The 57,671-nt window shown below is 67.0% G+C and carries 52 protein-coding genes (1 of these 52 running past the window's edge); 30 read left to right on the top strand and 22 right to left on the bottom strand.

Annotated features, from left to right (window positions below; genetic code table 11):
• On the top strand, positions 1-406 hold the end of the coding sequence (locus MLGJGCBP_RS10265) for an NADH:flavin oxidoreductase (RefSeq protein WP_160095262.1). It extends 764 nt beyond the left edge of the window; only the last 406 of its 1,170 coding nucleotides appear in the window; its start codon lies off the left edge, out of view; its stop codon occupies positions 404-406.
• A gap of 8 nt (positions 407-414) precedes the next feature.
• Here the strand turns inward: MLGJGCBP_RS10265 and MLGJGCBP_RS10260 are convergent, their stop codons facing one another.
• Positions 415-903, bottom strand: coding sequence for an SRPBCC family protein (locus tag MLGJGCBP_RS10260; protein WP_087556185.1), 489 nt, complete (start codon positions 901-903; stop codon positions 415-417).
• Positions 900-1,232 (bottom strand): ArsR/SmtB family transcription factor, encoded by a 333-nt coding sequence (locus MLGJGCBP_RS10255; protein WP_160095260.1) that lies wholly within the window; start codon positions 1,230-1,232, stop codon positions 900-902. The genes MLGJGCBP_RS10260 and MLGJGCBP_RS10255 overlap by 4 nt, the downstream gene beginning before the upstream one ends.
• Before the next feature lie 171 nt (positions 1,233-1,403).
• Between MLGJGCBP_RS10255 and MLGJGCBP_RS10250 the strand changes: the two genes are divergently transcribed.
• The 4 genes from MLGJGCBP_RS10250 (at position 1,404) to MLGJGCBP_RS10235 (ending at position 6,162) form a co-directional block, all read left to right on the top strand.
• Positions 1,404-2,684, top strand: coding sequence for a glycosyltransferase 87 family protein (locus tag MLGJGCBP_RS10250; RefSeq protein ID WP_160095258.1), 1,281 nt, complete (start codon positions 1,404-1,406; stop codon positions 2,682-2,684).
• Between the two features lie 75 nt (positions 2,685-2,759).
• On the top strand, positions 2,760-3,137 hold the full coding sequence (locus MLGJGCBP_RS10245; protein WP_160095256.1) for a TA system antitoxin ParD family protein: 378 nt from the start codon (positions 2,760-2,762) through the stop codon (positions 3,135-3,137).
• Positions 3,134-3,700, top strand: a complete 567-nt coding sequence (locus MLGJGCBP_RS10240; RefSeq protein ID WP_160095254.1) for a zeta toxin family protein — start codon at positions 3,134-3,136, stop codon at positions 3,698-3,700. Before MLGJGCBP_RS10245 ends, MLGJGCBP_RS10240 begins: the two co-directional genes overlap by 4 nt.
• Before the next feature lie 152 nt (positions 3,701-3,852).
• On the top strand, positions 3,853-6,162 hold the full coding sequence (locus MLGJGCBP_RS10235) for a serine/threonine-protein kinase (protein WP_160095252.1): 2,310 nt from the start codon (positions 3,853-3,855) through the stop codon (positions 6,160-6,162).
• A 99-nt stretch (positions 6,163-6,261) separates the two neighbouring features.
• Here MLGJGCBP_RS10235 and MLGJGCBP_RS10230 read toward each other — a convergent pair whose 3' ends face one another.
• On the bottom strand, positions 6,262-6,915 hold the full coding sequence (locus MLGJGCBP_RS10230; protein ID WP_236581018.1) for a TetR/AcrR family transcriptional regulator: 654 nt from the start codon (positions 6,913-6,915) through the stop codon (positions 6,262-6,264).
• A 115-nt stretch (positions 6,916-7,030) separates the two neighbouring features.
• On the opposite strand from MLGJGCBP_RS10230, the gene MLGJGCBP_RS10225 reads away from it, so the two are divergent.
• A complete protein-coding gene (locus MLGJGCBP_RS10225) occupies positions 7,031-8,263 on the top strand; it encodes an oxygenase MpaB family protein (RefSeq protein ID WP_160095250.1) in 1,233 nt (410 codons plus the stop codon).
• On the opposite strand, the gene MLGJGCBP_RS10220 is transcribed toward MLGJGCBP_RS10225, so the two are convergent.
• Together MLGJGCBP_RS10220 and MLGJGCBP_RS10215 are read right to left on the bottom strand one after the other, a co-directional pair.
• Positions 8,248-8,754 carry a mycothiol transferase gene (locus MLGJGCBP_RS10220; protein ID WP_160095248.1) on the bottom strand — a complete coding sequence of 169 codons (507 nt, stop codon included), beginning with the start codon at positions 8,752-8,754 and terminating at the stop codon, positions 8,248-8,250. The genes MLGJGCBP_RS10225 and MLGJGCBP_RS10220 overlap by 16 nt on opposite strands.
• A gap of 34 nt (positions 8,755-8,788) precedes the next feature.
• Positions 8,789-10,930 (bottom strand): MMPL family transporter, encoded by a 2,142-nt coding sequence (locus tag MLGJGCBP_RS10215; RefSeq protein WP_160095246.1) that lies wholly within the window; start codon positions 10,928-10,930, stop codon positions 8,789-8,791.
• A 99-nt stretch (positions 10,931-11,029) separates the two neighbouring features.
• Between MLGJGCBP_RS10215 and MLGJGCBP_RS10210 the strand changes: the two genes are divergently transcribed.
• A complete protein-coding gene (locus tag MLGJGCBP_RS10210) occupies positions 11,030-11,470 on the top strand; it encodes a MarR family winged helix-turn-helix transcriptional regulator (RefSeq protein ID WP_160095244.1) in 441 nt (146 codons plus the stop codon).
• 7 nt (positions 11,471-11,477) lie between these two features.
• Here MLGJGCBP_RS10210 and MLGJGCBP_RS10205 read toward each other — a convergent pair whose 3' ends face one another.
• Positions 11,478-12,281, bottom strand: coding sequence for a hypothetical protein (locus tag MLGJGCBP_RS10205; protein WP_087556151.1), 804 nt, complete (start codon positions 12,279-12,281; stop codon positions 11,478-11,480).
• Between the two features lie 91 nt (positions 12,282-12,372).
• The gene (locus MLGJGCBP_RS10200) at positions 12,373-12,897 is read right to left on the bottom strand and encodes a lipoprotein LpqH (RefSeq protein WP_160095242.1); all 525 of its coding nucleotides are present in this window, start codon (positions 12,895-12,897) and stop codon (positions 12,373-12,375) included.
• 208 nt (positions 12,898-13,105) lie between these two features.
• Here MLGJGCBP_RS10200 and MLGJGCBP_RS10195 point away from each other — a divergent pair, with 208 nt between their 5' ends.
• From MLGJGCBP_RS10195 to MLGJGCBP_RS10165, 7 genes are all read left to right on the top strand, one after another.
• Positions 13,106-14,437 carry a hypothetical protein gene (locus MLGJGCBP_RS10195; RefSeq protein ID WP_160095240.1) on the top strand — a complete coding sequence of 444 codons (1,332 nt, stop codon included), beginning with the start codon at positions 13,106-13,108 and terminating at the stop codon, positions 14,435-14,437.
• Positions 14,434-15,468, top strand: coding sequence for a hypothetical protein (locus tag MLGJGCBP_RS10190; RefSeq protein ID WP_160095238.1), 1,035 nt, complete (start codon positions 14,434-14,436; stop codon positions 15,466-15,468). The genes MLGJGCBP_RS10195 and MLGJGCBP_RS10190 overlap by 4 nt, the downstream gene beginning before the upstream one ends.
• Before the next feature lies 1 nt (position 15,469).
• Positions 15,470-16,978 (top strand): tetratricopeptide repeat protein, encoded by a 1,509-nt coding sequence (locus MLGJGCBP_RS10185; protein ID WP_160095237.1) that lies wholly within the window; start codon positions 15,470-15,472, stop codon positions 16,976-16,978.
• A gap of 243 nt (positions 16,979-17,221) precedes the next feature.
• Complete coding sequence (ahpC, locus tag MLGJGCBP_RS10180; protein ID WP_072944388.1) at positions 17,222-17,785, top strand: alkyl hydroperoxide reductase subunit C; 564 nt, start codon at positions 17,222-17,224, stop codon at positions 17,783-17,785.
• Positions 17,786-17,958: 173 nt separating this feature from the next.
• Entirely contained in the window at positions 17,959-19,551 is a 1,593-nt protein-coding gene (ahpF, locus tag MLGJGCBP_RS10175; protein WP_160095235.1) for an alkyl hydroperoxide reductase subunit F, read from the top strand.
• Between the two features lie 84 nt (positions 19,552-19,635).
• Positions 19,636-20,928 (top strand): CHAT domain-containing protein, encoded by a 1,293-nt coding sequence (locus MLGJGCBP_RS10170; protein ID WP_160095233.1) that lies wholly within the window; start codon positions 19,636-19,638, stop codon positions 20,926-20,928.
• A 135-nt stretch (positions 20,929-21,063) separates the two neighbouring features.
• Complete coding sequence (locus MLGJGCBP_RS10165; RefSeq protein WP_087556144.1) at positions 21,064-21,477, top strand: VOC family protein; 414 nt, start codon at positions 21,064-21,066, stop codon at positions 21,475-21,477.
• On the opposite strand, the gene MLGJGCBP_RS10160 is transcribed toward MLGJGCBP_RS10165, so the two are convergent.
• Complete coding sequence (locus MLGJGCBP_RS10160) at positions 21,442-22,653, bottom strand: FAD-dependent monooxygenase (protein ID WP_160095231.1); 1,212 nt, start codon at positions 22,651-22,653, stop codon at positions 21,442-21,444. The two genes, MLGJGCBP_RS10165 and MLGJGCBP_RS10160, sit on opposite strands and share 36 nt — an antisense overlap.
• Positions 22,654-22,744: 91 nt before the next feature.
• Between MLGJGCBP_RS10160 and MLGJGCBP_RS10155 the strand changes: the two genes are divergently transcribed.
• Entirely contained in the window at positions 22,745-23,461 is a 717-nt protein-coding gene (locus tag MLGJGCBP_RS10155) for a TetR/AcrR family transcriptional regulator (RefSeq protein WP_087556142.1), read from the top strand.
• Between the two features lie 16 nt (positions 23,462-23,477).
• Here the strand turns inward: MLGJGCBP_RS10155 and MLGJGCBP_RS10150 are convergent, their stop codons facing one another.
• The 5 genes from MLGJGCBP_RS10150 to MLGJGCBP_RS10125 form a co-directional block, all read right to left on the bottom strand.
• Positions 23,478-23,750, bottom strand: coding sequence for a hypothetical protein (locus tag MLGJGCBP_RS10150; RefSeq protein ID WP_160095229.1), 273 nt, complete (start codon positions 23,748-23,750; stop codon positions 23,478-23,480).
• 57 nt (positions 23,751-23,807) lie between these two features.
• Entirely contained in the window at positions 23,808-25,502 is a 1,695-nt protein-coding gene (locus MLGJGCBP_RS10145; protein ID WP_160095227.1) for a PucR family transcriptional regulator, read from the bottom strand.
• A 9-nt stretch (positions 25,503-25,511) separates the two neighbouring features.
• A complete protein-coding gene (locus MLGJGCBP_RS10140) occupies positions 25,512-27,017 on the bottom strand; it encodes an amidase (RefSeq protein ID WP_442972087.1) in 1,506 nt (501 codons plus the stop codon).
• A 100-nt stretch (positions 27,018-27,117) separates the two neighbouring features.
• Positions 27,118-28,227 carry a ring-opening amidohydrolase gene (locus MLGJGCBP_RS10135; RefSeq protein ID WP_160095225.1) on the bottom strand — a complete coding sequence of 370 codons (1,110 nt, stop codon included), beginning with the start codon at positions 28,225-28,227 and terminating at the stop codon, positions 27,118-27,120.
• Positions 28,228-28,748: 521 nt separating this feature from the next.
• Positions 28,749-29,075, bottom strand: a complete 327-nt coding sequence (locus tag MLGJGCBP_RS10125) for a hypothetical protein (protein WP_087556138.1) — start codon at positions 29,073-29,075, stop codon at positions 28,749-28,751.
• Positions 29,076-29,252: 177 nt separating this feature from the next.
• Between MLGJGCBP_RS10125 and MLGJGCBP_RS10120 the strand changes: the two genes are divergently transcribed.
• On the top strand, positions 29,253-29,549 hold the full coding sequence (locus MLGJGCBP_RS10120; RefSeq protein WP_087556137.1) for a putative quinol monooxygenase: 297 nt from the start codon (positions 29,253-29,255) through the stop codon (positions 29,547-29,549).
• A 137-nt stretch (positions 29,550-29,686) separates the two neighbouring features.
• The gene (locus MLGJGCBP_RS50425; protein WP_201453015.1) at positions 29,687-29,854 is read left to right on the top strand and encodes a hypothetical protein; all 168 of its coding nucleotides are present in this window, start codon (positions 29,687-29,689) and stop codon (positions 29,852-29,854) included.
• Positions 29,855-29,892: 38 nt separating this feature from the next.
• Here the strand turns inward: MLGJGCBP_RS50425 and MLGJGCBP_RS10115 are convergent, their stop codons facing one another.
• Positions 29,893-32,115, bottom strand: coding sequence for a thiamine pyrophosphate-dependent enzyme (locus MLGJGCBP_RS10115; RefSeq protein WP_160095223.1), 2,223 nt, complete (start codon positions 32,113-32,115; stop codon positions 29,893-29,895).
• A 108-nt stretch (positions 32,116-32,223) separates the two neighbouring features.
• Between MLGJGCBP_RS10115 and glsA the strand changes: the two genes are divergently transcribed.
• The 4 genes from glsA (at position 32,224) to MLGJGCBP_RS10095 (ending at position 36,947) form a co-directional block, all read left to right on the top strand.
• A complete protein-coding gene (glsA, locus tag MLGJGCBP_RS10110; RefSeq protein ID WP_160095221.1) occupies positions 32,224-33,258 on the top strand; it encodes a glutaminase A in 1,035 nt (344 codons plus the stop codon).
• Positions 33,259-33,349: 91 nt separating this feature from the next.
• Positions 33,350-34,951: an MFS transporter gene (locus MLGJGCBP_RS10105; RefSeq protein ID WP_236581016.1), complete on the top strand. Its 1,602-nt coding sequence runs from the start codon at positions 33,350-33,352 to the stop codon at positions 34,949-34,951.
• An 89-nt stretch (positions 34,952-35,040) separates the two neighbouring features.
• Entirely contained in the window at positions 35,041-36,471 is a 1,431-nt protein-coding gene (locus MLGJGCBP_RS10100; RefSeq protein WP_160095219.1) for an aldehyde dehydrogenase family protein, read from the top strand.
• A 68-nt stretch (positions 36,472-36,539) separates the two neighbouring features.
• A complete protein-coding gene (locus MLGJGCBP_RS10095) occupies positions 36,540-36,947 on the top strand; it encodes a hypothetical protein (protein ID WP_160095217.1) in 408 nt (135 codons plus the stop codon).
• Between the two features lie 20 nt (positions 36,948-36,967).
• Here MLGJGCBP_RS10095 and pgi read toward each other — a convergent pair whose 3' ends face one another.
• The gene (gene pgi, locus MLGJGCBP_RS10090) at positions 36,968-38,635 is read right to left on the bottom strand and encodes a glucose-6-phosphate isomerase (protein ID WP_236581015.1); all 1,668 of its coding nucleotides are present in this window, start codon (positions 38,633-38,635) and stop codon (positions 36,968-36,970) included.
• Between the two features lie 3 nt (positions 38,636-38,638).
• Entirely contained in the window at positions 38,639-39,694 is a 1,056-nt protein-coding gene (gene gnd / locus MLGJGCBP_RS10085) for a phosphogluconate dehydrogenase (NAD(+)-dependent, decarboxylating) (RefSeq protein WP_268960736.1), read from the bottom strand.
• 47 nt (positions 39,695-39,741) lie between these two features.
• Here gnd and zwf point away from each other — a divergent pair, with 47 nt between their 5' ends.
• The gene (zwf, locus tag MLGJGCBP_RS10080; RefSeq protein WP_236581014.1) at positions 39,742-41,286 is read left to right on the top strand and encodes a glucose-6-phosphate dehydrogenase; all 1,545 of its coding nucleotides are present in this window, start codon (positions 39,742-39,744) and stop codon (positions 41,284-41,286) included.
• A 139-nt stretch (positions 41,287-41,425) separates the two neighbouring features.
• Here zwf and hxlA read toward each other — a convergent pair whose 3' ends face one another.
• Positions 41,426-42,055, bottom strand: coding sequence for a 3-hexulose-6-phosphate synthase (hxlA, locus tag MLGJGCBP_RS10075; protein ID WP_160095213.1), 630 nt, complete (start codon positions 42,053-42,055; stop codon positions 41,426-41,428).
• 46 nt (positions 42,056-42,101) lie between these two features.
• Positions 42,102-42,683 (bottom strand): 6-phospho-3-hexuloisomerase, encoded by a 582-nt coding sequence (hxlB, locus tag MLGJGCBP_RS10070; protein ID WP_072946763.1) that lies wholly within the window; start codon positions 42,681-42,683, stop codon positions 42,102-42,104.
• Positions 42,684-42,874: 191 nt separating this feature from the next.
• On the opposite strand from hxlB, the gene MLGJGCBP_RS10065 reads away from it, so the two are divergent.
• A complete protein-coding gene (locus tag MLGJGCBP_RS10065; RefSeq protein WP_160095336.1) occupies positions 42,875-44,125 on the top strand; it encodes a helix-turn-helix transcriptional regulator in 1,251 nt (416 codons plus the stop codon).
• A 75-nt stretch (positions 44,126-44,200) separates the two neighbouring features.
• On the opposite strand, the gene MLGJGCBP_RS10060 is transcribed toward MLGJGCBP_RS10065, so the two are convergent.
• Both MLGJGCBP_RS10060 and MLGJGCBP_RS10055 read right to left on the bottom strand, forming a co-directional pair.
• The gene (locus MLGJGCBP_RS10060; protein WP_201453014.1) at positions 44,201-45,373 is read right to left on the bottom strand and encodes an NAD(P)/FAD-dependent oxidoreductase; all 1,173 of its coding nucleotides are present in this window, start codon (positions 45,371-45,373) and stop codon (positions 44,201-44,203) included.
• Between the two features lie 17 nt (positions 45,374-45,390).
• Entirely contained in the window at positions 45,391-47,733 is a 2,343-nt protein-coding gene (locus MLGJGCBP_RS10055) for a transketolase-like TK C-terminal-containing protein (protein ID WP_236581012.1), read from the bottom strand.
• A gap of 335 nt (positions 47,734-48,068) precedes the next feature.
• Between MLGJGCBP_RS10055 and MLGJGCBP_RS10050 the strand changes: the two genes are divergently transcribed.
• Positions 48,069-49,151 (top strand): M48 family metallopeptidase, encoded by a 1,083-nt coding sequence (locus MLGJGCBP_RS10050; protein ID WP_160095209.1) that lies wholly within the window; start codon positions 48,069-48,071, stop codon positions 49,149-49,151.
• Positions 49,152-49,162: 11 nt separating this feature from the next.
• Here the strand turns inward: MLGJGCBP_RS10050 and MLGJGCBP_RS10045 are convergent, their stop codons facing one another.
• Positions 49,163-49,327 (bottom strand): hypothetical protein, encoded by a 165-nt coding sequence (locus MLGJGCBP_RS10045; protein WP_160095207.1) that lies wholly within the window; start codon positions 49,325-49,327, stop codon positions 49,163-49,165.
• A 95-nt stretch (positions 49,328-49,422) separates the two neighbouring features.
• Between MLGJGCBP_RS10045 and MLGJGCBP_RS10040 the strand changes: the two genes are divergently transcribed.
• The 6 genes from MLGJGCBP_RS10040 (at position 49,423) to MLGJGCBP_RS10015 (ending at position 56,476) form a co-directional block, all read left to right on the top strand.
• Entirely contained in the window at positions 49,423-49,707 is a 285-nt protein-coding gene (locus MLGJGCBP_RS10040) for a YciI family protein (protein ID WP_160095205.1), read from the top strand.
• Positions 49,708-49,783: 76 nt separating this feature from the next.
• A complete protein-coding gene (locus MLGJGCBP_RS10035) occupies positions 49,784-50,164 on the top strand; it encodes a hypothetical protein (protein ID WP_160095203.1) in 381 nt (126 codons plus the stop codon).
• A gap of 1,207 nt (positions 50,165-51,371) precedes the next feature.
• A complete protein-coding gene (locus MLGJGCBP_RS10030) occupies positions 51,372-52,844 on the top strand; it encodes an aldehyde dehydrogenase family protein (protein WP_160095201.1) in 1,473 nt (490 codons plus the stop codon).
• Between the two features lie 101 nt (positions 52,845-52,945).
• Positions 52,946-54,562: a flavin-containing monooxygenase gene (locus MLGJGCBP_RS10025; RefSeq protein ID WP_160095199.1), complete on the top strand. Its 1,617-nt coding sequence runs from the start codon at positions 52,946-52,948 to the stop codon at positions 54,560-54,562.
• A 45-nt stretch (positions 54,563-54,607) separates the two neighbouring features.
• A complete protein-coding gene (locus tag MLGJGCBP_RS10020; protein WP_160095197.1) occupies positions 54,608-55,513 on the top strand; it encodes an alpha/beta hydrolase in 906 nt (301 codons plus the stop codon).
• Between the two features lie 162 nt (positions 55,514-55,675).
• The gene (locus MLGJGCBP_RS10015; protein WP_160095195.1) at positions 55,676-56,476 is read left to right on the top strand and encodes a crotonase/enoyl-CoA hydratase family protein; all 801 of its coding nucleotides are present in this window, start codon (positions 55,676-55,678) and stop codon (positions 56,474-56,476) included.
• 109 nt (positions 56,477-56,585) lie between these two features.
• Here the strand turns inward: MLGJGCBP_RS10015 and MLGJGCBP_RS10010 are convergent, their stop codons facing one another.
• On the bottom strand, positions 56,586-57,614 hold the full coding sequence (locus MLGJGCBP_RS10010) for an acyl-CoA dehydrogenase family protein (protein ID WP_160095193.1): 1,029 nt from the start codon (positions 57,612-57,614) through the stop codon (positions 56,586-56,588).
• Positions 57,615-57,671: the final 57 nt, after the last annotated feature.

The raw sequence follows: 57,671 nt of genomic DNA, 5'->3' as shown, positions 1-57,671 counted from the left end.
GGGCAGTTCACTTCTCAATCCGATGTATCTGTTCAAGGGCGACGCGCCGGTCCGCGAGTTCGCCGCCGCCATGCCGCAACCGGTCCGTCTCGGCGTCCAGTTGGTCGGGAAGTCGATGATCCACGCATACCCCTACCGCGACCTGTTCATGCTCGAGCACGCCCGCCAGATCCGCGCGGCGGTGACGCTGCCGCTCGTCCTGCTCGGCGGAGTCACCGACCGGGCGGGGATGAACACCGCCATGGCGGAGGGCTTCGAATTCGTCGCCATGGCCCGGGCCCTGCTCCGCGAACCCGACCTGGTGAACCGCATCCGGTCCGAATCCGGCACCCGGTCGCTGTGCATCCACTGCAACAAATGCATGCCCACCATCTTCAGCGGAGCCCGCTGCGTGCTCGTCGAATAGCCGGCGAACTACCAGCTCGTCTGCGCCAGAACTGCATCCAGCGCCGCGTAGCTTTCGTTCATGCCGCTTTCCATGCCGGACTGCAGCATGCCGTCGCGCTCCTCGGGGGTGTGGAACTGGCTGACGACGGACAGTTTGGTGCGTCCGTCGCCGAGGTCGGTGTAGGTGTTGTTCTCGACGATGACGTGACCGGGCATGCCGTCCCATTCGAACGTGTACACCAAGCGCTCTTCCGGAGCGATCTCCCGGAACCGGCCCTCGAATCCGTGCGAGTCGCCGTCCGCGTGTTCGACGAAGCGCCAGTGCCCGCCGCGCTCGAATTCCCAGCGTTCGACGTCGAGTTCGTTTCCGCGGCCCCACCACTGGGCGAGCAGTTCCGGTTTCGTGAAGGCCGCCCACACACGGTCGCGTGGGGCGTTGAAGACGCGTTCGACGTGGATTTCCCGGTCCGTCGGCGTCGAGACGGTGGAGGTCGCGGGAGTCTGCGAGGTGCTCATGACGTGCCTTCCGTTCGGTTGAGGAATTCGTCCAGACGGTTCAGGCGCCCTTCGAGCGACAGTTGGTAGTCGCGGATCCAGGCCACCTCACGTTCGAGGGAATTGGTCCCCAACATGCAGTACCGCACCCGGCCACGTTTCTCGGTCACGACCATCCCCGCGTCTTCGAGCAGTCCCACGTGCTTCTTGATGCCGGTGAGCGTCATCTCGAAGAGTTCGGCGAGGTCGCTGATCGAGCAGGCGCCCTCGCCGAGCCGGCGGAGGATCCCCCGCCGTGTGGGGTCTGCCAGTGCGGCGAACGTGGCGTCGAGAGCCGAATACTGAACCATCAAGTTCAGTGTTGCACGTGTGCGATGCTCCGTCAACGCTTTTCGCGGTGTCTCGGCGCCGGTACGGATCGATAACGAATGCGGACGACACGCCTGCCGCCGCCCTGGGTATCTCGCGGGCGCCGTTAGCGTCGAACCCGTCGGCACACGTCCGCACACCGAGGGGGCGGGATGGAATCACGCGTTTTTCCTCGCCGTCCCGCGATCGTGGGGGTGCTCGCAGTGTGCGCGACGGTGGCCGTCGTGGCATTGCTCGGCACCGTCGACCCGTGGACGCCGAAGGTCGGGCTGTTCGCCGGTGGCGCCGATCTGCACGTCTACCGCGACGGCGGCTGGCGGGTGCTGCACGGCCTGCCCCTGTACAGCGGACCCGTCGCGCTGGGGTTGCTCTACACCTACACGCCGTTCTCCGCGATCGCGTTCGTACCGCTCGAACGCATACCCGGCGCGTACGTCGACAACCTGTGGATGGCGTTCAACCTGGGCGTACTGGCGTGCTGCGTACTCCTGTGCTGGCGCATCCTCGGGTACCGGATCACCCCGCACCTGCTGCTGGTCACCGCGCTGACGGCGGTCACCTGCACCTTCGTCGAACCGGTGCGGACGACGCTGTTCTACGGCCAGATCAACCTGGTGCTGATGCTGTGGGTGCTCTGGGACTTCTCCCGCCCGGAGCGGAGCGTGCTGCGCGGGGTGGGGATCGGGCTGGGCGCGGCCGTCAAACTGACCCCCGGCTTCTTCGTCATCCAACTCCTCGCCCTGCGGCAATGGCGGGCCGCCGCAGTCGCGACGTCCGTCTTCGCGGGCACGGTGGCGCTCGCCTGGGTGATCGTTCCTAACGACTCCCGCCGGTACTGGACCAGCACGTTCTTCGACTCCACCCGGATCGCCGACGACGCGCATCCGTCCAATCAATCGTTGCGGGGAACGCTGGCCCGGCTCACGGACGGGCAGGTGCCGCCGTGGCTGTGGCTGATCCTCGCGGGAGCCGTCACCGTCGTCGGCCTCGTCGTGTCGGTGCGCCTCTACGAACGCGGCGAACGGTTGCTGTCGGTGGTGCTCGGCGGGCTCACCGCGGCGGTGGTGTCGCCGTTTTCGTGGAGCCATCACTGGGTGTGGCTGGTGCCGCTGATGGTCTACCTGATGCACCGCGCAGTCTCGGACAGCAGACGGTGGTGGTTCGTGTGCGCCGCGCTGTTCGCGTCGACGGCCGCGTGGCCGTACTGGTGGAGCCCGGACTTCGCCGTCGTCGGACTGTTCCTGTTTCCGCCGTCGTGGCCGGTCGCGTTCGTGCTGCAGAACATCTTCGTGCTCGTGTACGTCCCGGTGCTCGTCTCGGCGATCCGGATGGTCACCCGGCGCACCCGGAATCGCCCGATCCTCACCTCGGTCGTGACCTATCCGGCGGCGCCGGACGAGGCCGTTCTGCCCAGCTTCCGCAAGTCTGCGTGAGCAGCACTGTTCCGGATTTTGTAGCAAATTGCTACGCTTGACACCGGTGGTGGTACGGCGCCTCGAGGAGGAATCATGAAGAACGTCGCTGACAAGGTGACCAGGTTCTCATCCGAGCTCGTCGACGCCGCTGCCACCGAAGGTGAGCGGGAGAATCGCTCCGCCCGCCAGCAACTCGAACACTGGGCCCGCGTGGGCCGCGAAGTGTCGAACCAGCGTCATGTGGCACGTCGGCGCGTCGAGGCCGCCCTCACTGGGCGGGTGCCGCTGAGCGAACTGTCCGCCGAGGAGGGCGTCGTGTTCAATGCCGAGATCTCGGTGGCACTCGAAGAATCGCTGGCCACGGGCAACCACGTCGCCGACCGCGCCGCCCAGGGCCGAGCGACGATCGCTCTCGACGAGCAGGGCCGCGTCGTCAAGCACCTCCCTGACGGCACGCAGATCCTTTTGTGAGGCGCCTCGATCTCGTCGTCGGGCCCAACGGTGCCGGCAAGTCGACCTTCGTTGAACAGCGACTTGCACCGCTGCTCCCGGGCAGCGTGTGCGTCGATGCCGACGTGATCGCCAAGGAGCGTTGGCCCGACAGCGCCGAAAAACACTCGTACGAGGCCGCACGTATCGCGGCGACGATCCGAGACGCGCTGATCGAGCAGGGCGAGTCGTTCATCGCCGAGACGGTGTTCTCGCACCCATCGAAACTCGAATTGATCGACCGGGCTCGCCGAGCCGGATACGTCGTCGTGCTACACGCGATCCTCGTACCGGTCGAGTTGTCGGTCGCCCGTGTCGCCGAACGGGTCCTCGAGGGTGGGCATGGGGTACCCGAGGAGAAGATACGCGAACGATACAAGAGACTGTGGCCGCTGGTAGCCGCCGCGATCGACCGCGCCGACCAGGCGACCGTGTACGACAACACAGCTCCCGACGTCACGCGGATCGTCGCACGGTACGTCGACGGAGATCCGACCGGTGAAATCAATTGGCCTGCATGGTCTCCGGAGGAACTGACTACCTGACCCACGTGTCGACCGGGAAACCCACCCTGCCGGCACACCGGACAGGCCCTCGACGGCGCCGCATTTCCGCACCCCTCGACGCGCCGTCCGGAATACCCTGGCAAGTGCACGCCCTGCACCGCCTGGACTCTGCACCCCGGAATCGAACCGTCATGACCGAGCGCCCGCCGAGTGATTCGACGGTCGCGACTGGGCCGCCCACCGAAGTGGGCGAGGAAACCCAGCTGCCGCCGTCGACGACGTCGGGCGCCGAACCGGTGTTCGTCGTCGACAGTGGCGTCGAACGCCTCGTCGCGGATTGGGAATCGTCGGGTTCGCCGGCCGAGCTCACCGAGTACCTGCCCGACACCGCCGCGATCCGGCGGGCGGCTCTGATCGAGTTGATCAAGGTGGATCTCGAGTACCGGTGGCTGCGGTCGGGCTGCCCGAAACGCATCTCGGAGTACTGCCTCGAATTCCCGGAGTTGCTGGCCGAACCGCTACCACCGGAACTCGTGTATCTGGAGTACCGGGTCCGCAGTCGGAGCGGCGCCGACGTCGACCCCGAGGAGTACGTCGCCGAGTACCCGCAGCAGGCGGACCGGTTCGAGACCCTGCTCGAAGACGACCGGCGCATGGACCGGCGCTCGGCGAGCGCGACACTTGGCCCGGACGACGACTTCGACGTCGGCGGGCGCCTCGACGATTTCGATCTGATGATGGAACTGGGCCACGGCGCGTTCGCGCGGGTGTTCCTCGCCCGGCAGCGGTCGATGCAGCGGTGGGTGGCGCTGAAGATCTCCCGCAACATCGGCAACGAACCGCAGACCCTCGCGCAGCTCGACCACCCGTACATCGTCCGCGTCTACGACCAGCGGGTGCTGGAGGATCGCCGTCTGCGGGTGCTGTTCATGGAGTACGTCCCCGGCGGCACGCTCCTCGACGTGGTGCGGCTGGTCCGCAAGACCCCACCCGAGCAGCGCTCCGGACAGTTGCTGCTCGATTCGGTGGACCGTGTCCTCGAGGCGCGGGGCGAGATCCGGCCCGAGTACTCGAGTGTGCGGGACGAGATCGCCGCGCTGTCGTGGCCGGAGACCGTCGCGTGGATCGGCCTGCGGCTCGCCGACGCACTCGACTACGCGCGGGCGCACGGCGTCCTGCACCGCGACATCAAACCGGCGAACGTGCTGCTGGGTCTGGAGGGCATCCCGAAGCTGGCCGATTTCAACGTCAGCTCGAGCGACAGCGTCGAGAACCGCGGTGCCGGAGGATTCATCGGCGGCTCCGTTGCCTACATGTCGCCCGAACAGTTGGAGGTGATCGACCCTGACACCCGCCGGACCGCCTCCGACCTCGACACCCGCAGCGACATCTTCGCGCTGGGGGTCATGCTGTGGGAACTGCTGACCGGGGCGCGGCCGTTCCCGGACGACGACGGGACCGCATCGACGCCGTCGCCGCAGGTACTTCTCGAATCGCGGCGCCGGGGAGTCGACCCTGAGCGGTCCGCGCTCCCCGAGGACTGTCCGGCCGCGATGCGGCGGATCCTGGTGAAGTCGCTCGCCCCCGACCGGGACGACCGGTGGTCGAGTGGCCGGAAGCTGACGCGTCAGTTCGCGCTGTGCCTCGACCCGCACGCCCGCGATCTCGTCGACCCGGCACCGGGAAGCATCCGGTCGACGATGTGGCGGTGGGCGCTGCCCATCGTGCTCGCCGCGGTCGGCATCCCGAACCTGCTGGCTGCGGGATACAACTACTACTACAACAAGGTGCTCATCATCGCGACGCTGCCCAACGAGGCGCAGCAGGATCTCGAATTCGTGCACCTGGTGATCGGCGGGATCGCGTTTCCGCTGGGCGCGGTTCTCATCGTCTACTGGTGTCGGCTGTCCCTGACGGTGCCGCGCGGTCTCCGCAACGGCCGAACCTACAGTTCGGAGGTGCTGGAGAAGGCACGAGCCACGACGCTGGCGCTCGGACATCGGGCGGTGGTGGTCAGCTTCGGGCTGTGGGTCGTCGCCGGGGTCGCCTACCCAATCGCCCTGGAACTCACGGCCGGCGGCATCCCGTTGCGCGCGTACACGCAACTCCTCGCGTCCCTTGCGGTGTGCGGGGCGGTCGCCCTCGCCTACCCGTTCTTCATCCTCACCTTCTACGCGGTGCGGTGCCTCTGCCCGATCCTGCTGTCGCACGGCGAGTTGCGCGGAAGCGACGGCCGCAACATCCAGGCCCTCGGCCGAAGCATGCCGCGGTACCTCGCCGTCGCCGCGGCCGTCCCGCTGATCGGGGTCGCCGGGCTCAGCTTCGTCGGCGGAAGCACCGGCGACGCCGTCAACGCGACGGTTCGCGCGCTGTGCCTGGGCGGCATCTTCGCCTTCATCGCCGTGTACCAGTTGTTTCGAAGGATCGAGAGCGACCTGCGCGCACTCGCGCGGGTCGTGTCGCTGGAGGTGCCGGGATCTCCGACCCGGCGGCGTCGGTAGGAGCGGCCGGGCGGAAAAGAGAAGGCCCCTGGTGCTGCCGGGTCGGGGTCCGACAGCACCATGGGCTCAACAGGTATTTCTCCCGAAGCCCCCTCCGCGTTACACCCCGCGTGTCGCGGTCCCCGCGAGACCGCCCATCGTCATGTCGTACAGGGCCGTGGCCAGCTGGTTTCGTCGGCCGCGCAGGTCCCGGCGGAGGTACTCCAGACCCACCTCCCGGTAGCTGACGGTGAGCACCACGAGCAGCGCTTCGAGGTCCACACCCGGACCGATGGCGGACGGATTCAACGTCACATACGTACGCAACAGGTCGCGGCAGCGTTCCTCGATCCGGACCGAACGGTGCGCCGTCAGCGACAGATGCGGGGCATCGTTGAGCAGCGAACCGAGGACGTCGCGATACTCGTCCAGGACGGCGAGGAATTGAGCCTGCAGGGCCGCGTCCTTCAGGAACGTGCCCTCCGCGACCGACTGCTCGAGCTGCGCCCCGAACGCGGCCGTGGTTTCCTCCATGATCTTGTCCATCAGGACGTCGATGATCTCGTCCTTGTTCGCGAAGTACTGATACACCGATCCTTTCGAGATGCCTGCCGCGTCCGCGATGGCATTCGTGCTGCAACCGGTGTACCCCTTCGCGCGCAAAACCTGACCAGTTGCCGACAGGATGCGTGCGACCGTCGCCTGCGAGCGCTGCTGGGAGGGGTCTTTCTCCGCTGGCCAGTGCCCATTCGCGTAGCCTTCCCGATCTGTCACGCAATGCGACTTGTACCCGTCCGATCCGGTGGAGTGAACTGTAACTCACAGCAACTCGAGCGGGGGCTGAGCCACCAGGACGTCCCTCTCGACGACCGAATCGAGTACCTCGACAATGACAGAAACCCAGTCTCGGGAATCCGCCCCCGGCTTCTCCGATTTCACGCCGCCGCGACGCTTCGATATGGACTCGGAGTGGGGTCGCCGCTCGATGCGGACGCTGTCGCGGTTCGTGCACGGCGATCCGACGCCCACCGCGGCGGAGCGGGAACTCCACGCCCGGGCGGTCGTGAGTCAGGACGAGATCGGTGCCGCACTCGCGCGGGCGGTGCTCGTCGACAAGACCGTGACGATGGCCCAGTTCTCCCGGGCACTGTCCGACGGCATCGGCAGTGTGCCCGACCCCGCGCCGCCACTGGCCGCGTTCTTCGAAGCCGTGGACCACCGGCCGTCGTGGGTCGACGACCGTCGCCTCGAACGCGGGGCCGCCGTCTGCCTGCGCAGCGGGATGACCGGACTCGACCTCCTCGCGACCGGTTCGCTGATGAACGGCTACCGCAGCGCCGCCACCTCCCGCCAACTCGTGGCCACCGGCAGGCTCGTCGGGGACGGCGCCGGTCAGCGGGTCGCCGAGACCGTCCGGTGGTGGTACGAGTGCGTCCTGCCTGGCGGCCTGGACCGCGACCGCCGCGGCTGGCAATTGTCCGTCCACGTCCGGCTGATGCACGCGTTCGTCAATCTGACACTGCTGCAGGACGAGGACTGGGACGTGTCCGACTGGGGCATGCCCATCAACCAGTCGGATCAGGCGGGCACGCTCGCCCTCTTCTCGACGACGTTCCTCGTCGGCCTCCGGTCGCTGGGCGTGTGGGTGTCCGCCGACGAGGGCGCCGACGTCATGCACCTGTGGCGGTACATCGGCTGGCTGATGGGCATCGACGACCACTGGCTCGTCGACGACGAGAACACCGGGCGCCGCAACATGTGCCAGATCGGGATGTTCGCGCCCGGCCCCGACGACAACTCCCGGGTGCTGGCCGACTCACTGCAGAAGTCGTGGGGCACGTTCCACTACCCGCGCGCGGAGGCCCTGCGACGCCGGCTCAACCGCCAGCGCCTGCTCAGCATTCAGCGGACGTTCTCCGGCAAGAGGGGCATGCAGGAACTCGGACTGCCGGTCGTGCCTGCCTGGTTCGTTCCGCTGGCACTCGCCGGGAACGGGACGATGCACGGTGCGGCGCGGGTGAGTCCGGCCATGCGGGACCGCGTCGGCCGGCGGTCCCGTCGGCGAGTGGAGGCGTGGCTGGCCGCGAACGAGACGCCGTCGCGGACTCAGCGACGCTCGTAGATGCCGCGCACGTACGCCGCCTGCCCGGCGTGCTGAAGATCGTCGGAGACGACGCTGACCAAGCGAACCCCGAGAGTGACCGGCGGATCCCAATTCTCGTCGACGATCCGGTCGAGTTCGTCCGTGCCGATCGTCTGGACGTAATCGACCGTGCGATCGTGCACGGCGTCGTGGTACTCCCGCAGCAGGTCGGCCCCGGACCGCACCTTCGCCACCTCGTCCGACGACTGCCCGTACCCGATGTCGGCGACCCGGAACGGCAGGCCGAATCGCTCCACCCACCCGCCGGACGTCCACACCTGCTCGGTGCCCGCAACTCCGGCGACGTGATCGTCCTGCACCCGCGTGAGATGCCAGATCAGCCAGGCGATGGTGTTCGCGTCCGCGTCCACCCGGAACGTGAGGGCATCGGCGGGCAGATCGGCCAGCGTCGAATGCACGGTCTCCTGAATGCGATCGAAGGCGTCGGTCAACAGCGCGCTATGGTCCACGATCTTCCTTTCGTCGTGTGCACATCACGTTCCACTATGACCCCAGGCGGGCCCGTTCGGCATGCCTCTGGACGGTCTCGTCCGGCTCCGGTGCCGACGCGAGTCGGCTCGGCCACCAGATCTTCTGCCCGATGTCGACGGCGAGGGCGGGCACGAGGAGTGACCGCACGAGGAGTGCGTCGAGGAGAACACCGAAGGCGACGATGAAGGCGATCTGCGCGAGGAAGATCAGCGGGATGACGGCGAGCGCCGAGAACGTCGCCGCCAGAACCACTCCCGCCGACGTGATCACTCCACCGGTGACGGTCAGACCGCGGAGCACGCCGCGGCGGGTGCCGATGCGCTGGGCTTCTTCCCGGACGCGGGTCATGAGGAAGATGTTGTAGTCGATTCCGAGGGCGACGAGGAACACGAACGCGAACAGCGGGACGACGGGGTCGGCGCCCGGAAATCCGAAGATGTGCTCGAAGACCAGGGACGAGATGCCCAGGGTCGCAGCGAAGGACAGCACCACCGTCCCCATCAGCAGCATCGGTGCGAGCAGCGACCGCAGCAGTAGGCACAGGATCGCGAACACCACGAGGATGACGACGGGGATGATCAGGGTGCGGTCCCGCGTCGACGTCGTCTTCGTGTCGAGGTCGGTGGCGGTGTTGCCACCGACGAGGGCGTCGGCACCGTCGATGGGGTGGACGGCGTCGCGGAGCGCGACGATGGTGTCTTCGGCCTCTAGGGAGTCGGCGGGATCGGTCAGGGTGGCTTCGATCGCCACCCGGCCGTCCACCACCAGCGGGTCCCGGGTGCCGGGGGCGGTCAGCACGGTGAGGTCGCCGACGCCGTCGACCCGGCCGGCGTCGAGTACCGCGTCGAGGGTGCCCTCGTTCGCGATGATCACGGCCGGCGATCCGGAGCCGGCGTCGAAGTGGCCGCCGAGGACCTGCTGGCCCGCAACGGAATCGACGTCGAGCAGGAACGTCTCGGACTCCGCGACGCCGCTGGCCTTGAACTGAGGAACCAGGAGCGCGAAGAGCACCAGCACCAGGCTGGACGCAACCCAGAACCGGCGCGGATGTGCACCGATCCGCGCGGCGAGCGCGGCCCAGAACTTGTGGTCGGCGGCCTCGTCCTTCTCGGCGTGCCGCGCGTCGAAGGCGGGCCTGCTCGGCCAGTACGCCGCCCGGCCGAGAAGCACGAGCACCGCGGGCAGGTACGTCATGGAGGCGACGAACGACGCCGCGATGCCGATGGCCGCGACCGGCCCGAGACCGCGGTTGGAGTTGAGATCGGACAGCAGCAGGCAGAGCACGCCGGCGATGACGGTGCCCGCGGAGGCCGCGACCGGTTCGAGTGTCGCCCGCCAGGCGGTCCGCATCGCGCGGTACTTGTCCTGTTCGATCCGCAGTTCCTCGCGGTAGCGGGACACGAGCAGCAGGGCGTAGTCGGTGGCGGCGCCGAACACCAGGATGAACAGGATCCCCTGACTCTGGCCGTTCAGCGCGATCACGCCGGCGTCGGCGAGCACGTACACGAGCAGACTCGACAGTCCGAGTGCGAAGACCGCGGACGTGATCACGGCGAACGGGAGGATCGGGCTGCGGTAGACGACGATGAGGATGAGGATCACCACGACACCCGCCACCAGGAGCAGCAGTCCGTCGATGCCGGCGAACGCCGAGGACAGATCCGCCACCTGACCGGCGGGTCCGGTGACGAGGGCAGTGAGTCCGTCCGGTGCGGCAGCGAGCGCGTCGCGGAGTTCGGTGACGCTATCGCCGACCTCCCCGGTGCTGTCGACGGGCACGAACATCTGCAGCGCCTGCCCGTCCTCGGACGGGATCGGCGGTGACACCTGGTCGCCGAATCCCTCTGCCCCGGCGAAGGAGGCCGCGGTGCCTGCGAGGAATTCGGTGTCGGCAGCGGTGATCCCCGACGTCCGCTCGGCGACGACGATCGCGGGGACGAACCGGGTGTCGGTGAAGCCCTTCTGCAGCGCCGACACCTCGGTGGCCTCGGCCGACGCGGGCAGGAAGGACGTGCTGTCGTTCTGCTGGACGGCGGAGAGCTTGCCGGCGAACGGACCGCCGAAACCGCCGACGGCGAGCCAGACGATCACCAGCAGAGCTGGCAGAATCCATCGCAGTCGACGAACCGGGCGTGGGCGGGCGGTTGTGGTCACATGCTCTCCAATGCGGGACGATTCGACGACCGGATGTCCGGATTGCGACGTTCCTATTTTGTTCAGCCTGCTGAGCAAATTGCAAATGGAGGCGAAGAAATGACGAGCGACGGCATGGACCAGTGGCCCACCGGACGCCTGCTGTCCACGGCGGCGCGACTGGTGGAGCACTCGTGGGAGGACATTCTCCGGTCGGAGAACATGACCCATGCGGGACTCATCTCACTGCACACGATCGCCGACCGGCCCGCCTCGCAACGCGACATCGCGAAGGCCTCGCGGGTGACGGACCAGACAATCAGCCGCACCATCGACCGCCTCGAGCGCGGCGGGTACGTCACCCGGGAGACCGATCCGAACGACGAGCGCCGCAAACGGGTCGCGATCACCGAGTCGGGACGCGCGATCTACCGGCACCTGCTGACCCTGGAGAAGGAGGATGCGGCCCTCACCGCCGCGGTCGGCGACGTGGGGCCGCTTCGCGAACAACTCCTCCACCTCGTCCGGTCGCTGGGACTGCCGCCCCGGGACGCGGACTGATCCGGCGTCACACATTCGCGGGCAGGGCGATGACGACCTCCTGCTCGTTCCCCGGCAGATAGTGGACCGTCACCACCCGGCCGACCTGGACGTGCCCGACCGTGCGCGGCGGCATGAACTTCTCGACGCGGGTGGTGAACGTCGTGCCGTCGGGCCGGGTGACCGCCAGCCCGAGTTCCACCTTCGAATTCCCGTTGCGGATCTCCCCGGGCACACTGAGCGACTGCACCACCGCCTGCGCGGGGATGCCGCGGGCCGCGATGTCGAGCTTGCCCGGGGTGGTGACTCCCTGCCGAATCATGGATCGGTTCAACGCCTCCTGGGCCGACGCCACGTCGCCGGAGCGGTCGATCTCGACCTTGTCGGTGCGGCCGGGAAGGTAGCGGACGGGGAGCACGACACCCGGACGGAGAAGCGCCAACTCGGTCAGCGGCACGATCATCCTGGCGTGCGACTCGAACATCTTGCCGTCGGCGCCCTCCACGGCGAGGTCGATCCGCACTTCCGGCTGGTCGCCCCGCGTCATCCCCGTCTGACGCACCGACCGCACCGTCCCGATCCCGACGGCCCCGTTGCGGAACGCGGCACTGTTGCGCCCCGTGAACGCCGCCAGCACGCTGTCGCCGGTGAGGGCGAAACACACCACGACCACGCTGACCGCGACGATCGGCCAGATCATCTGGGGGCCGACCCACGACAGCGCGTCGATTCCGTAGTTAGTCCGGCCCCGATCGCCGAGTCCGTACCAGAGGTAGTAACCGACCGAGCCGACGAGAAACACCAGGGCGGCGGTACGCACGATCTTCTTCACGAGGTGTCCTTTCCGTGCCTGAACTGAGGGGAGGTGGGACGCGCGCGAACTCGGTGCGGTGACTCCGCGCGCGTCCCGGGGTGGGCCGGGCTCAGCCGCCCACGACGGTCGAGCATGCGAACGTGATGTCGAACTTCGCCGAACTCGGCGCGGTCGGGTTGCTCATGTCGGGCGCTCCGACGCCTTCGCCGGTGACCGTGTAGGTGTCGCCGTCCTTGACGACCTTCGCGGAGCCGCCGGGCATGCCCTGCCCGAAGCCGAGGGCGTAGGGAAGGCCGTTCGACCCGCCCTTGCTGCCGGCGATCCCGACCGCCTGCACGGTGTCGGTGCCGGTGATCGTCGCGGAGACCGCCAGGTCGCCGTACGTCGCGTTGCCGGTGTCCGCCAGCGCCAGGGCCAGGGTGTCGCCCTGCTTGGCGCAGGTCGCGTCGAAGTTCGCGTCCAGCGCCTTGCCGTCGACCGCGGCCGCCGACGCACCCGCCGGGGTCTGCTCAGAGCTTCCGCCGCCGGAGTTGTCGCCGGTGTCGCTGCAGCCCGAGACGAGCAGGGCGACGGCGGCCGCCGCGACGATGCCTGCGGTGTAGACGCGCTTCTGAGTCCGAACGATCTTGTTCATGATCCGTCCTTCACGTTTCGTGAGGGGCGCTCGGCGCCCGTCGTCGATTCCTTCGGCTCGCGGTCTGGAGCCGATGTGAGAAAGGTAGGAACGTCTCGCGCCCTACCGATCCCAGATTTCTCGCGGCGTCGACTGGCCGCGCCTGCGGTAACCTGCTCGAATGCGGACGGGACCGAGGGGCTCAGCGGCTGCTCGGCGACCGCGTGCGATGGTCCTCGACGAGGTGTGGCGCGAGCTGGACGGCGTCGAACCGCTCAGCGGCCCGGACGGCGGACCCCTGAGCCGCACCGTGAAACTGATCCTCGATCCGCTGGTCATCCGCCCGGTGCAGAACCCGCTGTGCGCCGGTCCGATCGTCACGGCCGACGGGGCGCAGCTGCTCGCCACCCGGGTGCACGCCTCCGCCGACGTCCTGCGGGCCACCGCGGCGTGGTTCACGCTGCTCAAGCGGGTCCGCCGGGCGCTGCGCATCACGGACGGCAACCCGCAGGACCTGTACTTCCAGCGGTGTTTCGAACTCGCGACCGGGTCGGGGGTGCCCGATCCGCTCCGCGACGAGGCCGTCGCCGAGAACACGCTGCGCGACGTGCACGATGTCGCCGCCGGCCGCACCACGCAGGCGTTGAAGGCCCACGTCACCGACCCGGCCCGGGCGCGGGAACTGAGCGCCCTCATCGACCTCGCGTGGGGGCGGCGACCGCTGTCGGGCACCGCGACGGGCGACCACGCCGCCGCCGTGGCCGTGGTCCTCGACGCCTGTCCCGGCGCGCGGCTCGAGCAGGACGGTGACGACGGACGGTACGCCCTCGACGACCTGATCGCCGGCCATGCGGGCACCCACCACGGCATCGCGCTTTGGACGTCGGCGCCGGAGGTCACCGCCCACCGGCTGGGCCTGACGAGCCATCCGGTGCCCGTGCCTCCCCGCCTGGGGTCGTCGGCGTCCACCTCGGCGCTCGGGCTCCCCTTCGACCGTTCCGTCCACGAACGCGTCTTCACGGTGCTCCGCGCGTCGACCGACCGTGCGGAGCTACCGCCGATCCACGAACTGGTCACCACCGAGATCGCCCGAAGTTGCTCGCCCTGGGCACTTCTCGACGAGACGCTACGGGTCGCGGCGACGACGGGTGCCGCACTCGCGACCGGGCTCCACCCGATCGGGACCGCACCCTCTCCCTCGGACACGGACACGACCGCCGTCCGGGTGATCAACGGTCGCTGGCAACGCGAGGCGTACGTCCTGCAGGCGCGGCGCCTCACCGTGAACGCCGACGCGGCGACGCTGCCCGACACGAATCCGCTGGCGGCCATCGCCGCCGAACTCCGCGAGCCGTGGCGGCCCTACCTCCGCCGACTGTGGGTCCGCCTCCACGGCCGCGACGTCCGAGAGTTCTCCGTCCACGAACCAGGCGAACTGTGGGATCTCCTGGACGGGGTGGCGCGGTCGGTCATCCTCGACCACCGGATGCGGGTCAAGCAGGCGCTCAGCGCAATTCCGCTCGCGGACGCGACGGATGCTCCCGAATCGAGGGCGAGTTGACCACCGGCACCGTGCGGATCGACCGCGCCCCCGACGGGCTCTGGATCATCGCCCCCGAGAACGCACCGAGCGTCCTCGACGACACAGCGGGCATCGACGTGACCGTGCTCGAAGTTCTCGGCGGGCACCTGTCGTGGAGTGTGCTCGCCGAACACACCGTCCCGGTCGCGGTGATCGACGACGTCGACACGGCGCAGAACTGGATGTGGGCGGTGTTCGGCGAGGAGGTGGCGCTCGCCGTGGCCGCCGGCGAGACCGGGAGCGAGATCACGGTCGAACCGGCACGGCCGCGGGTGGCCGCGGGCGCTCGACGCCTCGCGTTCGCGCACTGGGCGGCGCGGTGGTGGCCGACGTCGACGGTCGACGCCATCCCGGCGCTCGACGCGGGACTGCTGAACCGCGAGATCGCGGCGCTCGTCAAGGACTGCGATCTGCTCGTCGACGGGGACGACGCGCTCGCACCGTCCGGACCCACGCTCGCCGACCGTCCCGGGCGGGCGGACGACTACGCGCTCGCCGCGGGCGCCGCGGGCGCGACACTGCCGGACACCCTAGTGCTGGCGCGGGGCATCACGGGATCCGACTGGCGCCGGTACCCTCCCGGTCTCGTCGACTGTTCCGAGCGCGCGGTGTCGTGGGAGGTGGTGCGCACCTCCGGGAGCACCGCTGTGCGCGTGAGTGTCGTTGCGGCACCGGACGTCTCCGGACCCGTGCCCGAGCACGTCCGCCCCCGCGCACTGGTCGGCACCGCATCGGGCACCGTCGACGTCGCGCTGCAACTGTCGGGAGACGTCTGGTTCGGCGAGTCGGGCGCACCACCCGGCGCGGATGCAGGAGTGTCCGTGGACGTGTACCTGCCCGGGTTCGGCGTGAACGGTTTCGCACACGTCGGAGGTCCGGACGTCCGTGAGCGGGTTCGGGCCCTGGCCCGCCTGCGGCTGCGCCGTGCCGCGGAACCGGCTCCGGACGACGGACCGGACACGCCACTGCTCGCCGAGATAGACGCCGCCTCCTCGGATCCGGACTTCTGACGTGGACGACCGGACCGGCCGCGACCTTCTTGCCGCGGGAGCCGCGGCCTATGCACGCGGAGACGTCGCCGAGGCGCTCCGGACGTTCGAGGAGGTCGCCTCCGCGGCCACCGGCGACCTCCGGACGAGCGCGATCATCAACGCGGCCAGCATGTCCGATGAACTGGGCGAACACGCGAAGGCCGTCGACCTGTACCGTGAGGCCCTCGCGGTGATGTCTGCCGGCGCGATCCGGATGCGTCCGGCGGCGCTGGTCAACCTGTCGCAGGCACTGCAGCACATCGGCGACCTCGACGGCGCCCAGGACGCGCTCGAGCAGGCGCGGGAACTGCTCGCGGCCGGCGGCGAAGACCAGGGCGACCTGCGGGTCGCGTGCCTGCTGTCGCTCACCGCGGTCGCGATGCATCGGCAGCAGTGGGCGCACGCGGCCGACGTGGCCACCGAGTCCCTGGACGCGGCAGTGCGTTTCGCCCCGGGTCTGGCCGGCCATCCGTTGATGAACCTCGCTGCCATCCACTTCGAGACCGGGCGTTTCGACCTCTCCGACGACTTCGCCGGGCAGGCGCTCGCCGCATTCGAGACGGCGGGCGACGTCAACGCGGTCGCCGAGACGCAGCAGAACCTGGGCATCATGCGTGTCCGCACGGGGCGCCTCGACGATGCGGAACCGCTGCTGCTGTCGAGCCAGACGTATTTCGAGCGGGCGGGGATCGGTCACCGGGCGGGAATCGGATCGAAGGTGCTGGCGTTCCTCGCCGAGGGCCGCGGCGAGGCCGCACGCGCGGCGGCGCTCTACCGCCGCAGCCTCGACTACTTCCAGGGGTCCGGAGCGGTGCTCGACGTCGCGGACGTGGAGACGCGCCTCGCCACCGTCGCCTTCGCCGAGGGCCGACCGGATGAGGGCGAGAGACTGCTCGCCGCCGCGTTCGCCACGTATCGCGGGCTGGGGCTCGGGCTGCACTGCGCGCAGGTCGACTTCTGGCACGCGACCCTCCTCGAATCCGCGCTGGCCGCCTCCGGCACACCGGACGGTGCGGCGCGAGCCACCGCGCTCGCCGTGCCCGCGGCGATCGCCATCGACGCCGTGCGATACACGCTCCCCAACGGCCGGCAGCGCGAGCAGTGGAACCGCGAGATCGCCGATCCGGCGATGCAATTGGCGTTCCGCCTCGCCTACGCGTCCGGCGACGTCCGGCTGGTGGCCGATCTCGTCGAGGCGCAGTGCGCGGGGACGACGGTGGACATCGGCCGCGCCGGGCACGGCACCCCGTTACGGCTGCCCCTGCAGTTGCCCGACCCTCCCCCGGTGGGCGCCGCCGGCGCCGACGGCTCCGTCCTGCTCGGCGCCGCACTGGCCGGAGTCGCGGCCGGTGCGGGCCTGCCGGTACCCCTCCCCCCGCGGCTCGCCGTGAAGTCGGACGGACGGATCGTGCTGGGCTCCTCGATCGCGGCCGCCGAGGAACGCTACGGGCGCGAGGTCCGCGACTGCCGCGTCGTGCCCGCCTGGTGATCCCACTTTCCGTTCCCTGCGAGGAGATTCAGGGCCGCAGGGTGTCATGGTGGTCACACCGCAGGTCCGGCGATCACCCCGGGGTGCGTGGGTGAATGTCCGCGCTGACCTGCAACGCGTCCGATTCGACAGTCATTGATAGCCCCATCCAATCTATGGAATAGGTCTCATAGATTGGACCTATTCCAATCTGCTGGATAGCCTCGTCGCTGTCGGCTTCCAGTCTTACGAATAGAGGTTCCAATGGCCCTGATCAACACGCAGATCAAGCCCTTCGCGGCGTCCGCTTTCAAGGACGGCGCGTTCATCACCGTCTCCGCGGACGACATCAAGGACAAGTGGGCTGTCTTCTACTTCTACCCGGCCGACTTCACGTTCGTCTGCCCGACCGAGCTCGGCGACCTGGCCGATCACCACGAGGAACTGCAGCGTCTCGGCGTCGAGGTCTTCTCGGTGTCCACCGACACCCACTTCACGCACAAGGCGTGGCACGGATCCTCCGACACCATCGGCAAGATCAAGTACGCCATGATCGGTGACCCGACGCAGGAGATCAGCAAGAACTTCGAGGTTCTGCGCGAGAACGAGGGACTGGCCGACCGCGGCACCTTCCTCGTCGACCCCGACGGCGTCATCCAGTTCACCGAGGTCACCGCGGAAGGCATCGGCCGCAACGCCGCCGAGCTGGTCCGCAAGGTCAAGGCCGCTCAGTACGTCCGGTCGCACCCGGGCGAGGTCTGCCCGGCCAAGTGGGAAGAGGGCGAAGAGACCCTCGCTCCGTCGCTCGATCTCGTGGGCAAGATCTGACGTAGCCCAGTCGACCGTAGGCACGGGCTCAGATCTTCTGAGCCCGTGCGCGCGGTTCCCGGTGCTCCGCTCCCGTGGGGGGCAATCGGTGTCGCACCAACACTTTCCGGACCGCCCAGAGCTGGTTTCCGGTTTCCGATCCCTTTTCTCCCCGATCGATGGAGTAGATCCGCATGCTCGAAGCCTCGCTCGCCGGCCAACTGAAGTCCCTGCTCGAACGGCTGACCCTGCCGATCGAGCTCGTCTCCTCACTCGATGACGGCCCCAAGTCCACCGAACTCGCCGAACTGCTCACCGAGATCGCGGCGATGTCGGACAAGGTCACCTACGAACGCCGCGACGACGACGCGCGCCGCCCGTCCTTCGCCGTCCGCCGCAGTGGCACCGACACCGAGGTCCGCTTCGCCGGGATCCCGCTCGGCCACGAATTCACCTCGCTCGCACTCGCTTTGCTCCAGGTCGGCGGTTACCCGTCGAAGGAGTCCCCCGAACTGCTCGAGCAGGTCCGCAATCTCGACGGCGACTTCCACTTCGAGACATACTTCTCGCTGTCGTGCCAGAACTGCCCCGACGTGGTGCAGGCCCTGAACCTGATGTCCGTGCTGAATCCGCGCATCAGCCACGTCGCGATCGACGGCGCCCTGTTCCAGGACGAGGTCGACGGTCGCCAGATCATGGCCGTGCCGACGGTCTTCGTCAACGGCGAACTCTTCGGCTCCGGCCGGATGAGCCTCGAGGAGATCATCGGCAAGCTCGACGTCGGTGCCGCCGACCGCGCCGCCGACGCGATCGCGCAGAAGGACCCGTTCGACGTGCTCGTCGTCGGCGGTGGCCCGTCCGGCGCCGCGGCCGCGGTGTACGCCGCGCGCAAGGGAATTCGCACCGGCATCGCGGCCGAACGCTTCGGCGGCCAGGTGCTCGACACCATGGCGATCGAGAACTTCATCTCCGTCCCCTACACGGAGGGCCCCCAGTTCGGGTCTGCGCTCGAGAATCACGTCCGCCAGTACGGCGTCGACATCATGAACACGCAGAAGGCCGCGAAGCTCGTGCCCGCCGCCACGGAGAACGGTCTCGTGGAGATCGAACTGGAAAGCGGTGCTTCTCTTCTCGCGCGGACCGTGATCCTGTCGACGGGTGCGCGGTGGCGCTCGATGAACGTGCCCGGTGAGGACCAGTACCGGAACAAGGGCGTCACGTACTGCCCGCACTGCGACGGACCGCTGTTCAAGGGCAAGCGCGTCGCCGTGATCGGTGGCGGCAACTCCGGCGTGGAGGCCGCGATCGACCTCGCCGGACTCGTCGAGCACGTCACGCTCATCGAGTTCGACTCGGTGCTCCGCGCCGACGAGGTGCTGCAGCGCAAACTGCGCAGCCTGCCCAACGCGGACATCCTCCTGAGCACGCTCACGACGGAGGTCGTCGGCGACGGCAACAAGGTCACCGCTCTGGCCTACAAGGACCGCACGACCGATACCGCGCACACGCTCGACGTCGAGGGTGTCTTCGTCCAGATCGGTCTCCTGCCCAACACCGAGTGGCTGGCCGGGAGCATCGAGTTGTCCGATCGCGGCGAGATCGCGATCGACGACCGCGGCCAGACGTCGGTCCCCGGCGTGTTCGCCGCCGGTGACTGCACCACCGTGCCGTACAAGCAGATCGTGATCGCCGCCGGTGCCGGCGCCACGGCAGCACTGAGCGCATTCGACCGGCTCATCCGCACGGGTGTGCCTGCCGAGGATTCCGCGGCAGCAACCGTCGGCTAGTTCGACCGCCCTCCGCTGAACCCCTGCCCACCCGGGTGCGTGGCACACACGCCACCGCCCGGATGGGTAGGGAATGCTGGGGCGGTGCCGACTCACCCGTCCCACCCGCCGACCTCGCACGAGCAGCCCACCGCGATCGTGCGGATGGCCGACGCCGGCGACCTGTACACGTCGTGGCGGTGGACTCACGACTCCCACCCCGGCGGGGTCAGCGTCGCCCCCGCCGCGCAGGTGGATGAGGCCGTCGCCGCGCTGGCCCGGGCCCTTCCCGACCTCACGGACCCGCAGGGGCTGCACCGTTCACTGACGACGGGCGCGTTCTCCTGCTACGAGTCCGAACACGATCTGGCTCAACTCCTCTCGCGCACATTTCTTCCGTTCGGCCTCGCCCGGCAGTTGCACGAACTGTTCACCCGCGGCGTGCGCCCGCATCTCCGCATCCAGCCGTCACCCCGGGTCGCACAGGTGCCGTGGGAACTGATCGCCCCCGACGCCGGGCTGCGTCTCGTCGACATCGCGGACGTCAGTCTGCTGGCCCCGCTCAGCATCGTGCACTCCCCCGGCCGCCCGGTCCGAACCTGGACGGATGACCACCGGCTCCCCGTCGTCGCGGTCCTCGACCCCCGGGTGCCGGGCTTCCGCGCCGATTCGGTTCTCGGTTCCGTTCTGGGCCGGATGGCCGCGGACAGCCCGCTGTCGCAGCGGGTCGCGACGTACACCGACGACGGCCGGCTGCTCCCCGCCGTGGACGGACCGCTGGATGTGTTCCGCCGCGAAGATGTCGACCGACAGTGGCTCGGCGCGGCGTTGCGCGAGGGCGCGGGCCGGCTGGTGTACGTCGGGCACGTCACGGCGGCGGTACCCGAATCCGGTCAGAGCGAGCACGCGGAACTGCACCTCGCCTGCTCCGCCGACGCGGTCGGGTTCGCGGAGCCGACGCGTGCGCACCGGCCGTTGTCCGCGAAAGACCTCCAGCTGGGGACGCACACGCTCACAGACGAACCGATCCGCGGCGCCGACCTGTGGCCGATCCCGAGCCGGGTTGCGCTCATCGCCTGCGAGAGCGGCGGCGACCTGCGGTTCAGCGAGGCCCTCGGACTGGTCTCCGCGATGATCGCCGGCGGGGCGGAACTCGTCACCGCGAGTCGCTGGGCCCTTCCCACGGACCTCGCGTTCCAGCGCATCGCGGGCGCCGCACCACACGCCCGCCCACTGCAGGACGCCATCTGCTCGATCGACGCGGCACACGAACTGCCCGACGCGGTCGGCGCGCTCGGCGCATGGCAACGCGACCGAGTCGCGGCCTGGCGGGACGAACGGACGATCGAGCACTCACCGGTGCTGTGGGCGGCGTTCGCAACCGTCTCGGTGCCCTGAAACCTCTGGTGCCCTGAAACACCAGGTGCCCCGATTCACCTGGTGCACTGCCGAGGTTTCCGTTCCCCACATCGTGTCGGTCGGTCGTTGTACCGTCGTTCCTGTCGGTTCCGGCACCTAGAAGGAGCATGCCCCATGACCTCTCGTCTCAACCCCTACATCAGCTTCGACGGCAACGCGCGGCAGGCAATGGAGTTCTACAAGGACGTCTTCGGTGGCACCCTGGCGGTGAGCACCTTCGGTGAGTTCGGCGCCCCGGACGCCGAGGGAGCCGACAAGATCATGCACGCCATGCTCGAATCCGACAACGGGTTCACGCTTATGGGTGCAGACACGCCGCCCGGCATGGAACACAACCCGGGCACCAACATCGCGGTGAGCCTCAGCGGCGACGACGGTGACCTCCTCCGCGGTTACTGGGCCAAGCTCTCGGACGCCGGCTCGGTGTCGGTGCCCCTCGAAAAGCAGATGTGGGGAGACGAATTCGGTGCCTGTACCGATCAATTCGGTATCTCATGGATGGTCAACATTGCCGGGACGCCCAGCTGATCGCAGCGCCGGGTAGTCCTGCAGGTCGATGCCGGTAGCGAAGAAGTCGGTCAGCTTCATCATCAGGCCGAACAGGGCCTTGGACTTGAACGTCCAATTCCGCATCCTGATGCGAGTCGGCGACTTCGGCGCGAGAAACGGTCCGGCGCTGCCCTTGCGGGCAATCTTCGCGTACCGGTGCATCTGCTCGTTATAACGTTCGAACGCCACGCGGTGGTCGCCGCCGGCGGCGGCGAGTTCGCCCGCCAGCACATATGCACCGACGAGAGCGAGACCGGTTCCGAAGCCGCCCAGCGTGTTTCCGTACGCGGCATCGCCGAGTAGGGCCACGCGTCCTGCGGTGTAGGTATCGGTCTCGACCCGTGCGATCGAGTCGAGGTAGAAGTCAGGTGCGTCGTCCAGGTGCGCGAGCAACCCGGGCACGCGCCAGCTCGCACCTGAGTACACGGCGGCCAGCAGTCGCTTCTGCTCGGTGATGTCGCCACGGTCGTAGTCGATCGGGTCGGAGGCGAAGACGAACAACTCGGGAGCCTTCGGCCCACCGACGACGGCCATCCTTCCCGGTTCGTTGTACATCCATCCCGTCGCGCGTTCCCGGTCGGCCGACGCCGCAGTCACCGCGTCCGTGGCGCCGACGACGGCGTAGTAGTACCCGAGGAATTGGACGAAGTTCTCCTCTGGCCCGAACCGGAGTCTGCGCACGGCCGAGTGGATGCCGTCGACGCCGAACACGAGATCGAAGCGGCGTCCGCGCGACTTCTCGAACGTGACCTCCGCACCGGACTCCGTGTCGGTGAGCGCGGTGGCGGAATCACCGAACAGGTACTCGCACGAATCCGCGGTCCGCTCGTACAGGATCTCGGTCAGGTCGCCCCGCAGGATCTCGACGTCGCCGCCGATGAATTCACCGGGCATGGTCGCCAGATGTTTGTCGTGTTCGTCGACGATCCGGAGGTCGGTCTTTCCGGTCTGCCTGCGGTGCACCTCGTCGAGGATCCCCATCTTTGCCAGCACCCGGCGGTGCACCTCCCCCTTGAAGTCCACGGCCTGGCCGCCGAGCCGAAGGACCGGTGCGTTCTCGACGACGGTGACGGCGTATCCGCTGCGCGCGAGCCAGAACGCCAGGGCGGGCCCGGCGATGCCGGCACCCGAGATCAGGACGGTTTCGTTCGGCATAGGTCCTCCGAGAATGAATTGTGTCTGACGGACACAGTTAAGTGTATGGTAGACACAATTCCGGATCAAGAGTCGTCCGGAGGAGCGCAAAATGGATACCCAGCCCCGTACCGCCGAGCTGCTCTGGGGATCGCCGGACAGACCGAAGCGCGGTCCGAAGCCGGCGCTGAGCCTCGAGCAGATCGTCGCCACCGCCATTTCCATGGCCGATGCGGAGGGCCTCGCCGCGCTGTCGATGCAGCGCCTCGCGGAGGACCTCGGGTTCACCAAGATGTCCCTCTACCGCTACACCCCCGGGAAGGCCGAGCTGACCGCCCTCATGCTCGATGCCGCTCTCGGACCCGCACCCGACCTGTCCGAGATCGACGGCGGCTGGCGCGCAGCGCTCCACGAGTGGGCACTGCGCATGTGGGCGGGATTGCGACGGCATCCGTGGGTCGTGGACGTCGCCGTCGGCCCCCGCGTGATGGGACCGAACGAAATGGCCTGGCTCGAAACCGGCCTCGCGGCGCTGAGCGGCACCGGACTCACCGGCGGGGAACGACTGGATTCAGTCGTCCTGATCACCGGCCACGTCCGCAGCCTCGCTCAGCAGACGACGGCCCCCGGCGCCGAAACCGACACACCCGAGAAGGCCCTGAACGCGATCATGACGGGAATCCTCACCGACAACGCCGAACGCTATCCCGAGGCGGCGGCGGCCTTCGCGTCGGCGAGTTCGTCTTCCGGGCAGGACGATGCGCTCGAATTCGGCCTGGCCCGGATCTTCGACGGCCTCGCCGCACTCGTCGCGGAACGCGCCGAATAGCGGAGCCGCGGTCTGATCAAGCGGATCGAGGCCTGAGCAACACGGCAATTGTCACAGCCAGGACGCCGCCGCACAGAAGCCCGGCAAGCGCTGTGGCCCAACGCTGTCCCATCGATGCATCCGTGGAAGTCAGCGCGCACACCAGCATCGTCGCCGCACCTGTCAATGACTGGGTGACATTCCAGTTCAGAAGCTGACTGGTTCCGGTGTGGACTCGCAGAAGGGACGGGGGAATCAGTACGTTGGAGACAATGAGAAGCACGATGCCGGGGTAGAGCAGAGCGTTCATTGCTGTCCTATCACAGAGCGGTGGACGGTGAGGACGAGTTCATATCGTGCGGATCGGTCACAGACCCTCCATCTCCTCTACCTTCAATGCGAGCGCGACATCCAGGCGCAGAATGGGATCCGTCGTGAACGGGCCGACGATGCTCTCCAACTTGCCGATCCGGTACCGCAGCGTGTTGTAGTGGAAATGCAGGACGCGTGCAGTCTCGGCGACGTTGCAGTTGGTGTCCAGGAGTGCCTGCATCGTCTGGCGGAGGTCGATCGCCTCGTCCGAGTCGCCGGCCAGCGAACCGAGGATCTCGGTGGCGAACGATCGGAGCTCGGCGCTGTCGTCGACCAGGGAGAGCAGTCTGTGGACGCCCAGGCTGTCGAAGTGTGCGACAGAACCGTTCCCGCGCATGCGCCGCCCCACAGTCACTGCCCTACGTGCCTGGTCGTACGCCTGCGGAATGTCGGCAGCCGAGTCGATGACCCGACTCACGCCGGTGCAGAACGAGTGCCTGCCGCCTCCTCGGTCCCCGGTGACGGCCGCAATCAGATCGTCGACGACAATTCGCGAGTCGTTGCCACCGACCGGCATCAACACCACCACCTCGTGGCTGAACCCGACTACCGGTGCGTACCGATCCCTGCGCCGGACCACTTGTTTCCAGGCAGCAGTGAGTCTCTGTTGCGGCATTCGTCCGGCACCCGGCGGCCGTACCGCAGGTCCGGTTGTCGAGCGAGCGGGGTCCGGGTCGAGCTCCGCGACGACGACCACCATGGAGCGGTTCACGTCCCATTCGAGCTGTGCGCAGTGCTCCGTGATCTGGTCAACCGTACCGGCATTCCCGCTGAGCACGTCGCGCAGGAAGTCGCCGTGAAACTTTGATTCGACCGCCGACACGGCGAGTTGCTTGGTCACCGCCAGCGCGACCACGGTCGCGGCTCGCTCCAGCGCCTGCACGGTGACGGGACCCAGTCCGCCGTCTCCCACGAAGGCGAGGATGACGCCGTGGTCGGTCCCGCCGGCATGAACCCGCGCGACGGCGATCTGGCCGGCCTCCGTGCCCGGCGCCGGCTGCAGGCCGTGGTGCAGGCGCTCGGTGCGAAGCCTGCCGGACGGGTCGAACAGCGGCAGGTCCTCCAACGCCTGCAGATTGGCCGTCGTACCCGCGGTCGCATTGACCCGCCCGTCCGGTGTGCAGATCAACACCGCAGCGTCGAACAGCGCGGCGACCTCGTCCGCGATCTGCGGCAGGTCGCCACCTTCGAGGACGATCTTCGTCAAGGCACGGTGCATGCGATCGGCGACGTCGAGAGCGAAAGCCTGCCGATCGACGAGGTGTGTGAACACCTCGGACATCACCTCGTCGAAACCGATGTCGTGCGGGATGAGAAACAGCGGAATGTCGAGACGGTCCGATGCCTCGAGCATCGCGGCAGGGAGATCGCCGAGGTACCGGCCCTCCTTGACACCGAGTGCGGCCGCGCCGCACCGGGCGAGGCCCTCGACGAGCTCGACCAGCGCCCGGGGGTCGAACGGCTCACCCGAATCTGCATGTCGCAGAGGGAACCCCGTGGTGATCAGCAGTTCGTTGGGCTTCACCCACGGCAGGATGTCCGGCACCTCGATGACGTTGACTCGCAGAACGCTCTGCTCCAGTCCGCCCGCCCCCGCGAGGAGCGTGGAGCCGGCCAAGCTGGGGAGGGTCAGCGCCTCCCGAATCGTCAACGCGTAGCCGGCTGGTGACGGCAGATCGACCGCGTCCACGGGTGCAGCTCAGCTCGGGAGGAGTGCCGGCGGAAGCACGCGCTGCGTCCACTTCGTCTTCTGCTCGTACGCGTGGGCGAGTTGGAGGACGGCTCGGTCGGCGCCGTGTCGTCCGATTATCTGAATTCCCATCGGGAGCCCGCGGTCGTCGAAACCGACCGGCATCGCGGCGACCGGGAGACTCGTCATCGTCCACGGTGCGACGGTCTCCATCCACCGGTGATACGTATCCATTGGCCGGCCGTCGATCTCGGTGGGCCAGTGGGTGGACTTGTCGAACGGGAACACCTGGGCGCTGGGTGCGAGGATGTAGTCATACGTTTCGAACATCTTCGTGAGGGCAGCCTGCCAGTCGTTGCGAGCCGCCGCAGCCTTCGTGACGTCGAGCGCGGACAGTGCGATTCCGTGCTCCATCTCCCACACGAATTCGGGCTTCATCTGCTCGCGTGTCTGCGGGTCGTCATAGAGGTCGACCAAGCCGAGCTGCGCCCACCAGCGCCATCTCAGGAAAAGCTGCCAGATGTCTTCGGGTTTGTAGTCGGGGAGCGCCGCGTCGACGCGGCAGCCGATGTTCCGGAATGCGTCGAACGAGGACTCGCACAGCTCGAGAACTCCGGGTTCCGTCGCCAGGTACCCGTCCCAGTCACCCACCCACGCGATCAGCGTTCCGTGGAAGTCCCGCTCGAGGTTTCGTGTGAAAACCTCGGGGTCCTCGTCGATGCCGAGCGGGGCGCCTGCGTCGGGCCCGGCCATCGTCGACAAGAGCTGCGCCACGTCTGCCACCGACCGTCCCATCGGGCCGACCACCGCGCCCTGAGCGATGAAGCCTGCCTCCGGGATGCGTCCCCATGACGGGCGAAATCCCACAACGTTATTGAAGGCTGGTGGATTTCGCAGTGACCCCATGTAGTCACTGCCGTCGGCAACCGGGACCATCCGCAGTGCCAGGGCCGCGGCGGCGCCGCCACTGCTTCCACCTGCGGTGCGTGACGTGTCGTACGGTGTCGCCGTTGTGCCGTACACCGGGTTGTACGTCTGGGACCCGAGCCCGAACTCGGGAGTGTTCGTCTTCCCGATGACAATGGCACCCGCCGCCTTGATCCGCGCGACGAACAGGTCGTCCGCATCGGCGATCCGGTCGGCGAAGATGGGTGATCCGGATGTGAACGGAATTCCCTTGGCCGCGGAGAGATCCTTGACGGCGTGCGGGAACCCGTGCATCCAGCCGAGGTAGTTCCCGTCGGCAAGCTGATGGTCCCGCTCGCGCGCTTCGGCCAGCAACTCGTCCCGGTCCCGCAGGGCAACGATGGCGTTGACACTGTGATTGTGCCGTTCGATGTGGTCGAGATAGGCGGTCATGACGTCGACGCACGACACCTCGCGGCTCTTGATCAAACCGCTGAGCGTGAGCGCGTCACACATGACGAGATCTTCGTATCCTCTTGGCCCGCCCAAGGGTTCGACGTCAGTTCGGGGCGGATCACCTGCGTCGACGGGATCGATGACGTGTGCCACTTGTGAACCTCTCCACGGTTTCGGATGCGATTGCCGGCGATCGAGGGTGCGCAGCGGCGCGGTGGCGGCCGCGCACCCTCGTTCACGGTGCGACCAGGAACTACTGGCCGAGGTCGACGATGGCGGCGACGGGGCCCCCACCCTCCGGGCCCTGGTGTGCGGCCGATACGGACACGAACACCGCCGGGTCACCGGTGACCGAAGACGCGACACCGCCGACGCACGACTTGATCTGGCGGTGCCAGTGCACGTCCGAGTCGTCGAGCATCGCGTTGCGGCGGCCGCGCACCGTCCCGTCCTGACTCGCCTCACACTTGAGGAAGACATTGACGAGCCGGCCGTCCAGGTCACTCGTGTGGGGCCGCTCGGGCAGTTCGAGTCCCGCATCCCGGATCGCCGACCAGATGCCGTCCTGATCGAGCGGATCCTTCATCACGCTGTGCCCGATCCGGTAGCGGCCGCCGACACCGCGTGCGTTGCCCACCACCACGATCTGAGCCCGGTCCAACTCGACACCCGAGGAGCAGGATGCGACCGACGAGTAGAGGTCCCGGCTGTGCATGACATCGGCATCGCCGGGCATGTCGATCTCACCGAGGGCGACGGCAATCCCCAGTGCCGTGCCACCGTTCGACAAGTCCATCGACTCGTGCGTCTGCTCGGTCCACACCGTCTCGCCGCGGCTCTTGGCGTCCCGGATGGTGTGGATCGTCAGCAACGGAGTCTTCGTCTGCACGTAGTGCACGTCGGCGGGGTCGGTGATACCGGCGTTGTCCATCGCCATCTTCACCGCCGCTGCCACCTTGGTGATCATCGCCGTGCGACCGATGTCTTCGGGGAGAAGCTGCTCACTCATCGCGACACCGACGGTCAGTCGCGGCTCGTCGGTCTTCACCGCCTTCTCTGCAGGCACAGTTGCGAAGAGCGTTGCGTGCGGGCTGATCACACCGTCGGTACCGCCGGACCAGACGATGGGCACCTGCGCCACCTCGTCCGTGCTGCGGCTGCCCTTGGCGGAGAGGACCTCACGGAAAGCCCGATCCGCGATGATGCGCGTGTAGTCGTTGACGCCGCCGTTGCCCTCGGTCTTGCCGATGACTGCGATGACGCGGTCCGCTTCGAGCACACCGTCGTCGATGAGCTTGGCCAGCTCGCCGGCGTCGGACACGCTGTGCAGGGGAACCTTGCGGACCTCGATTGCTTCGGGCATTGACATCTCCTCTATACGTGGCTTGCGGGGTAGTCGAGATCAGCTCTTGGCGATCGGAACTCCAACGCAGCCCACGCTATGAGGGCGAGCACGTTCGGACATTGGCAAAGTTTGCCCAACCCAGAACTCACATTGGGCAGAGTTGACCAGTGCCGCTGGCGACAGCATCGAAGTCGCGCTGCCGGTGATCGGAGTGACCGGCGCCGACGAGGTCGGGCCATTGCGTCCACGTGCGGGGGAGCTTCCATCAACGTCCGACATACCCGTGACGGATCACGTGACCGGCTGGGGAGATGCTGCCGGTCTCAGTTAATCGGCCGGCGTTCAAGAAGTAGCCTCTGGCGCGGAGAAGAGGGAATCCTCACCGACACCGCCGAGCGTTACCCCGAGGCGGCAGCGGCCTTCGCCTCCGCCGGCTCCTCGTCCGGGCGGGACAATGCGCTCGAATTCGGCCTGGCCCGGATCGTCGACGGCCTGGCCGCACTCGTCGCGACCCGCGCCGGATGGCCGAGCGCGGGACCTCAGCTCGCCTGAGGTTTCAGATCGCCGTAGTAGGTGTGCGCCTTGCCGGCGAGAAGCCACAGAGGCGCAGCGTCGTCGTCGTCGGACAGGTAGCCCTTGCCACGACCGTCCGCCAGGTATTGGGAGCGAACCCACTCCTCCATCGCCTCGTTCGACTGGTCGGGCAGTCCGTAGAGCTGCGCGACCGCGCGGTGGAGTTGTTCGTCGTCGACGGTCATGCCCTGTGGCTGCTTGCGCAGGTTCAGCGCCTTGTCCGTCTCCCCTGCTCGATGCAAGTGGACGATGTGGAACGCCATCTCGCACACGAACGGCTGGTTTCGATTCACGGTGCTCCTCTCCGCTCGTCACCATCGATCGTCCCGCCCGAGTCCGTCCCGCGCCAGTGCGGGGCACCTGCAGGAACGATCTCGCAACTTGCGTCAGAGGGGTGGTGGTCAGCCGCTCGACGCTCGTAGCGTCGTAGGTGGGTGTACGTGAGTCGGAACGAACGAGGAGGAGACATCGTGACGATCGACAGAGGAATTCTTGCCCTGCTGGAGGCCAAGCCGGGCAAGGGCGAGGAACTGGCTGCGTTCCTGGAGCAGGGACGCGCCCTGGCGGCGGCGGAGGAAGGCACCGTCACCTGGTACGCGTTCAAGGTCAGCGACACCACGTACGGCATCTTCGACACGTTCGAGAACGAGGAGGGCAGGCAGGCGCACCTGAGCGGAGCGATCCCCGCCGCTCTGGGCAACGTCGGCCCCGATCTGCTCGCCAGGGACCCCGACATCCGTCCAGTCGACGTGATCGCCGTCAAGTAGGACGCCCGCCGGGTTTCCTATCGTACGGTCAGTTGAATCCTGCCCGTAAACCTACCCGATCGGGTAGGGCACAGACTGTCCGCGACGCGGCATACTTGCCCGGCTCGGGGGTTTCCGAAAACGATACGGAGAAACTGATGCTCGACCGGCTGTACGCCGCTGTCCTCGCCGTCGCCGGCCTCGGTTACGGCGGTTACATCCTCCTCGACGAATTGACCGGAGGGTCGGACACACCCGGCGAGGACGACCATCGTCTCCACGAAGTCCCCTCGGGAGCAGGTGTCCACGCTGTGACGTCCTTGTAGCACTGACGTCAGGTTGGCGAAGCGCGAGGGATGCCGGACTAGCGGCTCACGAGTTTTATCGCCGCCGCCTCGATGGTGTCCTCGGACAGCAGCACCTCGAGCGCGGCGTCGCCGAGTGGGATGAAACTGTCGTCGCTCGTCACCCGCGCGAGCGGCCCGGTGAAGCCCTCGTCGACCAGCGCGGCGACCACACCCTCGGACACACCACCGGACTTGCGGGTCTCGTCGACCACGAGCACCCGGCCGGTGGCGTGCGCCTCCCGGACCACGTCCTGCACCGGCAGCGGTGCGAGCCAGCGCAGGTCCACCACCCGGGCGGCGATGTGCGCCCGCTCGAGCCTCCGCGCGACCCGCAGGCTCATCCGCAGACCGTTGCCGTAGGTGACGATCGTCAGGTCGGTGCCGTCGCCGTAGGTGCGGGCCGAGCCGATCTGCACGTGGCTCTCGACCTGTGTCGCGGGGTCCGGATACGGTGCCAGCCACAGCCCGTCGCCGTCGTCGTACAGATCTCGGATATGGTACAGCGCAATCGGTTCCAGGTACACGCACACCGAGCCGGCGGTCCGGGCCGCCGCCACACAGGTGTGCATCATCGCGGCGGCGTCATCAGGGCGGGACGGCGACGCCACCACCACACCGGGGATGTCACGCAGTGCGGCGACGGCGTTGTCGTTGTGGAAGTGCCCGCCGAAGCCCTTCTGATACCCGTACCCGGCGATTCGCACCACCATCGGGTTTCGGTACTGCCGGTCGGAGAAGAACTGCAACGTCGCACCCTCCCCGCGGATCTGGTCGGCCGCATTGTGCAGATACGCCAGGTACTGGATCTCCGGGATCGGCAGCAACCCAGTCACCCCCGCACCCAGCGCGAGACCCAGGATCGCCTGCTCGTCGAGCAGGGTGTCGAATACGCGCGCCGACCCGGCCTTCTTCATCAGACCCCGGGTCACCCCGTACACCCCGCCCTTGCGGGCCACGTCCTCACCGAACACCAGTGCCTCGGGGCAGCGGGCGAGCACATCGAGCAGGGCACGGTTGATCGACAGAGCGAGGGTCAGCCGGCCTTCCTCCTCCGGCAGCGGGGATCCGACAAACTCCGCACGCTTGGCCGGGTCGACGCGCTCCGGCACCGCCGCGGCGGCCTGCTCGGCGGTGTCGGTGAGGGGCCTCATCACCGCCGTGAGACTGTCCAGTTGAGGTAGCTCGGCGACTTCCCGGGCAAGTCCGAGGACCTCGGCGCGCATGTTCTCGTAGCGTGCGAGGACCTCGGTGGGGCTCAAGTGTCCGCCTTCGATCAGAAGTCTTGCGGTGCACAGCACCGGGTCCCAATCGAAGTCGGCGGTGATCTCGGCGGACGTCCGGTACGCGGACTCCAGATCGGACCCGGCGTGACCCATCAACCGGACGGTCCGCAGGTGCAGGAACGCCGGCTTGCGGTGACTGCGCACCCAGCCGGCGGCGCTCTTCGCGGTCGCGTACGCCGCCGGCAGGTCGGAACCGTCGGCCTCGAAGTACTCCAGACCGGCCCGCGCACCGAAATTCGCGGCGATCCACCCCGTCGGTGTCTTCGTGCTGATCCCGATCCCGTTGTCCTCGCAGACGAACAGCAACGGGAGCGGCAACCCCTGGTACGCCGAGTGGACGGCAGTGTTGATCGCGCCGACCGCGGTCGAGTGATTTGCCGACGCATCCCCGAAACTGCACACGGCCACCGCGTCGGCCGGCCACGGCGAGGGCAGGTGGAGCTTGTGTGCGCGGGCGATCGAGAAGGCGACACCGACCGCGCGCGGCAGATGCGAAGCGACGGTGGAGGTCTGGGGAATGATCCCGAGATCGTGGCGGCCGAACACCTTGTGCCGACCACCCGAGATCGGCTCCTCCGTCGCGGCCACGACACCGAGGAGGACGTCGCGGAGCGGATCGGTGCCGTCCACCTGCTGCGCCCGCGCGAGGAAGAATCCGCCGGAACGATAGTGCAGCAGAGCGGGATCGGTCGGACGCAGCGCCGCCGCGACCGCGGCATTGCCCTCGTGCCCGGAGGAGCCGATCGTGTAGAAACCCTTACCCTGCGACCGCAACCACCGGGCCGCCAGATCGAGATGCCTGCTGCCGAGCTGGGCGTCGAAGAGGTCCAGAGCGCCCTGCACCGACAACGGGGACGGCGGCCGGATCGGATCCTCCGGACGAACACTCGAGCGACCGGCACCGGGCACCAGTGCCGACACGACGGAGGTGAAGTAGTCGTCGATCTGTTCGGCCATCACCCGATCATCCTGTGACACCGGGCGGCGGGCAAGGGTCTCGTGCTCCACTCACCTTCTCGACCAGTGTCCGGTCTTATCCGGACAGGAACGTGTTTCGGCGTCAGAATGTCAGCACGGAGGTGGGTCCATGGAGTTGGACGTGACCGGGGTGCCGGAACGGGTCTCGACGGGGGCCTGCCCGGGTGGGACGATGTCGAGACGCTACTGCACGGCGCGTACGAGCGTGCTGCCGCCGCGACGGGCGGAGTCGTGGCGGATTACATCCCGATTCTCGCGGCAGTCGACCCCGACCTGTTCGGGATCTGCGTCGCCGAGGTCGACGGGGGTGTGCACGCCGTCGGCGACTCGTCGCACGAGTTCTCGATCCAGTCCATTTCCAAGGCCTTCACGTACGCGCTCGTCTGCCAGGAGATCGGCCACGAGGTGGTGGGCGAACGGATCGGGGTGAACAACACCGGCCTGGCGTTCAATTCCGTCGTGGCCCTCGAACTCAACGACGGCCACCCGATGAATCCCATGGTCAACGCAGGGGCCATCGCCACGACCGTACTCGTTCCCGGGGTCACCCCCACCGCGAAGTGGGAGTTCGTCCAGGACGGTCTCTCCCGCTTCGCCGGGCGCCGGTTGGCGCTCGACGTCACCGTCTACGAATCGGAGGCGGCGACGAACCTGCGCAACCGCGGGATCGCCCAGCTTCTGGAAAGCTACGGCCGCCTGGACGTCGACCCGCTGGACGCCGTCGACGTGTACACCAAACAATGCTCACTCCGGGTGAACACCCGGGACCTCGCAATCATGGGCGCCACCCTCGCCGACGGCGGCGTCAACCCGGTGACGGGAGAACGCGTCGTCGACGAGTCGATCTGCCGCGACACGCTGTCGGTGCTGGCCGCCACCGGATTCTACGAACGATCCGGGGAATGGCTGTTCGAGATCGGTGTGCCTGGCAAGAGCGGTGTGTCCGGCGGCATCGTCACGATCGCCCCCGGCAAGGCCGGACTGGCCACCTTCTCCCCGCGACTCGATTCCGCGGGCAACAGCGTTCGGGGGCAGCGGGCAACCGCCTACCTGTCCCGGACTCTCGGATTGAACGTCTTCGCGTCCGGGCCCCACCCTCCGCGTGAAAGCAGGTCAGCATGACGATCCCCGATACGCCCGCCCGCGTGATCCCGGCGAGCAGGTGAAGGCGTCGTGGCGTCCGATGATCGGACTCGCCCTGGCGTAGGTGCTCATGTCCTTCAACGTCGCGGCACTACCGGTCTCGCTGGGCGGCATGGTCGAGGATTTCGGTGTTCCTCCGACGACGGTGAGCACCGCGATCGTCACCTACGGCCTGGTGGTCGCGGCGCTGGTGATGGTCGGCGCGAAGCTGGGACAACGAGTCGGCTGGGTGCTGATCTTCCGCATCATGGTCGCCGTGTTCGCGGTCGCGGAACTGATGATGGTTCTCTCACCGAGTATCGGCTGGGTGATCGCCGCGCAAGCGCTCGCAGGGGCGGCGGCGGCGATCATCGTGCCCGCCCTCGTCGCCCTCATCGCCGAGAACTATCGCGACGCCCAACAGGCGACCGCGATCGGATCACTCGGATCGGCGAGGGCCTTCTCCGGGCTGTCCGCGTTCCTGATCGGTGGTGCACTGGGAACTCTCGTCGGCTGGCGGCCCGTGTTCGCCATCCTTATCGTCGTCGCCGTCGTGGTGTTCCTGCTGAGCTTCACGCTTCGCTCCGATCGCGGCAACGACGCCATCAGCATCGACATCGTCGGCGCGTTCATCATCGGTATCGCCGTCATGTCGCTGACGCTGGGTTTCAACAATCTGAACTCGTGGGGTCTGCTGACGGCATCGCCCACCGCGCCCTTCAGCGTGCTCGGCGTCTCCGGCGCCCCGGTCCTGATCGTGCTGGGAATCATCCTGGGACAGGCGTTCTTCGTCTGGACCAGACGGCGCGCTAACAGCGGCCGCGTCCCCCTGATCAGCCTCGAGGTGGTGTCGGCGTCCACCGAGCGCGCGGCCGTGTATGCGATGTTCGTCGTCGTCGCACTCGAAGCGGCCCTGAACTTCACCGTGCCGCTCTACATTCAAATCGTCCTGGGCCGAACCCCGTTCGACACCTCGCTTGCGATGATGCCGTTCAACATCACCGTGTTCGTCACCGCCATGCTCGTCGTCCGCTTCTACGGCCGGTTCAGCCCCCGCGTCATCGCCCGCTTCTCCTTCGCGCTGACAACCGGCGCCTTGATCTGGCTCTCGTTCGTGGTGACCAACAACTGGGAGACCGTCCCGACCATCCTCGGTCTCATCGTCTTCGGCATCGGACAGGGCGCCCTCGTCACCCTCGTCTTCAACGTGCTGGTCACAGCCGCCCCGAAGGAACTCGCGGGCGACGTCGGGTCGGTACGTGGCACCACCCAGAACCTCGCCTCCGCCGTCGGCACGGCCTTCGCAGGCGCGCTCCTGGTGACGCTGCTGTCGATCGGTGTCGGACAGGCAGTCGCCAGTCACGTCGACCTCCCCGAAGACCTCGTCGCACAGGTCGACCTGGACAACATCAACTTCATCAGCAACGACCGGCTCGAGGAGATCCTCGTCGCCACCACCGCCTCCGACGTGCAGGTCGACGCCGCCGTGCAGATCAACATCGACGCCCGCCTCGACGCCCTCCAGATCGGGCTGCTCACCCTGCCGGGCTCAGCGCCATCGCCATGGTGCCGGCGAGCCGGCTCCCGAACTACCGCAGGGACGAGATCCCCGACCCCTCCCCTCAAGCGGACTAGACCCACCCTGCACCGGGTTGTCCCCCGATCGGAGGACAACGCATTCACCCTGGAGTAGGCCCCGTCGGCGGACAGACGTCCGGACGGCGAGAAGCCATTGTTGTCCTATGCCGCACACACCCGGACGGCAGACAACGAGGGAGCACCATGCAGAACACCCGGAAGTTCTACATCGACGGCGAGTGGGTCGAGCCGATCGGCACCGACACGCTCGACGTCGTCAACCCTGCGACGGAGAAGGCCATCGCCACCATTGCGCTGGGCGACGAGAAGGACGTCGACCGGGCCGTCACGGCCGCACGCACAGCCTTCGACAGTTACGCGTCGACGACACGCGCCGACCGAATCGAGTTGCTGAGCAGGATCATCGAGGTCTACGGGCGGCGAATGAACGACCTCGCCACGACCATCACCCAAGAAATGGGCGCACCGGCGGGGCTCGCCGCGACCGCCCAGGCACCGTGCGGCATGGCACACCTCGCCGCCGCCCTCGATGCGCTCCGCGGGTTCGAATTCGAGGAGAAGATCGGCACCACGACGGTCGTGCACGAGCCGGTCGGCGTGTGCGCGTTCATCACACCGTGGAATTGGCCCGTCAACCAGATCGCCGCGAAAGTCGCACCCGCGCTGGCGGCCGGCTGCACGATGGTGCTGAAGCCGTCCGAGATCGCGCCGCTCAATGCGATCATCTTCGCCGAGATCCTTCACGAAGCGGGTGTCCCGGCCGGGGTGTTCAACCTTGTTCACGGTGACGGACCTACCGTCGGAGCCGCCCTGTCGAGGCACCCCGACGTCGACATGGTGTCGTTCACCGGATCGACCCGCGCCGGTGTCGACGTCGCGCGGAATGCCGTACCGACCGTGAAACGCGTTGCGCAGGAACTCGGCGGCAAGTCGGCGAACATCGTGCTGGTCGACGCGGACTTCGACGAGGTCATCACCCGCGACGTGATGGGCGTGGTCGTCAACGCGGGCCAGTCCTGTAATGCGGGCTCTCGCATCCTGGTCCCGTCGGACCGCATGGACGAAGCCTGCGCGATCGCGAAGGCGGCTGCCGAGAAGATCGTCGTCGGGCCTCCGGACGACGAGGGAACGACCGTGGGTCCCCTTGTGTCACAAGCACAATTCGACAAGGTTCAGCGTCTGATCCAGACGGGCATCGACGAGGGCGGCACACTCGTCGCCGGCGGTGTCGGCCGCCCGGACGGACTCTCCGCCGGATACTTCGTCCGGCCCACCGTCTTTGCGAACGTCACGAACGACATGACGATCGCACGGGAGGAGATCTTCGGCCCCGTCATGATGTTGATCGGCTACGAGGACGAGGCCGACGCAGTCCGCATCGCGAACGACACCACGTACGGGCTCTCCGGCATGGTCTCCTCGCGCGACCCACAGCGCGCACGGAACGTCGCCCGGAAACTGCGGACCGGAATGGTCCACCTCAACGGGGCACCGCTGGCGTTCGATGCGCCTTTCGGCGGCTACAAACAATCAGGGAACGGCCGCGAGTTCGGCAAATTCGGTCTCGCCGAATACCTCGATATCAAGGCCATCTTCGGCGACAACGAGAACTGAGCGGAGCGTTCCGCATTCGGCCCGACAGAGGCAAATTCGGCACACCAGGTTCACTGAAAGGACGGATCGTGAATCCGATCATGTGGATGGGCATCGCCGGGATAATCGGCACGGCCGTCTCACCGTGGATCGCGGAACGCCTGCGCAGCAAGAATGCGCGGAAAGACCAGCTCATGAAGCTGCGGCTCGCCATCTATGCCGAACTGCTGAGAGCGACTGCCCGCCTCGCAGCACAAGCACACTCGGGTGCGCCGAATCCCGCTGCCGAAGTGGACGAGATCGGCACCGAAGAATTGGACGGCCTGCTCAGCCAGGCGAAGGTCGTCGCCGGCCCGGACGTGTTGCGACAACTCGAGGAGCTGTCGCAACACACCGAATCGTTCAACCGGGGCACAGATCTCGCCGACATGGCAGGCAACATCGCTGCGACTCGTGGGAAGGTCCAGGACGCCATCCGGAGCGAAATGGTGCGCTGATATTTATCGAGCGCCGGTGCTCACGTTCGCGGGGAGCCGTCGCGGATCGCCCGGTACCACTGCACGATCGATTCGGTGGAACTGTCCACTCCCTCGACGACCCCGCCCCCACCGACCGACCGGTGTAGTTGCAGGGCTTGATCTTTGCCGAGTTCGACGCCCCACTGGTCGAACGAATTGATGTTCGCCAGCACACCTTCGGTGAAGACCTGGTGCTCGTAGAGCGCGATCAGCTGGCCGAGCACGCCGGGACTCAGCTCGGGGGCGAGAATCGTGGTCGACGGACGGTTCCCCGCCATCACCTTGTGGGGAATCAGGTCTTCGCGGACCCCGTCGGCGGCGAGATCCGCGGGGGTACGGCCGAATGCGAGCACTCTGCGCTGGGCGAGCAGATTGCTGACCAGGACGTCGTGTATGCTGCCGCTACCGTCGCTCAGCGGCAGATCGGCGGCCGGTTCGGCGAATCCGAGGAAGTCGACCGGGACCAGGCGGGTGCCCTGGTGCAGGAGCTGGCAGAAGGCGTGCTGCCCATTGGTGCCGGGCTCACCCCACCAGATCGCCCCGGTGGAGACGTCGGTCGGCGTCCCGTTCAGCTGCACGGACTTGCCGTTCGATTCCATCGCGAGTTGCTGCAAATACGCGGGCAGGGCTGCGAGGTCGTTGGCGTAGGGCAGGACCGCCCGGGTCTCGGCGTCGAGGAAGTTCGCATACCAGAAACCCAACAGGGCGAGCAGAACCGGCGCGTTCGACTCGAGCGGCGCCGTCGCGAAATGCCGGTCTACGGTGTGCATGCCGGCGAGGAAGTCGCCGAACGCACCTCGTCCGATCGCGAGCATCACCGGCAGGCCGATCGCCGAGCCGATCGAATAGCGGCCACCGACCCAGTCCCAGAACTCGAACATGTTGGCCGGGTCGATGCCGAACTCCGCCACCTTCGCCGCGTTGGTGGACACGGCGACGAAATGCCGGTCGACCGCGTCCTCCCCGAGTGCGCCGGTGATCCAGGACCGGGCCGCGGTGGCGTTGGTGAGGGTCTCGATGGTGGTGAAGGTCTTCGACGCGACGACGAACAGGGTGGTCGCCGGGTCGAGGCCGTCGAGGGTGGCCAGCAGGTCGGCCGGATCGACGTTGGAGACGAACCGCACCGACAGATCGGGGTGGGAGTAGGGGCGCAGCGCCTGGCACACCATCCGCGGCCCGAGGTCGGAGCCGCCGATCCCGATGTTGACGACGGTGGTGATGCGCCGGCCGGTGGCCCCCCGCCACCGCCCGCTGCGCACCCGGTCGGTGAAGGTGGCCATCCGGTCGAGCACCCGATGCACATCGGCGACGACGTCCCGCCCATCCACAATCAGTTCCGCGGATGCGGGCAGCCGCAACGCGGTGTGCAGGGCGGGCCGATTCTCCGTGGTGTTGACCAGGCTCCCGCGAAGCATGCAGTCGCGGTGGTCCTCGAGGCCGGCGGCACGGGCCAGGGCGACGAGCAACGGCAGCGTGTCGCGGTCGATGCGGTTCATGCTGTAGTCGATGAAGAGATCACCGGCGGTGACCGTCAGATCCCTGCCGCGCCGGGGGTCGGCGCCGAACATCTCCCTCAGATGCACCGAGGCGATGTCACCGTAGTGGTCCTGCAGGCGCTGCCATTCGAGAAACGCTGTGATGCTCGGTGATACGGACGTCGCTGTCACGGGTCACGCGACCTCGACGGGCTCGGCGCTGCGGACGGCGTGCCCACCGAACTGCCGGCGCAGCGCGGAGACCGCCTTCATCGCCGGGGAGTCGTCCTGGCGGGACGCGAACCGGGCGAACAGTGCCGCGGAGATCACGGGCGCGGGGACGGCGTGGGCGATCGCCTCCTCGACCGTCCACCGGCCTTCGCCCGAGTCCTCGGTGTAGCCCGAGATCGAGCCCAGCCCCGGGTCTTCGGACAGGGCCTGGACGAGGAGGTCCAACAGCCAGGAGCGCACCACGGTGCCCTGCGACCAGGCCCGCAGCACCGCCGGGACGTCGGCGATGGATTCTTCGGCCGCGAGGAGTTCGTAGCCTTCGGCGTACGCCTGCATGAGCCCGTATTCGATCCCGTTGTGCACCATCTTCGCGTAGTGCCCGGCGCCGATGCCGCCGGCATGGACGAACGAGTCCGCACGGTCCCCTTCGGGACGGAGGGCGTCGAAAATCGGTAGCAACCTTGTGATGTCGTCTTCGTGACCACCAGCCATGAGGGCGTACCCGTTCCGACGTCCCCAGACGCCGCCGGAGACGCCGCAGTCGACGTAGCGGACGTCGTATTCGGCGAGCAGGGCTGCGTTCACCTTGTCGTCGGTGAACCGGGAGTTGCCGCCGTCGACGACCACGTCGCCGCGGGCGAGGAGCCGGGAGAGGTGCTCGATCACCTGGCGGGTGGGCGCGCCGGCGGGCACCATCACCCACACGGCCCGGGGTGCGGGAAGGGCCTCGACGAGCGCCTCGAGGCTGCGGACGTCGCTGACGTCGGGATTCGCATCGTAGCCGAGGACGTCGTGCCCCTTCTCACGCAGACGCTCGCGCATGTTCGATCCCATCCGACCGAGCCCTACCAAACCGAGTTTCATCGTCACCGTTTCACTTTCGCCGTCGATCCGTCGAGTTCCTGCTCTATGTGTAGTGCCGCGCGACGTCCGGTTCACCTGACCGGATGGGGAGCCGCTACTGGTCACCCGGCCAAGTGCTTTCGCCGCTCGCCGCTCCGACACTGATACCCGACGCATTGTCTGAATGCGCCTGTCGAGGAGCGAATGTACGGAGAGCAGCAGAAGTGACCGTGTCTGAAGTGCAGCAGAGCGTCCCGCTCTCGAGCGAGGTCGGTGGCCTCGTCGGCGGGGAACTGGTGATCGGTGACATCGGCCCGGTGGCCGACTTGTCTTCGTTGGTGATCTTCGGCATCACCGGTGATCTGGCCCGCAAGAAACTGGTTCCCGCCATCTACGATCTCGCTCATTGTGGTCAGCTACCCACCGGGTTCGATCTCGTCGGATTCGCCCGCGACACCTCGCGGAGCGAGCCGGTGTTGCGGGAGTCGGTGATCGCGCACGCGCGGCGCCCGTTCGACCCCGTGGTCTGGCAGGCCCTGACGCAGCGGATCCATCTGGTCGAGGGGTCGTTCGACGATCCGGGCGCATTCACGCGGCTGGCTTCGCTGTTGGCCGTCCTCGATCAGCGCCGCGGCAAGCCGGACAACTACGTCTTTTACCTGTCGGTTCCGCCGTCCGCGTTCGCCACCGTGTGCGGCCAGCTCGCGGTGGTCGGGCTGAACCGTCCCGCACGTGGGTGGCGACGGGTGGTGGTCGAGAAGCCGTTCGGTCACGACCTGCCGAGCTCCCGGGCGCTCGAGGTCGTACTGGCCCAGCATTTTCCGCCGTCGTCGATCTACCGCATCGACCATTATCTGGGCAAGGAAACGGTACAGAACATCCTCGCGCTGCGGTTCGCGAACGGGATGTTCGAACCGCTGTGGAACAACCGGCACATCGACCACGTGCAGATCACGATGGCCGAGAGTGTCGGGGTGACCGGGCGGGCCGGCTATTACGACGGCGTCGGCGCCGCCCGCGACGTCATCCAGAACCACCTGCTCCAGCTGCTGGCGTTGATCGCGATGGAGGAACCGGTCGGCTTCGACGCCGACAGCATTGCCGCCGAGAAGGTCAAGATTCTGTCCGCCACCGAACTACTCGGCCCGTTGGATCAGACGTCGGCCCGCGGCCAGTACGGGCCCGGCATCGACGACGCCGTTCTGGTTCCGGGTCTGACGGAGGAGGACGGGTTCCCTGCCGACTCGGCGACCGAGACCTTCGCCGCCCTGACCGTCGGGATCACCACCCGCCGCTGGGTGGGGGTGCCGTTCTACATCCGCACCGGAAAACGGCTGGCGCGCAGGACCACCGAGATCGCGGTCACGTTCACACCGCCCGCTCACGGGTCGCCCGCGGCCCGCGCCGCCGGGGTCTCGAACGTTCTGGTCTTCCGCGTCCAACCCGACGACGGGATCGAATTGCACATCGGTGCGAAGCGCCCGGGCGGTGGCATGCAGATCCAGCCGGTGAGCCTGGGCATGGACTTCCGGTCGGTGTTCGACCCGGCGCCGGAGGCGTACGAGCGGCTGATCGGTGACGTCCTCCGCGGGGACGGAACACTGTTCCCCCGCCGCGCGGAGGTCGAGCACTCCTGGCGAATCATCGACCCCCTCCTGCAGCACTGGGCCACGCACGGCCGGCCGGACACCTACCCGGCGGGCACCTCGGGCCCCGCTTCCGCCGACGACATCCTGAGCCGCTCCGGCCGGGTGTGGCGCACGCTCTAGTTTTCAGCGCACCGTGCGCCCCACGTGAGTGGCAAAGTGTGCCCCGGCACGCTTTGCCACTCACCTGTCTTTGTCGTTCCCGGACACACGAAATACCCTGAGCAGCGATCCTGCTCAGGGTGTTTCGAGTCCCGGACGGCTACTTGGTGAGTGCGTCCTTGAGGGCCTTCGCTGCAGCGGCCGGGTCGGCGGCGCTGTAGATGGCGCCACCGGCGACGGCGACGTCCGCACCTGCATCGCGCACGGCCTTGATGGTGTCGATCTTCACGCCACCGGCGACCGAGAACGGGACGCCGGCGATCTTGCCGTCGTCGAGCAGGGTCTGGATGGAGTAGCCGGGCTGGGCCTGCTCGTCGAGACCGGCGTGGATCTCGACGAACGCGACACCGAGCTTGGCGATCTCGCGGGCCCGCTCGACACGGTTCTCGACACCGATCAGGTCGGCGACAACCTTCTTGCCGTGCTTCTGACCGGCCTCGACGGCACCCTTGATGGTGGCGTCACCGGCGGCACCGAGGACGGTGACCAGGTCGGCACCGGCAGCGAACGCGAGGTCGGCCTCGAGGAAACCGGCGTCGGCGGTCTTGAGGTCGGCGAAGACCTCCTTGTCCGGGTGCGCTGCCTTGATCGCGCTGATGGCACTGAGGCCTGCGCTCTTGATCAGCGGGGTGCCCAGTTCGATGATGTCGACGTACGGGGCGACCTGGTTGGTCAGTGCCAGTGCGTCGGCGGTGGTGAGAAGGTCGACTGCAACCTGCAGCTTCGTCATGTATTTCTCCTGTTTCTTACTTTGGGGGTTCAGGGGTGGTGCCGGCTCAGCCGATGTTGGCGTGGCGTTCCCACAGCCGTTCGGCGGTCTGGTCCGCGTGCGACCACAGCGCCTGGAACAGCGCGTCGAAGGCGAGGAGGACGGACTGTTCGAACAGGCTGCCCGCGTACTGCGCGGTGATGGCGGCGCTGTGGTCCTGCTTGTCGGCCGCCGGGAGCACGAGGATCTCGTCGGCCCGCTGCGCGAGCGGCGACTCGGCGGCGGTGGTGACCGCGACGACGGAGGCGCCGACCTTCCGGGCGGTGTCGGCGGCCCCGATGACCGAGGCGGTGGTCCCGGACCCCGACACGGCGATCAGGACGTCGCCCGATCCGACGGCGGGGGCGGTGACCTCACCGGCCACATGGACGCGCAGGCCGAGGTGCATCAGGCGCATCGCCGCCATCTGCACGGCCAGTCCGCTGCGTCCGTTGCCGATCACGAACACCGCGCGAGCGGAGGTGATCAGCGCGCCGGCACGGTCCCACTGTTCGGCGGCAACGGAATTGAGCAGCCGTTCGTTCTCGTCCAGCACGATGCGACGCCCATCGTCGAACCGTGTTCGCGTGTCTTCGATGGTGACGGTCATGATCCTCCTCGGTATAGCGGGTCCGGTCGTGGAGACAAGATTGCCGAGCCCGCACCCCGACGGCACCCGGTCGCTCGACGAGTGCACGCTGGCCGGATGGCCAGTGCCGCCGCACACCGATCGGACCTACGGTGGATGCCGTGGTAAGCGTCGAGGACACCGATCGGAAGCAAGCGCAGTCGTGGGCGGACATGCGCGCGGTGATCGCGGGCCCGCTGCCGGACATCGCGGCGCGCTTCTCCCGGTATCTGACCTCACTGTGGTCGCACGAGGCGCTGGTGATCTTCACATGTGAATGCACCGGGCGACCACGGAAGGTCGCCGGGAACCGGGAGATCGTCCACCGCGTCACCATCGACGAACTCGACGCCCTGAAGAATTCGACCGACCTCGGCACGGTTGTCGACGGGGCCCACATTCTCGGAGGGGCCCGCCGTCCGCTCTGGGTGGTGCGCGATGCCACCGACACCCTGCTGGTCGTCGTGCCCAAGCGGGGGCAACCGGAACCGCCCGACCCGGACCTGCTCGTGGCCCTGTTCGGGATCGTCGCCACCTCGATCCGTCAACAGGTCGCGCAGGCCAGTCCCGACTACCTCGCCGAGTCCCGCGCCGCGTCCAGTGAACGGGCCCGCACCATCGCCGAACTCACCGAAATTCACGACGCCACCCTGTCCTCGATCCTGGGGACACTGCGCTCGAACGACCTCGACGATCGCCGCTCCCGCATCACCGCGAGTGAGACGGCGTCGGCCGCGTTGATCGCGCTGCGGTCGGCGGGCGATGCCGACCGCGCCCTCTCCGAGGAGGCTGTGACCACCGCGTTCGCCCGGCTACAGGGAGAACTACGTCCGCTGCTGCGGCATTGCGAGGTCGAGATCGACTACGTCGAGCCCCCGGCAGACGGGCGACCGCTTCCGGGCGAGATTGCGCATGCGGCCAGGGCGATGGTCCGCACCATCGTCCTGGCGTTCGGGGCGCAACCGGTGCTGGCCAGGCTACGGGTCGCGTGGGACTGCGACGGCGAGAACGTGCTGCTCGAGGTCCGCGATCAGGGCTCCGGAGCGATCGACGGCAGCGCCCTCACCAGGCAACTGGCCGGGCGACTACACACCCTGCGCGGGCGCGTCGACATCGAGAGCATCGCCGGGTGGGGCAGTCGGGTATCGCTCGTGATCCCGCTGGATCCCCCGGCCGCGCGCCCGGATGAGCACCTGTTGTCCACCCTCAATCCCCGGGAACTCGAGGTCCTCGCGCACCTGACGGTCGGCAAACGCAACAAGGCCATCGCCTCCGAACTGGGCATCAGCGAGAGCACGATCAAGTTCCACGTCGCCAGCGTGCTGCAGAAACTCGACGTCACCAACCGCGGCGAGGCCGGTGCGATCGGAATTCGCGCCGGCATTTCGCCCGACGCGGCGATGGTCACCGTCTCGCGCCACTAGGCGACGCATCGGCGTAGATCGCGGTGAGGGTGTCGATCAGCGCGGCGAGCCCGGTGGGTAGCAGAGGCGTCGGGTTCAGTTGGCCACCGACGCAACCAGATACCTCGGCGGCGCGATTCCGTCCAGCGCCAGTGCGACCGCGGCCCGGGCGGTGACGGGACCCACCAGGTTGCCGGTTCCGTTGTACCCTCCGATCGCGAAGACACCGGGCCGCACCTCGCAGCACACGGGACGACCGTCGGGAGTGAAGCCGACGGACGCCGCCCATCGCCGCGTCACCGACACCGGCCGCCCGGCCATCCGTTCGGCCACCGTCTCGATGTGGGACTGCACCGGCCGGGTCGGCTCCGTGTCGGACGTCCACTCCGCGTCGGCGAACAGGTCGCGGCCACCACCAACCAGCAGTCGGCCGTCGGCGGATTGCTGGGCGTAGTCGTATCCCCACCGCCCGTACACCGGGCACGGCAGCCGCGGCGGCAATCCGGGTGCGGTGCCGAGCATCTGCAGTCGCGCGGTGCGGACTCGGCCGGACAGTTCCGGAAGTACCTGTTCGAGCCTCCCGTCCACGGCTACCAGAATCACCGGTGCGCACACCGTGCCGTGCGCGGTGTGCACGACTCCGGGCTCGAGTGCGGTGACCGGCGAATTCTCATACAAGCTAGCCGAATTCCGCAGTATCGATGCGAGACCCAATGCTCGGCGCGACGGGTTCGTCGCCGCGTCGTCGGGCAGGAATATCCCCTGCCCCAGCTCCCCGTCGTAGGTTTCGACGGGGATGTCATTGTCCCGCAGTGCCTGTGCGAGGTTGGCGCAATCCCTCAGTTCTGCTGCCCGCTCGGCGGCCTCGGCGTCGTCGACGGGATCGCCGGGAAGTCCGGCCAGTCGGATCGACCCGGTTCGCGCGATCACGTCGGTACCCAAGACGTCGGCGAGGTGGTCGAGTTCGGCGAGCGTCGCCCGGTACAGGTCCACCGACGCCGCACCCCACTCGGCGACCGCCGAATGCAGGAACGCCGCCGGACCACCCAGCAGGAATCCGCCGTTCCGTCCGGCCGCGCCCGAGGCAACGCGACCGGAATCGAGGCCGACGACCGTGAGCCCGCGGGCCGTCAGTTCCTCGACAGCGGCGAGACCGGAACCGCCGAGCCCGACGACGCACGCATCGGCGGTCACGCGTGATTCCAACCGCGGCAACCCTTCCCACGCCGCCACGACCGGGTCATCGTCCCACGCACACCGTGAATCCACGACGGACACGGCAGCTTTCAGTCGGTGAGGTCGAGGGCGGCGCGGACGATGCTGTCGGTGTCGATGCCGTGATACCGGTACACCTCGTCGAGGGACCCGACCTGCCCGAACCTGCTGACCCCGAGCGCCGCTCCGGGCACCTGGTTGATGCCGGTCAGGAACGCCAAAGTGTGCGGGTGCCCGTCCAGGACCGTCACCATCGGCGCCGCCCGCCCCGCCGGGAACACCTGATCCAGAATCCACGACGAACCCTCGGTCAGACCGCGCCGCGCCTGCACCGCCTCGAACAACAGTCCGGGGCTGGTCACGCACACCACATCCGCGGCAATGCCCTGCTCCGCCAACCGGTCCGCCGCAGTCAGGGTTTCGGTGATCATCGCACCCATCCCCACCAACGTCACCACCGGCGTGCCGGTGTGCCGCAACGTGTACGCCTCGGCCACGACCTGCCTCCGGCGGCGTTCCCGCGCCGCCGGATCCGACGGCACCTTCGCGAGGGTCTGATCCACCGGCCGCGTGGAGAGCCGCAGATACGACGACGACCCGTCCGGGCGGCCCAACCGGGAGATGCTGTCGAGGAGGGTCCATTCGGTGTCGATCGCGAACGCCGGCTCGAAACTCACACACCCCGGCTGCTCGAGCCCGATCGACGGGGTCTTGATCGACTGATGCGCCCCACCCTCCGCCGCCAACGTGACGCCGGAGGGGGTGCCGACCAGGATCGACTGCCCGCCCGCATAGATCCCGTACGACCACGGTTCGAGGGCGCGTTCGACGAACGGGTCGTACATCACCCCGATCGGGAACAGCGGCTGCCCCCACCGGCTCCACGTGGCTCCGAGCTCCCCCATCAACCCGACCAGGTTGGTTTCGGCGATGCCGAGTTCCATGTGCTGTCCGGTGGGCTTTTCCCGCCAGTGCATGATCGTCTCGGCGTCGTCGTCGAACCAGTTGCGGCGCTCGTTGGGTGACCACACCCCGACCTTGTTCAGCCAGCCTGCCAGGTTCGTCGTCGACGACACGTCCGGGCTGACCGTGACCACCCGCTTCGCCGCGTCCGGGGCCTCCCGCGACAGATCCAGCAGCGCCCGGCCCAGCGCGGCCTGCGTCGTCGATGTCCCGGACGGGGTGCGGCCGATGTCCGCCGGCACCGCCGGCGGGGTCGCCAACTGCACCGGGTCACGTTTGAGCCACCCGGCAACCGCCGCGCACACCCGGCCGGGCACACTATCGGCGGCGAACCGCGCCCACGGATCGTTCGGGTCCATCCCCAGCTCGCCCGCCAACTGCTGGTATTGCTCCACGGTCAGCAGCGACGAGTGATTCTGCGGATGGCCCTGGGTGGGCAGGCCGCGGCCCTTGATGGTGTAGGCGATGATCACCGTCGGGCTGGTGTCGTCGATCCGGGCGTACGCCTGCCGGAGGGCGTCGAGGTCGTGGCCGCCGAGGTTGCGGATCGCGCGCAGCAGGGTGTCGTCGTCCAGGTCGGCGATCAGGGCCGCGATCGCCGAAGCGTCGGGGCCGTCGCCGGGCAGACGACGACGCAGTTCCTCGGCGCCGCAGCGCAGCAGCCGCTGGTACTCGGGGTTGGGCATGTCCAGGATCCGGGTCCGCAGCGCCGGACCACCGGCCCGGGTGAACAGCGACTCGAGCAGGGTTCCGAACTTCACGGTGATCACCTGCCACCCGGCGGCGGAGAACATCGCCTCGAGCCGGCCGGCGGCGATGTTGGGGACCACCCGGTCCAGGGACTGCCGGTTCAGGTCGACGATCCACACGATCTCGCCGAGTTCGGCGACGGAGGTGTCGAGGATCGCCTCCCACACCGCGCCCTCGTCCAGTTCCGCGTCGCCGACAAGGGAGTACTGCCGGCCCGTGCCGGCGCCGCCGATGGTGGTGTCGACATAGCGGCGGGCGATGGCACCCCAGATCGGGGCGGTCGCACCGATCCCGACGGACCCGGTCGAATAGTCCACCGGATCCGGATCTTTCGCCCGGCTGGGGTAGGACTGCAGGCCGCCGAACTCCCGCAACGTCGTCAGGTACTTCTCATCCAACTCCCCCAGCAGGTAGTTGATGGAGTGCAGCACCGGCGAGGCATGGGGTTTGACCGACACCCGGTCTCCCGGCCGCAACTGCTCGAACCACAACGACGTCATGATCGTCGCGATCGACGCACACGACGCCTGATGCCCACCCACCTTCAACCCCGTCGGATTCGGGCGAACCCGGTTGGCGTGATGGATCATCGACGTCGCCAACCACAACACGCGCTGCTCGATCTCGACGAGCGCTTCCGGAGTGATCGAGCGCGGGGCGAGTTGGTTCGTGTGGGCACCGATCGTGCGGGCGTCGTTCATGGTTTCGTCCTTGCCTGTGAGTTCCTGGCACCGAATCCGATCCTCCTCGGCCCAGTTCGTGAGCGAGGCGGATCGGCGGTGACGGGCAGGCGGACCTGTGGGAACCGGCCTCACCGCATCTTCGAGGTCCTGTGTGCAGATCTCTCACAATAGTCGACCATCGGAACGCACTTTGAGCAATACCGAGGATCGAGTTTGAGCATCCTGCGCATTCACGGCGCGGACGCCGCGGTCGGCGGTTGGCAGAATGACCAGCACGACCGCCGTCGCTACCGCCCGGCGCTACCCTGACCGGGAGGGCTCCGCACCGCGCACACCAACTCAGGGGGATCGATTTGACCACCACACCAGACCGCGTTCGCACGGCGTTCCCGGAGATCAGTTCGCGGGCGTGGGAGCACCCGGCGGACCGGGCGGCGCTCGTCACCCTGCGCACGCTGAAGGGGTTCGACACCGTCTTCCGGACCATCTCGGGTCTGCTGCAGGAGCGTCAGCACCGGCTGATGTACCTGGCCACGTCGGTGCGCGTCGACGAACGGCAGTTCAGCGATCTCCACGACCTCCGCAGCGACTGCGTGCGGATCCTCGGCGCCGACGAAACCCCCGAGCTGTTCGTGCTGCAGACCCCGGTGGTGAATGCGTTCACCATCGGCATGGACCGGCCGTTCATCGTCGTCACCACCGGGTTGCTCGACGTGATGAACTACGAAGAGCAGCGGTTCGTCATCGGTCACGAACTCGGTCACGCGCTGTCCGGGCACGCGGTGTATCGCACGATCCTCATGCATCTGATGCGGCTGGCGGGGACGATCGGCTGGATGCCCATCGGCGGGTGGGCGCTGCGCGCGATCATCGCCGCGCTCATGGAATGGCAGCGCAAGTCCGAATTGTCCAGTGACCGTGCCGGATTGCTGTGCGGGCAGGACGTCCACACCGCCCTCCGCGTGCAGCTGAAGCTGGCCGGCGGTTCCCGGGTGAGTGAGATCGACACCGACGCGTTCCTGGCCCAGGCCGCCGAATACGACGCCAGCGGGGACCTGCGCGACGGCGTCCTCAAGCTCCTCAACATCGAACTGCTCGCCCACCCGTTCTCGGTGCTGCGCGCCGCCGAGTTGAAGAAGTGGGTGGACAGCGGCGCCTACGCGGCGATCCTGCGTGGGGAATACCCCCGCCGCCACGAGGACGACGACGCCAAGATCGGCGAAGAGTTCCGTAAGGCCGCGAAGACGTACAAACAGAATTTCGACGCGTCCAACGACCCGCTGATCCGCATGCTTCGTGAAATCGGCAGCGGACTGGGTACCACCGTCGACGCCGTCGGGAACGGTGTCGGCGACGTCGCGGCCGACATCAAGGATCGGTTCACCCACTGGCGCCGCAACTCCGACGGCAAGAAGGATCCCGACGGCGACGACTGATCAGGAAGCCGTCAGTCGGCCATCGCTTCCGCCAGCTCCTCGACCTCCTGGATGACCGGTTCGGGCACCCGCACCGGTCCGGGGGTGTAGGTGACCGACCGCAGTCGGCCGGTGAACCGGAACGTCCCGCGCCGTTCCCGCAGATCCCACACCACCACTGTTGCGAAATAGGACACGAGTCACCTCATCCGTACTTCTAACCTTCTCGAGTGCGCACTTCATGTGCATATTCGGAGCCGTTTCATGTTTCATTCCCCTTTGAGGAGTAACCATGGCCTTGTTCGCTGTGATCTGGTCGTATACCACCGATGCCTCGGTCAAAGAGGCAGCGCATGCCGAACACTTGACTTTCGTCAAGGATGCCGCTGCCCGAGGCGTGCTGCAGGAGGCCGGCGCCTGGGCTGACGGCGCCGGAGCCCTACTGGTATTCCAAGCGGTCAGCGAAGACGCCTTGCGTTCTCTGCTTGCGGAGGATCCTTACGTCAAGCAGGGCGTCGTCGTAGAGCAGCACATCTACCAATGGAATCCGGTCATAGGCCCTCTCGTCGGCGTCTAACGACAATGCGGAACGTCGGTCCCCTGGCTCGTGATTGAAGTATCTTCACGCTGCGCCTTGGTAAGTACGCTTGGCGGTGTTGGTTCAGACGAACGGCGCGCAGCGGGTGTTCCATCCGCTGATGACCGCGGATCTTCGTGGTCAGCTCCTTGATGGAGGCGAAGGTCCGTGGTGGATGGCCCGCCGTTCGATTATTCCGAACCACACCGCCACAAGGTTCATCCATGATCCGAGGTGGGCGTGGGATGCACATGAACACGAGGACCGTCCGCCCCGCCACACCCGGACTTCGGCCACTTTTGTGGGTGGCGTTGTCCATCACCAGATGCAGCTCTCGCTCCGGGTAGGCGCGAGTGAGCTGTTTGAGGAAGATGAGGAACTCCTGAGGGCGATGCCGCGGTATGCGCAGCCCGGTGACCTTGCCGGTGGCGACATCCAGGCGCCGAACAGGGTGTAGGTGCCGTGTCGGGCGTAGTCGTGGGTGGCCTCCCGAGCGAGCCGATCCGCATCGACAGCACCAGTGCGGTCCGGTCCTGAGCCTGAATCTGCAACTTTTCGTCCACGCACAACACAATTCGCGCTGTCGGTGGGTTCAAGCACAGGCCGACGATGTCGATCACTTTGGCGACCGGCTCCGGATCCGAGGAGAAGGTGAACAGTGAGTTCAAGCCGCGGCAGTAAGGTCTCCTTCTTCCCTATGAAGGCTATTCCCACTGCCACAGGTGCGGCCCGAAGGATGTGACTCCTTCGAGTGCTCTCGACTTGTGCTGTAGTTCCAGCCACAGTCGCAGCTACCAACCCCGTACCCTTCTCGCTCAAAAAAATGACGCCGGGACCGGGGGCGACGGTCATGCCTGCTCGCGAAGGCTGGGTTTCGAAGTCTTTGCGGGCAGGATAGTTTGACCCTCTTCTGCCCAGGAGTACGTCGCGCACGTCGTGTGTTGAGCGCGGGTGTGCCGGCGAGATGCTGGACAGGACTAGTCGGTGCCGGCCTGGGCCATCGACTCCAGGATCGGATGGCGAGATCGACCATCTATGCCGCCCGCCTCCTCGATCCCGCCAGGTTTTGTCGCACATCTCCCACTGGACAGCAGCTCATATTGCTTATATACGTAAATAAATCTCCTATTGTGATTTCAGGATGCGGGTGTCATGCTTGCCCTGCAAGGTGTTTCAGGTCACTTTGAGCATGAGGAGTCATGGGTGAATCGGGTTGGAAGGTGGTCGGGGCGTTGGACCGCCAGCTGGCCATCGCGCCCTCGCAACGATTCGATGTCTCTCTGTGCCGCAACTGGATTTGCGAACGGGTTGCGGATCTCGTCAAGAGTCGGTGGGCGGACGGCGTCAGTCTGGGTGCCGACCAAAGGTGCCAGGCGTCAGCGAGTTCAATTCCCGAGAGACTTCAAAGTATGTTTAGTGCAGGTCTTTTGAGAACGAGCAAGCAAGTTGTTCCAGTTAGTTCGTCTGCCGTCGCGCTACTGTCCTGAGCACGGAACGTCCGACATCGACCCACCCGCGCTACAAGTACGGACTACGGATATGCCGAGAGGATTTTCGCACCGGCACGTCTGCCGCATTGCGCACGGGTTATGCCATTCATCATCTCCGCGCCGAGTGGTGAAACTTCCACCCATTTCTGCGCCTAAACAGATAGGGGAACAAGAATGTCCGTGAACTTGGACCACCCAGCGTTGTCGTCGTCGATCGCCGACGGGAGAACGTTGTACATCGCAGGTCGATGGAGCACCGCCACCGACACTTTCGAGCGTGTCGATCCCTCCGATCTGCGCCGTGTGACGGGAATCTACGCTTCGGCGACTCCCGTCGATGTCGAGGCTGGGTATGCGGCCGCCGCCGGTGCCCAATCAGCGTGGTCCGAGACGACAGCGATTCAGCGGTCGGATCTTCTTCGTTCTGCCGCTGACCTTTTGGAAAGCCGCGTGCACGAGGCTGCCCTGACGATCACCGCGGACATGGGGAAGGCGATCCGCGACGCACGCGCCGAGGTCCTGCGAAGTGTCGCCATTCTCCGCTACTACGCGGGTGAGATCCTGCAGCCCAGTGGAGAGACATACCCCAGTGCTGATTCACACACGATGCTGATGACGGTAGAGGAGCCGCTCGGTGTCGTTTGTGCAATCACACCGTGGAACTTCCCCTTCGCGCTTCCGGCGTGGAAGATCGCGGCAGCAATAGGTTTCGGGAACGCAGTTGTGTGGAAGCCCGCCGAGCCGGCCTGCGGATCCGCCGTGTTCCTGACGCGGATTCTCGCAGAAGCCGGGTTGCCAGCGGGGGTCCTCAATCTGGTGACGGGCAGCGGTAGAAAGCTTTCGGCGGCACTCACCGGGAACGCGCAACTCGCAGCCTTGACCTTCACCGGTTCGGGTGCAGTGGGGTCGCGACTCCGTCAGGCCGTCGGCGATCGCAACGTCAAAGTCCAGCTCGAGCTGGGCGGCAAGAACCCGTCCATCGTTCTTGCCGACGCCGATGTCGAGGATGCAGCGCTGCAGATCGTGAAGAGCGCGATGCTCCACGCGGGACAGCGCTGCACAGCGACGAGCCGGATATACGTGGACCGCACCGTCGCCCCCAGGCTGCGAGAACTGCTGGTGAAGCACGCCGATGCGCTCGTCGTCGGTGATCCGTACGACGAAGCCACCGACATCGGCCCACTGGCCTCGGTGGAGCAACGGGACACGGTGGCCGGATACCTGCAACTCGCCCGCGACGAGAACGCCGAGTTCCTGACGGGCAGGGAGTTCGATTCCGACACTTGCTATATCGCACCCACCATCCTGACCGGAGTGTCGGAGAAGAGCAGGCTCGTCCGGGAGGAGATCTTCGGACCAGTCGTGACCGTGCAGGAAGTCGACGGATTCGATGATGCGCTGAAGGTCGCGAACGACACGGACTACGGCCTGTCCTCCGGAGTGTTCACCAGAGACATCGCGACCGCGATGACCTTCATCCGGCGCACACAATCGGGGTTGGTGCACATCAATCGCGAGACCAGCAGTGTCGAGCCACATGTGCCGTTCGGGGGGCTCAAAGGCTCGAGCAGCATGAGCAGAGAACAGGGAAAGGCCGCACGTACCTTCTTCACAACCACCAAGACCGCGTATGTCCGCTGGACCTAGAAGCCAGGCCGGCCGGCCTTCCCGTAATCAGCTCATCACAGTCTGCGACACAGAGCGCAATCAACAAACCCCAAGCAACACTCGGTATCAAAGGAGACAACATGAGCACTGCCGCACCAGCCGTGACCGAAGTACTCGACGTTCTCGTCGTAGGAGCAGGATTCGCCGGGCTGTACCAGCTCGAAAATCTGCGGAGTCGAGGATACTCGGTGAAAGTAGTCGAGGCGGGTGAGGACCTGGGCGGAATCTGGCACTGGAACCGCTACCCGGGCGCCCGAGTGGACAGCGAAGGTCCCATCTACCAGTTCACGCGCCCCGACCTATGGGATGACTTCGCGTTCTCCGAGCTCTACCCCGGAGGCGACGAACTGCGCCGCTACTTCAAGTACGTCGACGCGAAGCTCGATCTGAGCAAGGACATCTACTACAACACCCGGGTCGATTCCGCCGAGTTCAACGATAAGACGAACACCTGGACCGTGACCGCGGAGAACGGCAGCATTTTCGTCTGCAAGTACTTCGTTCTGTGCACCGGATTCGCGGCAAAGCCGATCTTCCCGAAGCTCGCGGGAATGGACAGCTTCGCAGGGATCAGCCACCACACCGGTCTGTGGCCCGAAGGCGGAATCGATTTCGCAGGAAAGCGAATCGCCATTATCGGTACCGGCGCCAGCGGTGTGCAGGTCGCTCAGGAGGCGTCGAGGGAAGCCGCACAGCTGACCATCTTCCAGCGCACCCCCGTTCAGGCGCTCCCGATGCGACAGCGCCAGCTCACCGACGAGGACAACGCGAAGATCAAGTCCGATCTGGCGGACAGATTCAGTCGTCGTTCGGCGTCGTTCTCCGGCTTCGACTTCGACTTCATTCCCAAGTCGGCATTCGAGGTGAGCGACGAGGAGCGGACCGCCACATATGAGCGACTGTGGGAGTTCGGTTTCGAGTTCTGGCTCGGAACGTACCAAGACGTCTTTGTCGACGATGCTGCAAACGACACGGCCTACGAGTTCTGGCGTGACCGGACGCGTGCCCGGATCAAGGACCCGGTCATCGCCGAGAAGCTGGCGCCGATGAAGAAGGCGTACCCCTTCGGCGTGAAGCGCCCCTCGCTGGAGCGGACGTACTATGACATCTTCAACCAGGACAACGTCCGTCTCGTCGATCTGCACGAGGACCCGATCGAGACGATCACCCGTACCGGGCTGAGGACCACATCCGAAGAGCACCAGTTCGACATCATCGTCTATGCAACGGGCTTCGACGCCGTCACCGGTGGCCTGACCGCCATCGACATTCGCGGCACCGACGGTACATTGCTCAGGGACAAGTGGTCGAACGGTGTGCGGGCAAACCTCGGAGTCGCAACGGCAGGATTCCCCAACCTGCTGTTCCTCTACGGACCACTGAGCCCGTCGGGCTTCTGCAACGGGCCCAGCTGCGCGGAGATCCAAGGTGACCTCATCGTCAACACCCTCGACTACATGCGGAACAACGGCTTGAACCGTATCGAATCCGAGGCGGACGCGGATGCTGCCTGGTCCGATCACGTCGCCGAGCTGACGGCCGAGGCGCTCTACGACAAAGCCGACTCCTGGTACATGGGTGCCAACGTCCCGGGTAAACCGCGGCAGTTGCTGAACTACCCCGGTGGTCTTCCCCTCTACCTGGCCAAGTGGGACGAGACCGTGTGTGCGGGATACAAGGGCTTCACGCTTTCCTGAGCAGTCAATATTCCTCCCTCGAGTAGTGATGAAAGTGAGCAACGCATGTCCGTGAGCAAAGAATCCCTGTTCCTCAACGACCTGTACGCTTCGTGGCTTACCCGGTCGGAAGGAATGGACCTCGCCAGTCAGCGAGATATGTTCGAAGAATGGCATCTTCCGACCATCGAACCCACCGACGTCACCTATGAGGAAGTGACAGCCAACGGTGTGCCGGCAATGTGGGCCAAGCCTCTGGGGGCCGCCGAGGACCGCGTGATCGTCTTCACCCACGGTGGCGGGTTCGCGACAGGTTCACGGTTCTCCCACCGCAAGCTCGCAGCACACCTCGCCAAACTGACGGGTGTTCACGCCCTGATCGTGGACTTCCGGCTCGCGCCGGAGCACAAGCACCCGGCCCAACTCGAAGACTGCATGGCCGTCCAAACGTGGCTCCGCACGCAGGGTTACAAGTCAGAGTACACGGCGACTGTCGGCGACTCGGCGGGCGCCAATCTCGCGATCTCGACGGCGTTCGAACTCGCGAGCTCGGAACTTCCCACTCCTGCTGCCGTCGTCGCACTTTCACCGTGGCTCGATATGGAGATCAAGGGGTTGACGGTCGATTCGAACGACGCGGTCGACGTATTGGCCAAGAGGGCGGTTCTGGAAATGATGCGGGAGATGTTCCTCTCCGACCCCGCAGATGCAACGGACGCGCGGGCGAACCCACTGCTCAACGACTACACCGACTTCCCTCCGGTGTACGTATCGGTCGGAGGCTATGAGACCCTGCTGGACGACTCACGTCGGTTGGCCGAATTGATCGAGAAAGTGAGCGGCGAGGTCGTGCTCGACGTGGTCGATGAGCAACAGCATGTATTCCACTTCAACGCGGGTCGGGCACCCGAGGCGGATCAAGCGTTGAGCCGGATTGCCCGGTGGCTGCGACCCAAGTTGGGTCTCGCCTGAACCCTGCCATGCGCAGCGTGCGTATGAACGCGAAGGTGCTCGGCGGCAGGAGGTGAACGTGTTCGTCGGCGGCGGTCGATACCGCCGCCGACGAGTTCGTTCGCGTGCCGGTCGGGCACCAGTCGAACGGTCGATCCGCAGTGAAGAGAGGGAGATACACCCATGGATAGTCCAGTGCTCGTCCAACGCGACGGGTTCATCGAGACGTGGACGATCAATCGACCCGCGCAGAGCAATCCCATTTCCGGGATGGACGTTGTGGACGCATTGGTCGCCTGCGTCGATGCCGTCAACGCCGACTACGGCGTGCGAGCTGTCATCGTCACCGGCGCCGGAGCGACGTTTTCCGCCGGCGGCAACGTCAAGGACATGGCGAATCGCCGCGGATTGTTCGGTGGGAAGCCTCACGAACAACGGGATGGCTACAGAGCGGGGATACAACGGATTCCGCGGATCATGTACAACTGCGACGTGCCTCTCATCGCAGCAGTGAACGGTCCCGCAATCGGTGCCGGATGCGACCTCGCCCTCATGTGCGACCTCCGTATTGCCAGCGAAACGGCATTCTTTGCAGAGAGCTTCGTCAAGCTGGGAATCATCCCGGGTGACGGTGGCGCGTGGCTGCTACCCAAGGCCGTCGGGATGGCGCGGGCCGCAGAGATGATATTGACGGGCGACCGTGTCGACGCGGTCCAGGCACTCGAGTGGGGATTGGTCTCCAGTGTCGTTGCGCCGGAGAAGCTACTCGACGAAGCTCGCGCGCTCGCCGGCCGGGTGGCCGCCAATCCGCCACACTCGGTACGGATGGCCAAGAGGCTCCTCCGCGAGGGGCAGCACCAAAGCCTCGACAGTCTCCTCGAATTGTCCGCTGCCATGCAGGCGCTGGTTCAGCAGACGACCGATCACACCGAGGCGGTCAACGCCTTCATGGAGAAGCGAATTGCTGCCTTCACCGGCGAGTGATGTGCCCGAGAACCGAAGAACTCCGTGGATGCGAATTGATGCTTCCACGGAGTTCTTCCTTCAGTTCTGCTCGCGAAACTGGTGTTAGTTCTGGTAGCGCCTGGGCACTTCAGCGGGTGATGAGGCTCCAGATATTTTCGCATCCTGCTTCGAGTGCGGCGGTGGTCAAGATCTCGTCCCAGTAGTGGACGGATCCGAATTCCGAGCGCCACGCCAGTGCGGGCTTGGTGAATTCGTGCAGCCTGTGCTCGCGGGTGGTGCCGATCGCCCCGTGTACCTGGTGGGCGTTACGGACGATGACCGATGCCGCGTGTCCGACGCACGACCGGGCGACGGCAATCGGGAGTTCGAGGTTCTCACTCGACCACTGTGTGCGGACCGCTTCCGTCAGTGCTGCTTCGGTCGCTGTTCGGGCGAGGGAAGCTTCGGCGGCCATATCGGCCACCAGGTTCTGCACGGCTTGAAACCTGGCCAGGGGGCGTCCGAATTGCACTCGTTCGGTGGTGTGGGCGACGGAGAGATCGAGGATGCGGTCGAGGGCGGCACACGCCTGCAGCGCCCGGATGAGGGCGCCCCGTAGAAAAAGTCGTCGGATCACCGAGTCCGACACTGCGGTGCCCGACAATGCGATCGTGTCAGCGGATACGGCGTCGCGGGGTTCGTCGGCGAGGTTGGACCCGGAGGTGATGTCGAAGACTGTTGTCTCGAGGTCGGCGACGACGTACGTGTCGTTCTTCCGCCAGACCGTGACGATCTTGTCTACCTGGGACGCCCACGGCACGCCGCGGGCGACGCCGTTCTCGTCGAGTACGCATGCGGTGAGGCGCGCATTGTCCATCGGTAGACCGGCCTCTTCGAGGAGCCAACCGGCGAGCAGGTCGTGTTCGGCGAGGGGAATCCGGACTCCGTGCGACGCCGCGGCGCGCAAGAGTTGCGCTGCCTCGTACCAACCTGCGCCGCTGCCGCCGGTCTCTTCGCGGCCGGTCAGCCGGGCGAGACCCAGTTCGTCGAGTTGTGCCCACAGTGCAAGATCGCACGTGGCGATACCGTTCTCGGACCCGTTCCGTTCCCGGTGATCGGAAAAGACTGCGGACATCATGTCGGTCAGGTTCGCGTCGACCGTGGTTGGTGCGTGCATCAGCGCATCCCCAATCCCCGCGCGATCACGCCGCGCAGAACTTCGTTGGTGCCGCCC

Origin of the sequence: Rhodococcus sp. T7, assembly GCF_009872365.1 — a bacterium.
Classification (GTDB): Bacteria; Actinomycetota; Actinomycetes; order Mycobacteriales; family Mycobacteriaceae; genus Rhodococcus_F.
Note: the sequence above shows the minus strand (reverse complement) of the source record. Positions and strands in the feature narration are given on the sequence as shown.

Excerpts from the sequence above, each read along its gene's own strand:
- MLGJGCBP_RS10260 (WP_087556185.1), bottom strand. The coding sequence starts at position 903 with ATGAGCACCTCGCAGACTCCCGCGACCTCCACCGTCTCGACGCCGACG.
- MLGJGCBP_RS10100 (WP_160095219.1), top strand. The coding sequence starts at position 35,041 with ATGCAGAACACCCGGAAGTTCTACATCGACGGCGAGTGGGTCGAGCCG.
- gnd (WP_268960736.1), bottom strand. The coding sequence starts at position 39,694 with ATGCGTCGGGTATCAGTGTCGGAGCGGCGAGCGGCGAAAGCACTTGGC.
- hxlB (WP_072946763.1), bottom strand. The coding sequence starts at position 42,683 with ATGACCGTCACCATCGAAGACACGCGAACACGGTTCGACGATGGGCGT.
- MLGJGCBP_RS10030 (WP_160095201.1), top strand. The coding sequence starts at position 51,372 with ATGTCCGTGAACTTGGACCACCCAGCGTTGTCGTCGTCGATCGCCGAC.
- MLGJGCBP_RS10105 (WP_236581016.1), top strand. The coding sequence starts at position 33,350 with ATGTCCTTCAACGTCGCGGCACTACCGGTCTCGCTGGGCGGCATGGTC.
- MLGJGCBP_RS10210 (WP_160095244.1), top strand. The coding sequence starts at position 11,030 with ATGACGAGCGACGGCATGGACCAGTGGCCCACCGGACGCCTGCTGTCC.
- MLGJGCBP_RS10115 (WP_160095223.1), bottom strand. The coding sequence starts at position 32,115 with ATGGCCGAACAGATCGACGACTACTTCACCTCCGTCGTGTCGGCACTG.
- MLGJGCBP_RS10015 (WP_160095195.1), top strand. The coding sequence starts at position 55,676 with ATGGATAGTCCAGTGCTCGTCCAACGCGACGGGTTCATCGAGACGTGG.
- MLGJGCBP_RS10155 (WP_087556142.1), top strand. The coding sequence starts at position 22,745 with ATGGATACCCAGCCCCGTACCGCCGAGCTGCTCTGGGGATCGCCGGAC.
- ahpC (WP_072944388.1), top strand. The coding sequence starts at position 17,222 with ATGGCCCTGATCAACACGCAGATCAAGCCCTTCGCGGCGTCCGCTTTC.
- MLGJGCBP_RS10195 (WP_160095240.1), top strand. The coding sequence starts at position 13,106 with ATGGTCCTCGACGAGGTGTGGCGCGAGCTGGACGGCGTCGAACCGCTC.
- glsA (WP_160095221.1), top strand. The coding sequence starts at position 32,224 with ATGTCAGCACGGAGGTGGGTCCATGGAGTTGGACGTGACCGGGGTGCC.
- MLGJGCBP_RS10250 (WP_160095258.1), top strand. The coding sequence starts at position 1,404 with ATGGAATCACGCGTTTTTCCTCGCCGTCCCGCGATCGTGGGGGTGCTC.
- MLGJGCBP_RS10040 (WP_160095205.1), top strand. The coding sequence starts at position 49,423 with ATGGCCTTGTTCGCTGTGATCTGGTCGTATACCACCGATGCCTCGGTC.
- MLGJGCBP_RS10200 (WP_160095242.1), bottom strand. The coding sequence starts at position 12,897 with ATGAACAAGATCGTTCGGACTCAGAAGCGCGTCTACACCGCAGGCATC.
- MLGJGCBP_RS10160 (WP_160095231.1), bottom strand. The coding sequence starts at position 22,653 with ATGCCGAACGAAACCGTCCTGATCTCGGGTGCCGGCATCGCCGGGCCC.
- MLGJGCBP_RS10245 (WP_160095256.1), top strand. The coding sequence starts at position 2,760 with ATGAAGAACGTCGCTGACAAGGTGACCAGGTTCTCATCCGAGCTCGTC.
- MLGJGCBP_RS10235 (WP_160095252.1), top strand. The coding sequence starts at position 3,853 with ATGACCGAGCGCCCGCCGAGTGATTCGACGGTCGCGACTGGGCCGCCC.
- MLGJGCBP_RS10025 (WP_160095199.1), top strand. The coding sequence starts at position 52,946 with ATGAGCACTGCCGCACCAGCCGTGACCGAAGTACTCGACGTTCTCGTC.
- ahpF (WP_160095235.1), top strand. The coding sequence starts at position 17,959 with ATGCTCGAAGCCTCGCTCGCCGGCCAACTGAAGTCCCTGCTCGAACGG.
- MLGJGCBP_RS10065 (WP_160095336.1), top strand. The coding sequence starts at position 42,875 with ATGCGCGCGGTGATCGCGGGCCCGCTGCCGGACATCGCGGCGCGCTTC.
- MLGJGCBP_RS10255 (WP_160095260.1), bottom strand. The coding sequence starts at position 1,232 with ATGGTTCAGTATTCGGCTCTCGACGCCACGTTCGCCGCACTGGCAGAC.
- MLGJGCBP_RS10010 (WP_160095193.1), bottom strand. The coding sequence starts at position 57,614 with ATGCACGCACCAACCACGGTCGACGCGAACCTGACCGACATGATGTCC.
- MLGJGCBP_RS10150 (WP_160095229.1), bottom strand. The coding sequence starts at position 23,750 with ATGAACGCTCTGCTCTACCCCGGCATCGTGCTTCTCATTGTCTCCAAC.
- MLGJGCBP_RS10020 (WP_160095197.1), top strand. The coding sequence starts at position 54,608 with ATGTCCGTGAGCAAAGAATCCCTGTTCCTCAACGACCTGTACGCTTCG.
- hxlA (WP_160095213.1), bottom strand. The coding sequence starts at position 42,055 with ATGACGAAGCTGCAGGTTGCAGTCGACCTTCTCACCACCGCCGACGCA.
- MLGJGCBP_RS10225 (WP_160095250.1), top strand. The coding sequence starts at position 7,031 with ATGACAGAAACCCAGTCTCGGGAATCCGCCCCCGGCTTCTCCGATTTC.
- MLGJGCBP_RS10135 (WP_160095225.1), bottom strand. The coding sequence starts at position 28,227 with ATGCCCGAAGCAATCGAGGTCCGCAAGGTTCCCCTGCACAGCGTGTCC.
- MLGJGCBP_RS50425 (WP_201453015.1), top strand. The coding sequence starts at position 29,687 with ATGCTCGACCGGCTGTACGCCGCTGTCCTCGCCGTCGCCGGCCTCGGT.
- MLGJGCBP_RS10165 (WP_087556144.1), top strand. The coding sequence starts at position 21,064 with ATGACCTCTCGTCTCAACCCCTACATCAGCTTCGACGGCAACGCGCGG.
- MLGJGCBP_RS10055 (WP_236581012.1), bottom strand. The coding sequence starts at position 47,733 with ATGAACGACGCCCGCACGATCGGTGCCCACACGAACCAACTCGCCCCG.